Annotated in this window: 52 protein-coding genes, 4 tRNA genes and 3 rRNA genes (1 of these 59 only partly in view); 19 read left to right on the forward strand and 40 right to left on the reverse strand. The window is 56.1% G+C overall.

Going from position 1 to position 57,671, the window contains the following annotated elements; genetic code table 11:
- Positions 1-205 precede the first annotated feature (205 nt).
- The gene (gene pepD, locus HCK03_RS21460) at positions 206-1,663 is read left to right on the forward strand and encodes a cytosol nonspecific dipeptidase (protein WP_115193521.1); all 1,458 of its coding nucleotides are present in this window, start codon (positions 206-208) and stop codon (positions 1,661-1,663) included.
- A 92-nt stretch (positions 1,664-1,755) separates the two neighbouring features.
- Here pepD and HCK03_RS21465 read toward each other — a convergent pair whose 3' ends face one another.
- The 9 genes from HCK03_RS21465 to HCK03_RS21505 form a co-directional block, all read right to left on the reverse strand.
- Positions 1,756-2,199 carry a GNAT family N-acetyltransferase gene (locus tag HCK03_RS21465; RefSeq protein WP_123551455.1) on the reverse strand — a complete coding sequence of 148 codons (444 nt, stop codon included), beginning with the start codon at positions 2,197-2,199 and terminating at the stop codon, positions 1,756-1,758.
- A gap of 5 nt (positions 2,200-2,204) precedes the next feature.
- Positions 2,205-3,260 carry a DNA polymerase IV gene (dinB, locus tag HCK03_RS21470; protein WP_123550940.1) on the reverse strand — a complete coding sequence of 352 codons (1,056 nt, stop codon included), beginning with the start codon at positions 3,258-3,260 and terminating at the stop codon, positions 2,205-2,207.
- A 136-nt stretch (positions 3,261-3,396) separates the two neighbouring features.
- The gene (gene nqrM / locus HCK03_RS21475; protein ID WP_041147525.1) at positions 3,397-3,612 is read right to left on the reverse strand and encodes a (Na+)-NQR maturation NqrM; all 216 of its coding nucleotides are present in this window, start codon (positions 3,610-3,612) and stop codon (positions 3,397-3,399) included.
- 2 nt (positions 3,613-3,614) lie between these two features.
- Positions 3,615-4,838, reverse strand: coding sequence for an NADH:ubiquinone reductase (Na(+)-transporting) subunit F (gene nqrF, locus HCK03_RS21480; protein ID WP_041144177.1), 1,224 nt, complete (start codon positions 4,836-4,838; stop codon positions 3,615-3,617).
- 11 nt (positions 4,839-4,849) lie between these two features.
- Positions 4,850-5,449 carry an NADH:ubiquinone reductase (Na(+)-transporting) subunit E gene (gene nqrE, locus HCK03_RS21485; protein ID WP_041144176.1) on the reverse strand — a complete coding sequence of 200 codons (600 nt, stop codon included), beginning with the start codon at positions 5,447-5,449 and terminating at the stop codon, positions 4,850-4,852.
- Positions 5,450-5,452: 3 nt separating this feature from the next.
- The gene (locus HCK03_RS21490; protein ID WP_041144175.1) at positions 5,453-6,091 is read right to left on the reverse strand and encodes an NADH:ubiquinone reductase (Na(+)-transporting) subunit D; all 639 of its coding nucleotides are present in this window, start codon (positions 6,089-6,091) and stop codon (positions 5,453-5,455) included.
- The gene (locus tag HCK03_RS21495; protein ID WP_041144174.1) at positions 6,084-6,878 is read right to left on the reverse strand and encodes a Na(+)-translocating NADH-quinone reductase subunit C; all 795 of its coding nucleotides are present in this window, start codon (positions 6,876-6,878) and stop codon (positions 6,084-6,086) included. The genes HCK03_RS21490 and HCK03_RS21495 overlap by 8 nt, the downstream gene beginning before the upstream one ends.
- Complete coding sequence (locus tag HCK03_RS21500; RefSeq protein WP_041144173.1) at positions 6,871-8,109, reverse strand: NADH:ubiquinone reductase (Na(+)-transporting) subunit B; 1,239 nt, start codon at positions 8,107-8,109, stop codon at positions 6,871-6,873. Before HCK03_RS21500 ends, HCK03_RS21495 begins: the two co-directional genes overlap by 8 nt.
- A gap of 3 nt (positions 8,110-8,112) precedes the next feature.
- Positions 8,113-9,456 (reverse strand): Na(+)-translocating NADH-quinone reductase subunit A, encoded by a 1,344-nt coding sequence (locus tag HCK03_RS21505; protein WP_167692170.1) that lies wholly within the window; start codon positions 9,454-9,456, stop codon positions 8,113-8,115.
- 412 nt (positions 9,457-9,868) lie between these two features.
- Between HCK03_RS21505 and dpaA the strand changes: the two genes are divergently transcribed.
- Entirely contained in the window at positions 9,869-10,609 is a 741-nt protein-coding gene (dpaA, locus tag HCK03_RS21510; protein WP_041144171.1) for a peptidoglycan meso-diaminopimelic acid protein amidase, read from the forward strand.
- On the opposite strand, the gene HCK03_RS21515 is transcribed toward dpaA, so the two are convergent.
- Together HCK03_RS21515 and lpcA are read right to left on the reverse strand one after the other, a co-directional pair.
- The gene (locus HCK03_RS21515; RefSeq protein WP_041144170.1) at positions 10,580-11,347 is read right to left on the reverse strand and encodes a class II glutamine amidotransferase; all 768 of its coding nucleotides are present in this window, start codon (positions 11,345-11,347) and stop codon (positions 10,580-10,582) included. The two genes, dpaA and HCK03_RS21515, sit on opposite strands and share 30 nt — an antisense overlap.
- Before the next feature lie 151 nt (positions 11,348-11,498).
- Positions 11,499-12,080, reverse strand: a complete 582-nt coding sequence (gene lpcA, locus HCK03_RS21520; protein WP_004133848.1) for a D-sedoheptulose 7-phosphate isomerase — start codon at positions 12,078-12,080, stop codon at positions 11,499-11,501.
- A 238-nt stretch (positions 12,081-12,318) separates the two neighbouring features.
- Between lpcA and fadE the strand changes: the two genes are divergently transcribed.
- From fadE to HCK03_RS21545, 5 genes are all read left to right on the forward strand, one after another.
- Positions 12,319-14,763, forward strand: a complete 2,445-nt coding sequence (gene fadE, locus HCK03_RS21525) for an acyl-CoA dehydrogenase FadE (protein ID WP_135185164.1) — start codon at positions 12,319-12,321, stop codon at positions 14,761-14,763.
- Between the two features lie 212 nt (positions 14,764-14,975).
- Positions 14,976-15,746, forward strand: coding sequence for an amidohydrolase (locus HCK03_RS21530; protein WP_041147524.1), 771 nt, complete (start codon positions 14,976-14,978; stop codon positions 15,744-15,746).
- 354 nt (positions 15,747-16,100) lie between these two features.
- Positions 16,101-17,213, forward strand: a complete 1,113-nt coding sequence (locus HCK03_RS21535; RefSeq protein WP_123550936.1) for an AI-2E family transporter — start codon at positions 16,101-16,103, stop codon at positions 17,211-17,213.
- A gap of 133 nt (positions 17,214-17,346) precedes the next feature.
- Complete coding sequence (locus tag HCK03_RS26495) at positions 17,347-17,478, forward strand: hypothetical protein (protein WP_266096254.1); 132 nt, start codon at positions 17,347-17,349, stop codon at positions 17,476-17,478.
- Position 17,479: 1 nt separating this feature from the next.
- Positions 17,480-17,905: an ion channel gene (locus HCK03_RS21545; protein ID WP_123550935.1), complete on the forward strand. Its 426-nt coding sequence runs from the start codon at positions 17,480-17,482 to the stop codon at positions 17,903-17,905.
- Positions 17,906-17,968: 63 nt separating this feature from the next.
- Here the strand turns inward: HCK03_RS21545 and HCK03_RS21550 are convergent.
- Positions 17,969-18,045 (reverse strand) — tRNA-Asp (locus HCK03_RS21550).
- A gap of 134 nt (positions 18,046-18,179) precedes the next feature.
- The gene (gene dnaQ / locus HCK03_RS21555; RefSeq protein ID WP_195709810.1) at positions 18,180-18,911 is read right to left on the reverse strand and encodes a DNA polymerase III subunit epsilon; all 732 of its coding nucleotides are present in this window, start codon (positions 18,909-18,911) and stop codon (positions 18,180-18,182) included.
- On the opposite strand from dnaQ, the gene rnhA reads away from it, so the two are divergent.
- Positions 18,865-19,443 carry a ribonuclease HI gene (gene rnhA / locus HCK03_RS21560; protein ID WP_167692171.1) on the forward strand — a complete coding sequence of 193 codons (579 nt, stop codon included), beginning with the start codon at positions 18,865-18,867 and terminating at the stop codon, positions 19,441-19,443. The genes dnaQ and rnhA overlap by 47 nt on opposite strands.
- Here the strand turns inward: rnhA and HCK03_RS21565 are convergent.
- Positions 19,440-20,162 carry a class I SAM-dependent methyltransferase gene (locus HCK03_RS21565; RefSeq protein WP_115193526.1) on the reverse strand — a complete coding sequence of 241 codons (723 nt, stop codon included), beginning with the start codon at positions 20,160-20,162 and terminating at the stop codon, positions 19,440-19,442. The genes rnhA and HCK03_RS21565 overlap by 4 nt on opposite strands.
- A gap of 33 nt (positions 20,163-20,195) precedes the next feature.
- On the opposite strand from HCK03_RS21565, the gene gloB reads away from it, so the two are divergent.
- Positions 20,196-20,951, forward strand: a complete 756-nt coding sequence (gloB, locus tag HCK03_RS21570; RefSeq protein ID WP_076948103.1) for a hydroxyacylglutathione hydrolase — start codon at positions 20,196-20,198, stop codon at positions 20,949-20,951.
- A gap of 71 nt (positions 20,952-21,022) precedes the next feature.
- Complete coding sequence (gene mltD / locus HCK03_RS21575) at positions 21,023-22,390, forward strand: murein transglycosylase D (RefSeq protein WP_041144162.1); 1,368 nt, start codon at positions 21,023-21,025, stop codon at positions 22,388-22,390.
- 44 nt (positions 22,391-22,434) lie between these two features.
- Here mltD and HCK03_RS21580 read toward each other — a convergent pair whose 3' ends face one another.
- The 3 genes from HCK03_RS21580 to HCK03_RS21590 form a co-directional block, all read right to left on the reverse strand.
- Positions 22,435-23,205, reverse strand: coding sequence for a class I SAM-dependent methyltransferase (locus HCK03_RS21580; protein WP_041144161.1), 771 nt, complete (start codon positions 23,203-23,205; stop codon positions 22,435-22,437).
- Positions 23,206-23,289: 84 nt separating this feature from the next.
- Positions 23,290-24,087, reverse strand: coding sequence for an endonuclease/exonuclease/phosphatase family protein (locus tag HCK03_RS21585; RefSeq protein WP_115194019.1), 798 nt, complete (start codon positions 24,085-24,087; stop codon positions 23,290-23,292).
- Positions 24,088-24,190: 103 nt separating this feature from the next.
- Positions 24,191-25,378: an MFS transporter gene (locus HCK03_RS21590; RefSeq protein WP_167692172.1), complete on the reverse strand. Its 1,188-nt coding sequence runs from the start codon at positions 25,376-25,378 to the stop codon at positions 24,191-24,193.
- Between the two features lie 104 nt (positions 25,379-25,482).
- Here HCK03_RS21590 and yafC point away from each other — a divergent pair, with 104 nt between their 5' ends.
- Positions 25,483-26,385, forward strand: coding sequence for a DNA-binding transcriptional regulator YafC (yafC, locus tag HCK03_RS21595; RefSeq protein ID WP_167692173.1), 903 nt, complete (start codon positions 25,483-25,485; stop codon positions 26,383-26,385).
- 34 nt (positions 26,386-26,419) lie between these two features.
- On the opposite strand, the gene dkgB is transcribed toward yafC, so the two are convergent.
- From dkgB to gmhB, 8 genes are all read right to left on the reverse strand, one after another.
- Positions 26,420-27,223 carry a 2,5-didehydrogluconate reductase DkgB gene (dkgB, locus tag HCK03_RS21600; protein WP_041144157.1) on the reverse strand — a complete coding sequence of 268 codons (804 nt, stop codon included), beginning with the start codon at positions 27,221-27,223 and terminating at the stop codon, positions 26,420-26,422.
- Positions 27,224-27,385: 162 nt separating this feature from the next.
- Positions 27,386-27,462: transfer RNA gene (locus tag HCK03_RS21605), tRNA-Asp, on the reverse strand.
- Positions 27,463-27,653: 191 nt separating this feature from the next.
- Positions 27,654-27,769 (reverse strand): 5S ribosomal RNA (rrf, locus tag HCK03_RS21610).
- A gap of 95 nt (positions 27,770-27,864) precedes the next feature.
- Positions 27,865-30,772 (reverse strand): 23S ribosomal RNA (locus HCK03_RS21615).
- 206 nt (positions 30,773-30,978) lie between these two features.
- A tRNA-Ala gene (locus tag HCK03_RS21620) sits at positions 30,979-31,054 on the reverse strand.
- Positions 31,055-31,163: 109 nt separating this feature from the next.
- A tRNA-Ile gene (locus HCK03_RS21625) sits at positions 31,164-31,240 on the reverse strand.
- Positions 31,241-31,311: 71 nt separating this feature from the next.
- Positions 31,312-32,853, reverse strand: a 16S ribosomal RNA gene (locus HCK03_RS21630).
- Together the 16S, 23S and 5S rRNA genes with 3 tRNA genes alongside form the textbook arrangement of a ribosomal RNA operon.
- Positions 32,854-33,222: 369 nt before the next feature.
- Positions 33,223-33,789, reverse strand: a complete 567-nt coding sequence (gmhB, locus tag HCK03_RS21635) for a D-glycero-beta-D-manno-heptose 1,7-bisphosphate 7-phosphatase (protein ID WP_167692174.1) — start codon at positions 33,787-33,789, stop codon at positions 33,223-33,225.
- 188 nt (positions 33,790-33,977) lie between these two features.
- Between gmhB and metN the strand changes: the two genes are divergently transcribed.
- The 6 genes from metN to proS all read left to right on the forward strand — a co-directional run bounded on the left by metN (position 33,978) and on the right by proS (position 39,607).
- Complete coding sequence (gene metN / locus HCK03_RS21640) at positions 33,978-35,009, forward strand: methionine ABC transporter ATP-binding protein MetN (protein ID WP_041144155.1); 1,032 nt, start codon at positions 33,978-33,980, stop codon at positions 35,007-35,009.
- Positions 35,002-35,655, forward strand: coding sequence for a methionine ABC transporter permease MetI (locus HCK03_RS21645; protein ID WP_041144154.1), 654 nt, complete (start codon positions 35,002-35,004; stop codon positions 35,653-35,655). Before metN ends, HCK03_RS21645 begins: the two co-directional genes overlap by 8 nt.
- A gap of 85 nt (positions 35,656-35,740) precedes the next feature.
- Positions 35,741-36,556, forward strand: a complete 816-nt coding sequence (locus tag HCK03_RS21650) for a MetQ/NlpA family lipoprotein (protein WP_041144153.1) — start codon at positions 35,741-35,743, stop codon at positions 36,554-36,556.
- Between the two features lie 108 nt (positions 36,557-36,664).
- Positions 36,665-37,072 carry an Rcs stress response system protein RcsF gene (gene rcsF / locus HCK03_RS21655; RefSeq protein WP_041144152.1) on the forward strand — a complete coding sequence of 136 codons (408 nt, stop codon included), beginning with the start codon at positions 36,665-36,667 and terminating at the stop codon, positions 37,070-37,072.
- A complete protein-coding gene (gene tsaA, locus HCK03_RS21660) occupies positions 37,069-37,776 on the forward strand; it encodes a tRNA (N6-threonylcarbamoyladenosine(37)-N6)-methyltransferase TrmO (RefSeq protein ID WP_041144151.1) in 708 nt (235 codons plus the stop codon). The genes rcsF and tsaA overlap by 4 nt, the downstream gene beginning before the upstream one ends.
- A 112-nt stretch (positions 37,777-37,888) precedes the next feature.
- Positions 37,889-39,607: a proline--tRNA ligase gene (gene proS, locus HCK03_RS21665; protein WP_167692175.1), complete on the forward strand. Its 1,719-nt coding sequence runs from the start codon at positions 37,889-37,891 to the stop codon at positions 39,605-39,607.
- A 61-nt stretch (positions 39,608-39,668) separates the two neighbouring features.
- Here proS and nlpE read toward each other — a convergent pair whose 3' ends face one another.
- The 3 genes from nlpE to HCK03_RS21680 are packed head-to-tail and all read right to left on the reverse strand — an operon-like array spanning position 39,669 to position 41,365.
- Positions 39,669-40,367 carry an envelope stress response activation lipoprotein NlpE gene (gene nlpE, locus HCK03_RS21670; protein ID WP_123552781.1) on the reverse strand — a complete coding sequence of 233 codons (699 nt, stop codon included), beginning with the start codon at positions 40,365-40,367 and terminating at the stop codon, positions 39,669-39,671.
- Positions 40,368-40,409: 42 nt separating this feature from the next.
- Positions 40,410-40,823, reverse strand: a complete 414-nt coding sequence (gene arfB / locus HCK03_RS21675; RefSeq protein WP_041144148.1) for an alternative ribosome rescue aminoacyl-tRNA hydrolase ArfB — start codon at positions 40,821-40,823, stop codon at positions 40,410-40,412.
- Entirely contained in the window at positions 40,820-41,365 is a 546-nt protein-coding gene (locus tag HCK03_RS21680) for a YaeQ family protein (RefSeq protein ID WP_041144147.1), read from the reverse strand. The genes arfB and HCK03_RS21680 overlap by 4 nt, the downstream gene beginning before the upstream one ends.
- Before the next feature lie 196 nt (positions 41,366-41,561).
- Between HCK03_RS21680 and HCK03_RS21685 the strand changes: the two genes are divergently transcribed.
- On the forward strand, positions 41,562-41,762 hold the full coding sequence (locus HCK03_RS21685) for a YaeP family protein (RefSeq protein ID WP_041144146.1): 201 nt from the start codon (positions 41,562-41,564) through the stop codon (positions 41,760-41,762).
- On the forward strand, positions 41,749-42,009 hold the full coding sequence (rof, locus tag HCK03_RS21690) for a Rho-binding antiterminator (RefSeq protein ID WP_041144145.1): 261 nt from the start codon (positions 41,749-41,751) through the stop codon (positions 42,007-42,009). Before HCK03_RS21685 ends, rof begins: the two co-directional genes overlap by 14 nt.
- 15 nt (positions 42,010-42,024) lie before the next feature.
- Here the strand turns inward: rof and tilS are convergent, their stop codons facing one another.
- The 12 genes from tilS to bamA all read right to left on the reverse strand — a co-directional run.
- A complete protein-coding gene (gene tilS / locus HCK03_RS21695; RefSeq protein WP_407692390.1) occupies positions 42,025-43,326 on the reverse strand; it encodes a tRNA lysidine(34) synthetase TilS in 1,302 nt (433 codons plus the stop codon).
- Positions 43,327-43,395: 69 nt separating this feature from the next.
- A complete protein-coding gene (locus HCK03_RS21700) occupies positions 43,396-43,785 on the reverse strand; it encodes a VOC family protein (RefSeq protein ID WP_041144144.1) in 390 nt (129 codons plus the stop codon).
- Positions 43,786-43,847: 62 nt separating this feature from the next.
- On the reverse strand, positions 43,848-45,986 hold the full coding sequence (locus tag HCK03_RS21705) for a lysine decarboxylase LdcC (RefSeq protein WP_167692176.1): 2,139 nt from the start codon (positions 45,984-45,986) through the stop codon (positions 43,848-43,850).
- Positions 45,987-46,100: 114 nt separating this feature from the next.
- Positions 46,101-47,060 (reverse strand): acetyl-CoA carboxylase carboxyl transferase subunit alpha, encoded by a 960-nt coding sequence (gene accA, locus HCK03_RS21710; RefSeq protein ID WP_041144142.1) that lies wholly within the window; start codon positions 47,058-47,060, stop codon positions 46,101-46,103.
- 12 nt (positions 47,061-47,072) lie between these two features.
- Entirely contained in the window at positions 47,073-50,555 is a 3,483-nt protein-coding gene (gene dnaE, locus HCK03_RS21715) for a DNA polymerase III subunit alpha (protein WP_041144141.1), read from the reverse strand.
- A gap of 34 nt (positions 50,556-50,589) precedes the next feature.
- A complete protein-coding gene (rnhB, locus tag HCK03_RS21720) occupies positions 50,590-51,186 on the reverse strand; it encodes a ribonuclease HII (RefSeq protein ID WP_041144140.1) in 597 nt (198 codons plus the stop codon).
- Positions 51,183-52,331 carry a lipid-A-disaccharide synthase gene (lpxB, locus tag HCK03_RS21725; protein WP_123552775.1) on the reverse strand — a complete coding sequence of 383 codons (1,149 nt, stop codon included), beginning with the start codon at positions 52,329-52,331 and terminating at the stop codon, positions 51,183-51,185. Before lpxB ends, rnhB begins: the two co-directional genes overlap by 4 nt.
- Positions 52,331-53,119: an acyl-ACP--UDP-N-acetylglucosamine O-acyltransferase gene (gene lpxA / locus HCK03_RS21730; protein ID WP_041144138.1), complete on the reverse strand. Its 789-nt coding sequence runs from the start codon at positions 53,117-53,119 to the stop codon at positions 52,331-52,333. The genes lpxB and lpxA overlap by 1 nt, the downstream gene beginning before the upstream one ends.
- Positions 53,120-53,122: 3 nt before the next feature.
- The gene (gene fabZ / locus HCK03_RS21735; protein WP_004098761.1) at positions 53,123-53,578 is read right to left on the reverse strand and encodes a 3-hydroxyacyl-ACP dehydratase FabZ; all 456 of its coding nucleotides are present in this window, start codon (positions 53,576-53,578) and stop codon (positions 53,123-53,125) included.
- A gap of 150 nt (positions 53,579-53,728) precedes the next feature.
- Positions 53,729-54,754, reverse strand: a complete 1,026-nt coding sequence (gene lpxD / locus HCK03_RS21740; RefSeq protein ID WP_041144137.1) for a UDP-3-O-(3-hydroxymyristoyl)glucosamine N-acyltransferase — start codon at positions 54,752-54,754, stop codon at positions 53,729-53,731.
- A 3-nt stretch (positions 54,755-54,757) separates the two neighbouring features.
- Entirely contained in the window at positions 54,758-55,243 is a 486-nt protein-coding gene (skp, locus tag HCK03_RS21745) for a molecular chaperone Skp (RefSeq protein WP_041144136.1), read from the reverse strand.
- 122 nt (positions 55,244-55,365) lie between these two features.
- Positions 55,366-57,671, reverse strand: the 3' portion of a protein-coding gene (bamA, locus tag HCK03_RS21750) for an outer membrane protein assembly factor BamA (RefSeq protein ID WP_041144135.1). It continues 124 nt past the right edge of the window; only the last 2,306 of its 2,430 coding nucleotides appear in the window; its start codon lies beyond the right edge, outside the window; its stop codon occupies positions 55,366-55,368.

Below are 57,671 nucleotides of genomic sequence, written 5' to 3' on the forward strand. Positions count from 1 at the left end.
ATGGTTGCGCGAGATTATAGAGATCTGAAGCGCTAAAAACCAGTATTAAGCGGCCCTGGCGACGCTTTTTGCGTTGTTTCCACTACCCGTGCGCGTGGAAAGTGGTATTCTCAACCCCACCGCGCAAGCCCTCGCTTGTCGTGTATTCTATTGCTAACCCTCGACCTGCAAAAGAATTTTGCAGGCGATCGTAAGGAGACTCATCGTGTCTGAACTGTCTCAATTATCCCCGCAGCCGCTGTGGGATATTTTTGCCAAAATCTGCTCCATTCCCCATCCGTCCTATCACGAAGAACAACTCGCTGAACACATCATGGGCTGGGCAAAAGAAAAAGGCTTACACGCAGAACGCGACCAGGTTGGCAACATTCTGATTCGTAAAGCCGCTACCGCCGGGATGGAAAACCGTAAACCGGTCGTGCTGCAGGCGCACCTCGATATGGTGCCGCAGAAAAACAACGACACCGTGCACGACTTTACTAAAGATCCGATTCAGCCGTACATCGACGGCGAGTGGATCAAGGCCCGCGGCACAACACTCGGTGCCGATAACGGCATCGGTATGGCTTCCGCTCTGGCGGTATTGGCTGACGACGCCGTTGAACACGGCCCGCTGGAAGTGCTGCTGACCATGACCGAAGAAGCCGGGATGGACGGCGCGTTTGGCCTGCAGGCAAACTGGCTACAGGCCGATATCCTGATTAATACCGACTCGGAAGAAGAAGGCGAAATCTACATGGGTTGCGCCGGTGGTATCGACTTCACCTCCAACCTGCCGCTGGCACGCGAAGCGATTCCGGCCGGTTTCCAGAGCTTTAAGCTGACGTTAAAAGGGCTGAAAGGCGGCCACTCCGGCGGTGAAATCCACGTCGGCCTGGGGAATGCCAACAAGCTGCTGGCCCGCTTCCTCGCCGGTCACGCCGCTGAGCTGGACCTGCGCCTGGTTGATTTCAACGGCGGCACCCTGCGTAACGCCATTCCGCGTGAAGCCTTCGCCACCGTTGCGGTAGCCGCTGACAAGACGGACGCCCTGGCGGCCCTGGTCAATACCTACCAGGAGATCCTTAAAAACGAGCTGGCGGCCAAAGAGAAGAATCTGGTCCTGCTGCTGGATGCCGTTACGACGGATAAAGCCGCGCTGACGGCGCAGTCTCGCGACGGCTTCGTTCGTCTGCTGAACGCCATGCCGAACGGTGTGATCCGTAACTCCGACGTGGCGAAGGGCGTGGTAGAGACCTCCCTCAACGTCGGCGTGGTGACCATGACCGATGATAACGTCGAAATTCACTGCCTGATCCGTTCCCTGATCGACAGCGGCAAAGACTACGTCGTCAGCATGCTGGATTCGTTAGGCAAACTGGCGGGCGCTAAAACCGAAGCCAAAGGCGCTTACCCAGGCTGGCAGCCGGATGCAAACTCACCGGTTATGCATCTGGTCCGCGAAACCTACCAGCGTCTGTTTAACAAAACGCCGAATATCCAGATTATTCACGCTGGTCTGGAGTGCGGTCTGTTCAAGAAGCCGTACCCGGATATGGATATGGTTTCCATTGGGCCGACCATTACCGGACCACACTCTCCGGACGAACAGGTTCATATCGAGAGCGTTGGCCAGTACTGGACCCTGCTGACTGAACTGCTGAAAGCCATTCCGGCAAAATAAGCGGCCAGCCGCAGGTTTGATCTCTCCGGGTTCTCCCGGATGCGGGCGGCGGCCTCGTCGCCCGCGAATCTACACCGGCCACAAACCGCTCCCTACCTCACCTTCTCCATGCGGTAGTTAATAAACGTCTCTCCCCGCGCGGCCACCCGCTGCTCTTCAACGACCGTGAAGCCATGACGCGCAAAGCAGGCCCTGGCCGTGATGCTGGCCTCAACCGTCAGCGTCCCCTGCGGAATTTGCCTGAATAGCTCTGCGAGCAACGCCCCGGCAATTCCCTGACGGGCGCGCTCGGGAGCGACAAACAGGAGATCGATATCGCTGCCGATGGCGCTAATAAAGCCGACCGGCTGCCGGTCAATCACCGCCACCAGCACCCGCGAGTCGCGCATTTTTTGCCGCCAGCGCGCCTCATCAACCTGCGCCCAGGCGGCAATTTGCCGTGGCGAATAGTCGCGGCTGGCGGTCTGCCGAATCGCGCGCAGGAAGATGGCGCACAGCGCGGAAAAATCGTCATCCTGGTAATCTCTTATCTGCAGCATTGCTATAGTCCCAGAACCAGCTGCCGCTCCAGCTGGGGATCGAGTAACGTAACGTGCAGCCCCACCAGCCGCACCCCGCGGCCGCCGCGCCGTTCATGCCAGGCTTTGTAGGCCGTGGCGAGCAAATCATCTTTACTCAAGCGCGGCCAGACGTGCTCCTGGGTGGTGAGCTGAAAATCATTAAACTTGAGCTTTACCCCCTGACGGGCAATCAGCAGATCCGGTTTAACCTTGAGCAGCCGCCGCTCCAGCTCCTGGTAGAGGCTCTCGATAATCGCCTCACAGTCGCCCCACTGGTGAATATCCTCCACCAGCGTACGCTCGACGCCCACCGATTTACGCTGTCGCGTGTTGTTGATTTCCCGCTCGTCGATGCCCTGGCTTCTCTCCCATAGGATCCGACCAAATTTGCCGAAGCGCTTGAGCAGCATCGCCAGATCGCTTTTCTGCACATCTTCGCAGGTGCGCAGCCCCATATTTTCCAGCTTAGCCGCGGAGACTTTCCCCACGCCGGGTATTTTCGCCAGCGGCAGGGTTCTGACGAACTCGGCAACCTGGTGCGGCGCAATCACAAACTGGCCGTTGGGTTTATTGAGATCGGAGGCGATTTTGGCGAGAAACTTCACCGGGGCGATACCGGCGGAAGCGGTCAGCTGCAGCTCATGGTGAATGGTCTGGCGGATCTCTTCGGCCATCAGCGTCGCCGAGCCCTGGCAGTGGACGCTGTCGGTGACGTCAAGATAGGCCTCATCAAGCGAGAGGGGTTCAATCAGCGAGGTGTAGCGTGAAAAGATTTCCCGGATATGGGCCGATGCCTCTTTATAGGCGTCAAAGCGCCCCGGCAGCAGCGTCAGGTGCGGGCAAAGCTTAAGCGCCATCGCCGTTGGCATGGCGCTACGCACGCCAAACTTACGCGCCGGATAGTTGGCGGTACTGATGACGCCCCGCTGGACCCGGCTGCCGCCGATGGCGATGGGAATATCCCGCAACGCCGGGTTATCTCGCATTTCAACCGCGGCAAAGAAGCAGTCCATATCAACATGGATGATTTTGCGCATAGCTAGCCCTCACTGACCACTGGACAAGTATACAGCATAATTCTGCGCAATGAGAAGAGAGGGAAGCCAAAATGCGCTGAGGACAAACCCCGGCGTCGCTGAGCGCGGCCGGGGTTATGAGACAGGCGGGGAGAGGTTACAGGATCCGTTCCTGCTTACGCTGCGCTTCGCGCGCCAGGCGTTTTTTGCGCGCATCGCACGGCTCCGGGCAGTCGCAGACCTTTTCCAGACCCAGCGAGGCGATCCCACCGCAGCTTCCCTGCAGGCTTTTGCGCTTCACCAGATACCCCAGCGACATCCCCAGAATCACCAGGGCGAAAATCACAAAGGTGGCGAAAAACAGAGTCCACATCATCAGCCTCCAAAATCATCCAGCATGATATTGTCATCCTCGACGCCGAGATCCTTGAGCATTTTAATCACCGCGGCGTTCATCACCGGCGGCCCGCACATGTAAAACTCGCAGTCCTCCGGCGCCGGGTGATCGCGCAGATAGTTCTCATATAGCACATTGTGGATGAAGCCGGTGTGACCATCCCAGCTATCTTCCGGCAGCGGATCGGACAGCGCCACGTGGAAGGTAAAGTTAGGATTTTCCCGCGCCAGCTGTTCGAATTCATCGTCGTAGAACATTTCGCGCAGCGATCGCGCGCCGTACCAGAAGCTGATTTTACGCCCGCTGTGCAGCCGCTTGAGCTGATCGAAAATATGAGAACGCATCGGCGCCATGCCGGCCCCGCCGCCGATAAAGACCATTTCAGCGTCGGTATCTTTGGCAAAGAATTCGCCAAACGGCCCGGAGATGGTCACCCTGTCGCCGGCCTTTAGCGACCAGATATAGGACGACATAATGCCCGGCGGCGCGTCCGGTACCTTCGGCGGCGGCGTGGCAATACGCACGTTGAGCATGATAATGCCCTTCTCGTCCGGGTAGTTAGCCATCGAGTAGGCGCGCAGGGTCGGCTCTTTTACCTCGGAGACGTAGCGGAACAGGTCAAACTTATCCCAGTCGGCGCGGTACTCGTCCGGGACGTCAAAATCGGCGTAGGCGATCTTATGCGACGGGCACTCGATCTGGATATACCCGCCGGCGCGGAACGGCACGACTTCGCCGTCCGGCACGCGCAGCTTCAGCTCTTTGATAAACGTCGCTTTGTTATCATTAGAGATAACGTCACATTGCCATTTTTTGACGCCGAAGATCTCTTCCGGTAGCTCAATCTTCATGTCCTGCTTTACCGCCACCTGGCAGGCCAGACGGCAGCCCTCTTTCGCCTCGCGCCGGGAGATATGGGAAAGCTCGGTCGGCAGGATATCGCCACCGCCCTCTTTTATCGTCACCCGACACTGGCCGCACGAGCCGCCGCCGCCGCAGGCGGAAGAGACAAAAATGCCGTTGTTGGAGAGGGTGTTAAGCAGCTTATCGCCGGCAGGGGTGCGTATTTGCCTGTCCGCCTCGTTATTAATTTCAATGACCACGTCACCGGCGTTAACCAGCTTTGAACGCGCGGCGAGGATCAGCCCCGAGAGCACCAGCACGATCAGGGTGAACATCACGACGCCAAGAATAATTTCCATACTTTCCGCCCTTATAGCTGCACACCGGAGAATGACATAAAGCCCAGCGCCATCAGTCCCGTGGTAATAAAGGTGATCCCTAACCCGCGCAGACCCGCGGGCACGTTGGCATATTTCATTCTTTCCCGGATGCCCGCCAGGGCGACAATCGCCAGCGTCCAGCCGATGCCGGAACCGAAGCCGTAGACAATGGACTCCGTGAAGTTGTAGTCACGCTGCACCATGAAGGAGACGCCGCCAAAAATCGCGCAGTGCACGGCAATCAGCGGCAGGAAGATCCCCAGCGCGTGATGTAACGCCGGGAAATACTTATCGAGGATCATCTCGAGGATCTGCACCAGCGCGGCGATAACCCCAATGAAGGTAATAAAGTTGAGGAAGCTTAAATCAACGCCCTCCGCCAGCGCCCCGTCGCGCAGCACCAGGTTATAGATCAGGTTATTGATCGGCACCGCCAAACCAAGCACGATGGTGACCGTCAGGCCGAGACCAAAGGCGGTAGAGACCTTTTTCGAGACCGCAAGGAAGGTACACATCCCGAGGAAGAAGGCCAGCGCCATGTTTTCTACGAATACGGCGCGGACAAACAGACTGATATAGTGAGCCGTCATCGTTTACTCCTTTTCCTGCTGTTCCGGCTTCCAGCTGCGCAGCGCCCAAATCAGCAAACCGATAATGAAGAACGCGCTCGGCGCCAGCAGGAACAAGCCGTTTGGCTGATACCAGCCGCCGTTTTGCACGGTCTCAAGGACGGTCATCCCAAACAGCTTGCCGCTGCCGATAAGCTCGCGCAGAAAGCCGACAATAATCAGAATGGCGCCATAGCCCAGACCGTTACCAATGCCGTCAATAAAGCTGGCCAGCGGCGGTGACTTCATGGCGAACCCTTCCGCCCGCCCCATCACGATGCAGTTGGTGATGATAAGCCCGACGAATACCGACAGTTGTCTGGAGGTCTCATAGGCAAAGGCGCGCAGCAGCTGGTCCACCACGATCACCAGCGAGGCGACGATCGTCATCTGCACGATAATGCGCACGCTGTTGGGAATATGGTGGCGGATCATCGAGATAAACATGCTGGAGAAGGCCGTCACCAGCGTGACCGCGACGGTCATCACCAGCGCGGTTTCCAGCTTAGTGGTCACCGCCAGCGCCGAGCAGACCCCCAGCACCTGCAGCGTAATGGGGTTATTAGCCAGCAGCGGCCCCACCAGCACGCGCTTCATCTCTTTCGTATCGCCTGCTTCAGCCATTATTCAGCTCTCCATCACGCACTCTTTTCAGAAACGGGCCGAAGCCCAGCTCGCCCATCCAGAAATCAAAGCTATGCTGCACGCCGTTGGAGGTCAGCGTCGCCCCGGACAGGCCGTCGACGGCATGGATATCTCCCGGGTGCGCCCCGCCCTTCACCACCTTCAGCGCCGGATGGCCGCTATCATCAAGCACCTGCTTGCCGATAAACTGCTGGCGCCAGTTGGGGTTTTCCACCTCACCGCCCAGCCCCGGCGTTTCGCCGTGATCGTAATACGTCAGGCCCTTAATGGTACGGCCATCGGTACCCAGCGCCACGAAGGCGTACATCATCGACCACAGACCGTTGCCGTAAATCGGCAGGATCACTTCCTGAATCTGCTGCTGCTCATCGCGCACCAGATAAATTTCGACAATATTGCTCCGATGCTTGATGCCCGCCGGGTCCTGGCTGACCTCCAGCGAGATGCTTTGCTCAGGATCTTTCAGCGCCTGCGCCTGGTTAAATTTAGCCGGGTCCTTATCCAGCAGCTCGCCGCTGGCTAAATCCACCAGCCGCGGAGAGATACGGGCGGCAAAAACGCTCTCCACCTCATCGGCGCTCATCCTCGGCGTCATCAGCCCGGATACGGCGAGGATATTGCGCTGTTTATCCAGCTCACGCTGCTCCTGCTGCCGAGACTTCAGGCCCACGGCGGAGCCAGCAACCACGATAGAGCAGACCAGACACAGCACCAGCACCACCAGCAGCGTTTTGCCGATGCTATCGTTACCTTTATTCTCAGCCACGCGACTTCCTCCGCTTAATATTGGCCTGCACCACCAGGTAATCGAACAGCGGCGCAAAAAGGTTGGCAAAGAGAATGGCCAGCATCATCCCTTCCGGATAGGCCGGGTTGACCACGCGGATCAGCACGCACATCACGCCGATAAGCAGGCCATAGCTCCATTTGCCTTTATCGGTAAACGAGGCGGATACCGGGTCCGTCGCCATAAACATCATGCCAAAGGCAAAGCCGCCGAGCACCAGATGCCAGTACCACGGCATGGCGAACAGCGGGTTGGTGTCCGAGCCGATAAAGTTAAACAGCGTCGCGGTCGCCACCATGCCGATCGCCACCCCGGCAACGATGCGCCAGGAGGCTACGCGGCTAAAGATAAGAATCGCGCCGCCGATCAGGATCATCAGCGTTGAGACCTCGCCAATCGAGCCGGGAATATTGCCGAGGAAGGCGTCCAGCCAGCTCACCGGCTGGCCGCTGGCCACGTTTACCAGCGCTTCACCGCCGCCGCTCGCCCACTGGGAGAGCGGCGTCGCGCCGGAAAAGCCGTCCGCGGCGGTCCATACCAGGTCGCCAGAAATCTGCGCCGGGTAGGCAAAGAACAGGAACGCGCGCCCTGCCAGCGCCGGGTTAAGGAAGTTACGCCCGGTGCCGCCAAAAATCTCTTTGGCGATAACCACGCCGAAAGAGATGCCCAGCGCCGCCTGCCACAGCGGCAGCGTGGGCGGGACAATCAGCGCGAAAAGAATCGAAGTGACGAAAAAGCCCTCGTTGATTTCATGCTTGCGCACGATGGCAAAGAGCACCTCCCAGAACCCCCCGACGATAAATACGGTGATATAGATGGGCAGGAAGTACACCGCGCCGAGGGTCATCATGCTTATCCAGCCCGCATCCGCGGCGAAGCTTACCCCCAGCCACTGCGCAAGGCCGTAGTGCCAGTCGCTGGCAATAATCTGCTGCAGCTGCTCTGCGCCATACAGCTTGTGCAGCGCCGGGAGCGTTTGCAGGCCAACGTTATACATGCCCCAGAACATCGCCGGGAACACGGCGAGCCACACCAGGATCATCATTCGCTTCAGATCGATGGCATCACGTACGTGCGCGGCTCCCCGCGTCACCTGACCGGGAGTGTAAAATAGCGTCGCCGTCGCTTCGAACAGCGGGTAGTATTTTTCCAGCCTGCCGCCGTGCGTGAAGTGCGGCTCAATTTTGTCAAACAGCTGCTTTAAGCCCATGACCTATCCTTCCTGCTCTATCTGGGCTAACACGCTGCGTAGCGCCGGCCCATATTCATATTTGCCGGGGCACACGTAGGTGCACAGCGCGAGATCTTCTTCATCCAGCTCCAGACAGCCCAGCGCCTGTGCGCTTTCGCTATCACCCGCCAGCAGATCGCGCAGCAGTACGGTGGGGAGAATGTCCAGCGGCATCACTCTTTCGTAGTTGCCAATCGGCACCATCGCCCGCTCGCCGCCGTGGGTATCGGTCGAAAAGTTGAATAATTTATGCTTCAGGAAGTGCCCTACGGTGGTCCGGGTGATGGAGAATTTATCTTTCCCCGGCATCACCCAGCCAAACAGCTCTTTGTCGCGCCCCTCTTTAACCACGCTCACCTGCAGGTGGAAACGGCCGAGAAAAGCACGCGGGCCAAAGGCGTGGGTGCCGCTCAGCACCGAGCCGGAAATGACCCGGTTTTCGCCGTCCGCAAGCCCGTCCGCCAGCAGCTCATCCAGGCTGGCGCCGCAGCAGGTTTGCACCAGCCGCGGCGCCTTGACCTGCGGGCCGCCAAGCGCAATAACGCGCTCGCTGTAGAGCTCCCCGTCAAGGAACAGCCGCCCGATGGCGATAACCTCCTGATAGTTCAGGTGCCAGACCTGTTTTGTCAGGCTCACCGGTTCGAGGAAGTGGATGTGGGTTCCCGCCAGCCCCGCCGGATGCGGGCCTGCGAACTGGTTAAAGGTAATCTGCCCTGAACGATGGCCGCCCAGCTTACCGCCGCTGGCCTGGCAGACGTGGATTTTGCCGTCGGTGAGGCTGGTCAGCAGCGTAAGACCGGCGTCAAAGGCCTCGCGCTGGGCGAGGATAATGGGTTGAGGATCGGCGGCCAGCGGGTTGGTATCAATTGCGGTGACGAAAATCGCCGCCGGCACGCTGCCCGGCGCCGGCGTTTTGCTGAAAGGCCGGGTGCGCAGCGCCGTCCACTGGCCGGAGGCCAGCAGCTGACGCTGTACGACTTCACGCGACAGTCCGGCAAGTTCGTCCGGCGCATAGCGGGGAAACTGCACCGCGTCGCTGCCCTCGACATCAATCACCACCGACTGCAGTACCCGGCGTTCCCCGCGGTGAACCGCACTGATAACCCCGCTCGCAGGCGCGGTAAAATGGACGCCAGGGTTCTTTTTATCTTCGAACAGCGGCTGGCCTTTCTGCACCCGGTCGCCTTCCTGAACCGCCATTGAGGGGCGCATACCGACGTACTCCTCGCCCAACAGCGCAACGCGTTTGACTGCAATCTGAGAAGTCGTCTGCTGTATTGGCATGCCAGCTATGGGCAAATCAAGCCCTTTTTTTATTTTAATCATATCGTTAGCAGGTGTCCGTAATCTAAACCCCGGCTTAAGGCCGCGGCCAGCAACATTGATGGAAAGTCAGAGAAAGAAAGGAAAAGCGAAGGTCCTGCTCATTCGCAAGACGGGGGAGAAGCATCCTTTCTTACCCTGGTGACTAAGCACCACAAGTGTAACATTTTGTGAGCGGTTGCTGTAGGTAAACCCCGTTACGCGGCTCTAAAATGCGAGCTATTGCGCAAAGTTCTGACTGCGCTTTGCCGCTGGATTCGTTATAAAGGACAACTAAATTGTAAACGCGATACGCCGCGCTTGCGAAAAATTGCCGTGATGCTAATGTGAGCGCTCTAAATCCAGAAAACTCTGATTTTGGGTCTCTCTTGCCGTCCTGGCAATGTGGTTTTTGTTTTATCAAGGAACAAGCAGTATGCGCAAAATCGCATTATTTATTGCGATGCTTCTGTTGCCGTGCGTTTCATTTGCTGGGCTTCTCAGCAATAACAGCTCGACGACGCCGGTTAGCAAAGAATACAAACAGCAATTGATGGGTTCTCCGGTCTATATTGAGATCTTTAAAGAGGAGCGAACGCTCGATCTTTACGTCAAAATGGGCGAAACCTGGCAACTTCTCGACAGCTACCGGATCTGTAACTACTCCGGCGGGCTAGGACCCAAGCAGCGTCAGGGCGATTTCAAGAGTCCGGAAGGATTTTACAACGTTGCGCGTAGCCAGCTAAAACCGGACAGCCGCTTCTATAAAGCCATTAATATCGGCTTCCCAAACGCCTACGATCGCGCGCATGGCTATGAAGGTAAATACCTGATGATCCACGGTGCCTGCGTCTCTGTCGGCTGCTATGCCATGACCGATACCGGCATTGATGAGATTTTCCAGTTCGTGACCGGCGCGCTGGTGTTTGGCCAGTCAAACGTGCAGGTCAGCATTTATCCTTTCCGTATGACCAACGCCAACATGGAGCGCCACAAGTACTCCTACTACGCGGACTTCTGGAAACAGCTGAAGCCAGGCTACGACTATTTCCAGCAAACCCACAAGCCACCGGTTATCTCGGTAACGGACGGCCGCTACGTGGTCAGCAAGCCGCTTAGCCATGAAGTTATCCAGCCGCAGCTGGCGTCAAACTACACGGTCCCCCAGGCAAAATAGCGCCCACTCGCCCGGCATGATCTTATTCCAGGTCTCATTGCCGGTGAGAGGCTGAGTGGCGATAACGGAGACCACATCGTTCGGTGTGGTCTCGCGTTGAAAGTCGATTTCCACATCCTGATCCAGCAGCGTCGCTACGCCAAACGGCGCCCGCCGCGTAATCCAGTACAGGTTCGTCGAGCAGTACGCCATCACGTAACGCCCGTCGGAGAGCAGCATGTTAAAGACCCCCTTCTCCCGCAGCTCGCCCGCCAGCTCAGCGATATAGCTGAAGACTTCAGGCATCGAGTCAGGGGTGCGGGGATAGCGCTCGGTCAGACGGTGCAGCAGCCAGCAGAAGGCCTTTTCGCTGTCGGTTTCGCCGACCGGATGAAGATTTCCCGTATCGAGAGTCTCATATCCTTCCAGCTGGCCGTTATGGGCGTAGGTCCAGTTGCGTCCCCACAGTTCGCGGGTAAAGGGATGCGTATTTTCCAGCGCCACGATGCCGCGATTAGCCTGGCGAATATGGGCGATGACCGAGCAGGATTTGATGGGATAGTCCTGCACCAGCTTAGCGATGGGCGATTGAAAGCTGGGCTGCGGATCTTTGAAGGTGCGACAGCCTTTGCCTTCATAGAAGGTGATGCCCCAGCCGTCTTTATGCGGCCCGGTGCCGCCACCGCGCTGAACCAGCCCGGTAAAGCTAAAGCAAATATCTGTTGGCACATTCGCGCTCATCCCGAGCAGTTCGCACATATCTCACCTCATACCACGCGGCTTAAATACCAAAGGCGTTACTACGTCAGCCAGCCTGAACGCGGCCAGCGCGCAAAAACCGGATCGTACCTGAGGTACGCAAGGAGATTGAGCGCTGCCCGGGGTTCAACACCGCCAGCAATACGACCTGTTAAGCTTTAACCATCTCTTTTTCGATCAGCATAATCAGAATATGAATCACTTTAATGTGAATTTCCTGAATACGGTCGGCATAGCCAAAATGCGGCACGCGAATCTCAACATCGGCGGAGCCGGCCATTTTACCGCCGTCTTTACCGGTCAGGGTGATCACCTTCATCCCCTGCGCGCGGGCGGCCTCGATCGCTTTGATAACGTTACCTGAGTTACCGGAGGTGGAAATCCCCAGCAGCACGTCACCGGTGCGGCCAACCGACTCAACGTAGCGGGAGAAAACGTACTCATAGCCAAAATCATTGCTAACGCAGGAAAGGTGGCTGACGTCTGAAATCGCGATGGCCGGGTAGCCCGGACGGTTTTCACGATAGCGCCCGGTCAGTTCTTCAGCGAAATGCATCGCATCGCAGTGGGAACCGCCGTTACCGCAGGAAAGGACTTTACCGCCCGCCTTAAAGCTATCTGCCAGCAGCACCGCGGCACGCTGGATCGCGTGAATATTGGCTTCGTCCTGCAGAAAGTTAGCCAGCGTTTCCGCTGCTTCGTTCAGTTCGTTACGAATAAGATCCTGGTACATGAGGATAATCCTTCAGTATTGGTGGAATAACCCTGGCAGTGTACCGGATAGCCGCTAAAGCGAGAAGCAGCAGGCGCTGTTATCCCCTGAGGTTTTGCTTTTACGTGCCGCATTTACGTACAACAATGTGAGCAAGGTTGTAATTATTTTGTAAACACATTGCTAAAACAAATTACATCCACTACAACCATATCATCACAAGTGGTCAGACCTCCTACAAGACAGGGAGCATTTCGTTATGATGATTTTGAGTATTGTTGCAACCGTTGTTCTACTCGGTGCGCTCTTCTATCACCGAATCAATCTCCTGCTCAGCAGCGCGATTTTGCTCGCCTGGACCGCCGCGCTTAGCGTGGCCGGGCTGTGGAATATCTGGCTGCTGCTGCCGTTAGCGATCGTCCTGCTGCCGTTTAACTTTGCGCCGATGCGTAAATCTATTTTTTCAGCGCCCGCGTTCCGCGCGTTCCGCAAGGTGATGCCGCCGATGTCGCGGACGGAAAAAGAGGCTATCGATGCGGGTACTACCTGGTGGGAAGGCGATCTGTTTCGCGGTAACCCGGACTGGCAGAAGCTGCATAACTATCCGCAGCCGCGCCTGACTGCTGAAGAGCAGGCGTTTATCGACGGCCCGGTGGAAGAAGCCTGCCGCATGGCGAACGATTTTGAAATTACCCACGAAATGGCCGACCTGCCTCCGCAGCTGTGGGCCTATCTGAAAGAGCATCGCTTCTTTGCGATGATCATTAAGAAAGAGTACGGCGGTCTGGAGTTCTCCGCCTACGCTCAGTCCCGCGTGCTGCAAAAAATGTCCGGCGTTTCCGGTATCCTGGCGATTACCGTGGGCGTGCCTAACTCTCTAGGCCCGGGCGAGCTGCTGCAGCATTACGGCACCGATGAACAGAAAAATCACTATCTGCCGCGCCTCGCGCGTGGTCAGGAGATCCCCTGCTTTGCGCTGACCAGCCCGGAAGCGGGCTCCGACGCCGGCGCCATTCCGGATACCGGCGTAGTGTGCATGGGCGAGTGGCAGGGCGAACAGGTTCTGGGCATGCGCCTGACCTGGAACAAGCGCTACATTACCCTGGCGCCCATCGCCACCGTACTGGGGCTGGCGTTTAAACTCTCCGACCCCGATCGCCTGCTGGGGGGAGAAGAGGAGCTGGGCATCACCTGCGCGCTGATCCCAACCTCAACGCCTGGGGTTGAAATTGGTCGCCGCCACTTCCCGCTTAACGTACCGTTCCAGAACGGGCCGACCCAGGGTAAAGATATCTTTGTCCCAATCGACTACATCATCGGCGGCCCAACGATGGCCGGCCAGGGCTGGCGGATGCTGGTGGAGTGCCTCTCCGTCGGTCGCGGGATCACCCTGCCGTCAAACGCTACCGGCGGCCTGAAGTCCGTGGCGATGGCCACCGGCGCCTACGCCCATATTCGCCGCCAGTTCAAGATCTCCATCGGTAAAATGGAAGGCATCGAAGAGCCGCTGGCGCGTATTGCGGGTAACGCCTACGTGATGGACGCCGCCGCGTCGCTGATTACCTACGGCATCATGCTGGGCGAGAAGCCGGCGGTTCTGTCAGCAATCGTGAAGTATCACTGCACCCACCGCGGCCAGCGTTCAATCATCGACGCAATGGATATCACCGGCGGGAAAGGCATCATGCTGGGCGAAGGCAACTTCCTCGCCCGCGCCTATCAAGGGGCGCCGATCGCCATCACCGTCGAAGGTGCCAACATTCTGACCCGCAGCATGATGATCTTCGGTCAGGGCGCAATTCGCTGCCATCCGTACGTGCTGGATGAAATGGCCGCCGCGCAGAACAACGACGTTGACGCTTTCGACAAGCTGCTGTTCAAACACATCGGTCACGTCGGCAGCAATAAGGTCCGTAGCTTCTGGCTGGGCCTGACCCGCGGGCTGACCAGCAGCACGCCAACCCGCGACGCGACCCGCCGTTACTACCAGCATATGAACCGCCTGAGCGCGAACCTGGCGCTGCTGTCCGACGTCTCAATGGCGGTGCTGGGCGGCAGCCTGAAGCGTCGCGAGCGTATTTCCGCACGACTGGGCGACGTTTTAAGCCAGCTCTACCTCGCCTCTGCGGTGCTGAAACGCTATGACGATGAGGGGCGTAACGAAGCCGACCTGCCGCTGGTTCACTGGGGCGTTCAGGATGCGCTGTACCAGGCAGAGCAGGCCATCGACGACCTGCTGAAAAACTTCCCGAACCGCTTTGTCGCCGGCGTCATGCGCGTTGCCATCTTCCCGACCGGCCGCCACTACGACGCGCCGTCCGATAAGCTGGACCATAAGGTCGCCAAAATCCTGCAGATCCCGAGCGCAACGCGTTCGCGCATTGGCCGCGGCCAGTACCTGACCCCGAGCGAGCACAACCCGGTTGGTCTGCTGGAAGAAGCGCTGCTGGACGTCATGGCCGCCGACCCGATTCATCAGCGTATCTGTAAGGAGCTGGGCAAAAACCTGCCGTTTACGCGTCTTGATGAGCTGGCCCGCAATGCGCTGGCGAAAGGGTTAATCAATCAGGAAGAAGCCACCGTTCTTACCCGAGCGGAGAGCAGCCGCCTGCGCAGCATCAACGTTGATGACTTCGCCCCGGATGAGCTGGCCACCCGGCCGGTAAAGCTGCCGGAGAAGGTCCGCAAGATTGAAGCCGCCTGAATAATAAAATAGCCACATCACGATCGGGGCGGGGGTTTTCCTCCGCCTCTTTTTTTGCCCCGCTTTGCTCCCTCTACTCTCTCTGCCCTCTGGCTGCGCACAAATCGTTTCCAGCATTAGCATTTTTTTAACAAAATATTCCGCTGACTATCCAGAGACTGATATGGTGTTAAAGTGACTATAACAGCCTAATGATAATGGAGTTGACCACCGTGCCTGGCCTGAAAATTACGCTACTGCAACAACCGCTGGTGTGGATGGACGGTCCCGCCAACCTGCGCCATTTCGATCGCCAGCTGGAAGGCGTCAGCGGGCGCGACCTGATTGTTTTGCCTGAAATGTTCACCACCGGCTTCGCGATGGAAGCCGCTCAGCAGTCGCTGCCGCAGGAAGAGGTCATTGACTGGATGCGGGAGAAAGCGCTGCAGAGCAATGCCCTTATCGCGGGTAGCGCGGCGCTACAAACCGAACGTGGCCCGGTTAACCGCTTCCTGCTGGTGGAGCCCGGCGGTAAAACCCATTTTTATGACAAGCGACACCTGTTCCGGATGGCCGAAGAGCATCATCATTATACGGCCGGCAACGAGCGGGTCGTTTTCGAGTGGCGCGGCTGGCGGATCCTGCCGCTGGTTTGTTACGACCTGCGCTTCCCGGTGTGGTCACGCAACCATAACGATTACGATTTAGCGCTGTACGTGGCCAACTGGCCGGCGCCGCGCTCGCTGCACTGGCAGTCGCTGCTGGTCGCCCGGGCCATTGAAAACCAGGCCTACGTCGCCGGCTGTAATCGGGTCGGTACCGACGGTAATGGCCACCACTATCGGGGCGACAGCCGCATTATCAGCCCGCAGGGAGAGATTCTGGCAACGGCAGAACCGCATCAGGCCACGCGACTCGATGCGGAGCTGTCGCTCACCGCCCTCAACGAGTATCGCGAAAAATTCCCCGCCTGGCAGGATGCCGATCCGTTTAGCCTGAATTAATTCCCCGCCCCCTCGTCATCGAGGGGGACGCTCTTCAGCCTCGTTAACACGACGCTGCTCAATACGCGGGCAATAAATTTACGCCCCCACCAGCATCTTGTTTTCCTTTATTATTTATTTCGCCCTAAGCCCCAGGACATTCCCGTGCAGAGGCCTTCCCTGAGGATACATAATATTTTTCTGGCAGGATTACTTTCTGTTCTACACTAATAAAATGGATAAAATTCAACAATAACGAGAACGGTTTTCAAATAACTTTCAGCAACTTTTAAACGATTCCATCTCAAATACTGGCCTGGTTTGTAAAACTGGCCGGAGCGGTTGTGTGCGCATTCTCAGCGAGAACAAACCATCATGGAAAATGATAATCTGCTTATTGTTGAAAAAAGACTGGTTGCCCGTTTTATGGATATGTTCATCCGGTTTGGGCTTATCCTGGCATTAGCCTCCTTCTGCTATACCGTATTTTCTCCGTTCCTGAATATGATGCTCTGGGCCGTTATTCTGGCGGTCACGCTCTATCCGCTCCATCAATATTTTGCCGCCCGGCTCGGCGGAAAACAGGGCTGGGCCTCCACAATACTGGTGTTGCTTGGCATTCTGCTGATCGTGGCGCCGACGGTGCTAATGATAAGCTCTCTGGGAGAGAGCGTCAGCGCGCTGATTGATAAGATGAGCGGCCGCAGCTTCGCCATTCCCCCACCGTCAGCCCATATCGCCACGATCCCCGTCGTCGGGGAGAAGATCAGCGCCCTATGGCTAAAAGCGTCGATGGATTTACCCGGGCTGATAAACAGCTACCGCACCCAGATCGGTGAAATTGCCAGGCAGGTGCTGGGCATTCTGGCCAGCATGGGCGGCGGACTCATCGGCTTTATCCTCTCCTTCATCGTTGCGGGCATTATGATGGCCTGGGGTAGCGCTGGCGCCAACAGCGCGAGGCGGATTGCGATTCGTATCACCGATGAGAAGAAAGGCCTGACCTTAACCCGGATCTGTACCAGCACCATTCGCGCCGTCGCGCAGGGCGTTATCGGCGTTGCGCTTATTCAGGCGCTGCTGGTTGGCATCATCATGATTATCGCCGGGATCCCGGCGGTCGGGATCTTCTTTATCCTGGCGCTGATCCTCGGGATCGCCCAAATCCCCGTCATTCTGGTGACCGCCCCGGCAATCGCGCTGATGTGGAGTATCGGCGACCACGGCACCGGAATGAACGTCCTCTACTCTATTGTGCTGATCGTGGCCGGCATGGCCGATAACGTCCTTAAGCCGCTGATGCTCGGGCGCGGCGTTGACGCGCCGATGCCGGTAGTCCTGCTGGGCGCATTAGGCGGCATGGCGACCAGCGGCATTCTTGGGATGTTTATCGGGGCAACCCTGCTTTCCATCGGTTATCGTATTTTTATGACCTGGGTCGACGAGGGCCAGGCCCACGCCAGCCCAGGCGCCAAAGATGCGCAATGAAGGGAGAGCCTAGCGCTTTCTGCCAATCGGCAGCGCCTGCCAGCCGCTACTCTCCCGCTTTCTGGAGCAACGCCTGGATAACCGGCCCGATCCTGTTTGGTCCGGCCATCTGGACAGCGCCTCCGGCAAAGACGTGTGGAACGCCGCCGCGATGCGCTGCGCGTTATTTATCGCCATCGTGCTGTACGGCTGGGCCTGGATCGCCATCTTTGAACGCTGGGGCATCCTCTCTCCCACTTCGACAGAACCCTCTCCCGGAGGCTAACATGCTGCTACCGCTGCTGGCGGGAGTGCCGATTATCCTGTGCAATATGCTTCTGCAGTCGATTGTTTCAGTGTGGTGTATCCGCTTTTACATCAGGCGATTTCGCAGTAAAGAAGGCTTTACTGCCGGCGTGCTGGCGCTTTTTGGCACCATCATGATTATCCTGATGGGGAACCTGCTGCAGATTCTGCTGTGGGCCGGGCTTTTCTTGTGGCTGGGAGAGTTTCGCGTACTGCTGGATGCGGTTTACCATTCGGGCGTTAATTTCGCCACCTTAGGCTATGGCGATATCGTGATGAGCGCCAGGTGGAAGCTTCTCGGCCCGCTGGAAGCGGTCAACGGCGCGTTGATGATTGGCCTGTCCGGGGCATGTATGCTGGCTGTTTTGCAGCATCATATCCGCAAGCAATTGAAATATATGAAATGAATAAGATGGCGTCGCTAAAACGACGAAAGCCTGAATCATTGCTGATTCAGGCTTTCTGAATAGTGGCGGAACGGACGGGACTCGAACCCGCGACCCCCTGCGTGACAGGCAGGTATTCTAACCGACTGAACTACCGCTCCACTTTCACTGTTCCCTTGGGAACGAGGCGAATATTACGGATTACCGCTAACTCCGTCAACGCTTTTTCTTCACTTTTGAACCATTTGCTGTAAAAATCGCCCACCCGCCTATTTTTACAGCGTATTGCGGCGTATCAGCTCCGCCACAGGCAGCTTCCACCTTTCTTTTGCACCAAATCGAGCCGCGATTCATGGTTTAACAGCTCGTCATCAGAGGCGTAAACGACGCGCAGCCTGCTGGCCGCCCGAACAACGCGCTGTATTCCCATCTCTCCTGCCTGCATCTGCCCTTCGCCTTCCGTCGAAAATGCCAGCGTCGTCTGGCCGCCGGTCATCATCAGATAAACATCGGCCAGAATCTGGGCATCGAGCAACGCCCCGTGCAGCGTTCGCTTGCTGTTATCTATTTCATAACGTGAGCACAGCGCATCGAGGCTGTTACGCTTGCCGGGGAACATTTTCCGCGCCAGCGCCAGGCTATCGGTGACCTTGCAGAAGGTATTGGTTTTGGGAATATCGCGCTTGAGCTTGGCGAACTCATAATCCATAAAGCCGATATCGAACGATGCGTTATGGATGACCAGCTCCGCCCCGCGGATATAGTCCATAAACTCATCGGCGACCTCAGCAAACACCGGCTTATCCATCAGAAACTCATCGGCAATCCCGTGAACGCCAAAGGCTTCAGGGTCCACCAGCCGGTCCGGCTTGAGATAAACGTGGAAGTTATTCCCGGTGAGGCGGCGGTTGATCACCTCCACCGCACCAATCTCGATGATTTTATGTCCTTCGTAATGCGCACCGAGCTGGTTCATACCAGTGGTTTCAGTATCGAGAACAATCTGTCGCGTAATTGCAGTGCTCATATCAGTCATTTATGTCAGACTTGCCGTTTACATATCGATGTCAATTACAGGAAGTCTACCAGAGATGCTTAAACAGGTAGAAATTTTCACCGACGGTTCATGCCTGGGAAATCCAGGACCCGGCGGCTACGGCGCTATTTTACGCTATCGCGGGAAGGAAAAAATCTTTAGCGAAGGCTATAACCTCACGACCAACAACCGCATGGAGATGATGGCGGCCATCGTTGCGCTGGAAGCGCTGAAAGAGCAGTGTGAAGTCGTCCTTAGCACCGACAGTCAGTACGTGCGTCAGGGGATCACCCAGTGGATCCACAACTGGAAAAAGCGCGGCTGGAAAACGGCGGATAAAAAGCCGGTCAAAAATGTGGATCTGTGGCAGCGCCTGGACATCGCGCTTGGTCAGCACCAGATTAAGTGGGAGTGGGTCAAAGGACACGCCGGTCATCCGGAAAACGAACGCTGCGACGAGCTGGCTCGCGCTGCCGCCTCCAGCCCTACCCAGGTCGATGTCGGTTACCAGCCGGAACGTTAGTTCTGCCCGTTTCGCGACTGTCGCGTGGCCCCTACCGTCTGACGCAGCCGGGTCTTCGCTTTTCCCGACCTCAGCGGATTGAGCGTGAGCGGGATCGTGCGCTTGCGGGCGACAATCAGCTGCAGACAGCCCAGCGCCGGCAGGTGGGTACTGAGCATCTTGCCGCCGTGTCGGGACCAGGGCAGCACCTGATAACGGCCGTAGTGCAGCACCTCAAAATTGAGCAGCGCCAGCCAGTCCAGCTGGCGCGTTAGCGTAAACATCCGACTGCTGTATGGCACCGTTTTACGCAATACCGGCATCAGCTTGCGCAGGCCCATCAGGCTCACGGGGTTAAACCCGGTCATAATTATCCAGCCGTCATCAATCAGCACCCTATCGGCTTCGCGCAGCAGGCGGTGGGGATCGCTACACCAGGGCAAGGTATGTGCCAGCAGGCAGGCGTCAACCGACTTTTCGGCGAAAGGCAGATGGAGGGGATCGGCCTGAACCTGAATCGGCGTGCCCTGAAGCGAAACGTTCACCTGATGCGAGATAGCGCAGGATTCGGTATTGATTTCCGCGCTCAGATTGCCAATCTTAAGTAAATGAAAGCCATATAGCTTAGCCAGCCACGGTTTCATCTGCCGCTCCAGCGATTCGCGATAGTATTCGCCCCAGGGCATACTGGACCAATGCTCTGGCGCTGTGACTATCTGAGATATCCTTGCCGGCTTCATCGCAACCTTCCGCTACGCTTTTAGGGGTAATAAATGAATCTTATCAGCATTCCTGCATTTCAGGACAACTACATCTGGGTTCTTAGCGCGGATAACGGCCGCTGTTTGATCGTCGATCCTGGCGAAGCGGCGCCCGTGCTGGCCGCTATCGCGGAGCACGGCTGGCAGCCGGAGGCCATTTTTCTCACCCACCACCACCACGATCACGTTGGCGGCGTGAAACAACTGTGCGAAAAATTCCCCGACATCGTGGTTTACGGACCGGCAGAAACCCAGGATAAGGGAACGACGCGTCTCGTTGCCGACGGCGATCGGGTCGTTGTTTTAGGCCACGAATTTTCTATTTTCTCCACGCCAGGTCACACTTTAGGACACATCTGTTTCTACAGTGAACCTTATCTATTTTGTGGCGATACAATGTTTTCCGGCGGCTGCGGCAGACTCTTCGAAGGGACGGCAGAGCAGATGTATCAATCATTTAAGAAAATAGCAGCGCTCCCAGACGATACGCTGGTATGTTGCGCACACGAGTATACTTTAGCAAATATGAAGTTTGCTCTGAGTATCCTGCCACAGGATATGGCTATAAATGATTACTACCATAAAGTTAATGAGTTACGTGCAAAAAACCAAATGACACTACCGGTAATTCTCAAAAATGAGCGCCGTATAAATTTATTTTTACGCACGGATGATGATGATTTAATTAAAGAAATATCCAAAGAAACAAATTTGCAACACTCTGCACAGCGATTCGCGTGGTTAAGGTCAAAGAAAGATGACTTCTGACATTTAACTCTTGTCATTCGCGAACTTCACCGTTATTCTTGCTCGTCTTTTAAGCAACTATTGACACACACATGAAGGCACGAGCGATTTTACTCGTCTCTGTCCTGCTGGCGGGATGCCAATCGTCTAATCACGATGGCAACGTTCAACAGCACGCACAGAGCCTTTCTGCAGCTGGTCAAGGGGAAGCAGGTAAGTTCACAAGTCAAGCGCGCTGGTTAGATGATGGAACCTTCTACGCGCAAGACCAGGATCTGTGGACTTCCATAGGCGACGAGCTAAAGATGGGAATTCCGGAAAATACCCGGATTCGCGAACAGAAACAGAAGTACTTACGTAATAAGAGCTATCTCCACGATGTAACTTTACGGGCAGAGCCGTATATGTACTGGATAGCCGGGCAAGTTAAGAAACGTAACATGCCAATGGAACTGGTATTACTACCCATAGTGGAGAGCGCTTTTAACCCGCATGCAACGTCTGGCGCCAATGCCGCAGGCATTTGGCAGATCATTCCGAGCACCGGGCGCAATTATGGTTTAAAACAGACCCGCAGCTACGATGCGCGTCGTGACGTCGTCGCCTCTACTACGGCGGCGCTGAACATGATGCAGCGTCTGAATAAGATGTTTGACGGCGACTGGCTGTTGACCGTCGCAGCTTATAACAGCGGTGAAGGCCGGGTACTGAAGGCAATGAAAGCGAATAAATCACGCGGCAAGCCCACTGATTTTTGGTCGCTTTCATTACCACAGGAAACCAAGATTTACGTACCTAAGATGCTGGCTTTGAGCGATATTCTCAAAAACAGCAAGCGCTATGGCGTGAAGCTGCCGACGGCAGACGAAAGCCGTGCGCTGGCGCGAGTTCGCCTCGATAGTCCGGTTGATATTAGCCAACTGGCCGATATGGCAGGAATGCCCGTCGGCAAGCTGAAGACATTCAACGCCGGAGTAAAGGGATCAACCCTGGGCGCGAACGGGCCGAAGTACGTGATGGTGCCACAGAAACATGCCGCTCAGCTGCGTGAGTCTCTGGCCTCTGGCGACATTGCTGCCGTACAGCCAACGCAGCTCGCGGCCAACGCGCCGTTGACCAGCCGCAGCTATAAGGTTCGTTCAGGCGATACCATTTCCGGGATCGCCTCACGTCTCGGCGTATCGACGAAAGATTTGCAGCAGTGGAATAATCTGCGCGGATCCGGGCTGAAAGCGGGCCAGGAGCTGGTAGTTGGCGCCGGTAGCAGCGCGACGCGTCTTGCGAACAACAGCGATAGCATCACCTATCGCGTACGCAAAGGCGACTCGCTGTCGAGCATCGCAAAACGACATGGCGTGAATATTCGTGATGTGATGCGCTGGAACAACGGCACCGATGACCTGAAACCAGGCGATCAGCTCACGCTGTTTGTAAAAAATAGCGGCCGGCCGGATTCCTGATATACCTGATAAAAAAAGGCACCGTCTCCCGGTGCCTTTTCTTTTTATACCGCTTTATGCGCTTCAAACATGATGGTATCGCTGGTAAAGGAGCCGTCGTCCTGTAAGGCAAAGTAGGCTTTTACCTCTGCCGAGGCGCTATCCTGATAGAGGCGAATCGCTGCTGCCAGCGCCTCCGGCGTACGCATACGCGCCACCCATGAGCTGAACTCCAGCGGCAGGCGGTCGGTCGATAAACTATTCGTGACCAGCCCGGCATCGTTCGCCAGCGCCAGCCACTCTCCGCTGGAATAGTTGCGAACGTGAGAGGTATCGCGCAGCGCTTCAACCGTTTGCAGCCACACGTCACGAACCGGATGTCCCGGTGACATGACGTCCATAATAATCAGCACCCCACCCGGCTTGAGAACGCGTTTGACCTCGCGCAGCGCCTGGCCAACATCATGCCAGTGATGGGCAGAATAGCGGCTAATCACCACGTCAAAGCTGTCCGCCGCAAAGGGCAGCGTTTCCGCATAGCCCTGCTGGGTCCTTATATTGGAAAAACCCTTTTCCTGAGCGGCCTGCGCCACAACGTCCAGCATCTGGCTGGATAAATCATATGCCGTTACCCCTGCCACCTGCCCGGCCGCAGCAAAGCTGGCATGCCCGGCACCGCAGCCCATATCGAGAACCTGCGCAGCGGGGAAATCAGCCAGCCGCTCGGCCAGCCGCTGCAGATCGCGTCCCGATGCGTGTACGGCGCTGGTCAGGTAAGCGCTGGCCTGTGAGCCAAACTGCTTTTCGACGTTGTCATGGTGAGAGCGTGTTGTCATTGTGTTGTCCTTCGGTTGTTTGAATAATAAAGGCAGCACCTTGCTTGCGCAGGCCCGCCCCATGGCAGGCCTGACGTACCTTAATTAATCAGGCTTGCCGGGACTGAATTCGACGAGTAGCGGATTGTGATCGGAGGCGCGGGTGACCAGCACGGAGGCATCGTGCACGCTTAATCCCCGGTAGAACACAAAATCGAGCGGGCGACCAAAAGTGCGGCGGCGCTGATCGTCAGAAAAACGAACCTCGCGCAGCGACATTTCGCGGGCAAAGCGATAGAGCGCATTCATGCGCGGTCGGCTCCAGGCATTAAAGTCGCCGGCCATAATAACCGGGCCGCTGTGGTGCGCTATCTGGTCGCCGATAGGTAACAGCTGCTTGCTGTAGACATCAACCCCAAGGCTGAAGTTAACCGCATGGATGTTCACCACCATCAGCAAACGCATATCCGGCAGCGGGTAGACGGTCACAAGCGCCGATTTAGCCAGACGCAAAATGGGTTCGCGTTCGCGCAGAGGGCAGCAGTAGACCGGATGAGTCGAAGCCAGCGTCATGACGCCAGAGGGGTGCTGAGGCAGAACGAGTGCGGGAACCTGATCGGCAGCCAGATAGTTGGTCGTGGCGAATCTGACCAGTTCGGGCGTCGTTTGCGCCTCTTGTAACAGCACCAGATGGGCGTCTTTACCGAAATTATTCAGCACTGACTTCCACTCGGCCCGCTGCTGTTTAAAGATATTCCACACCAGCACGCGGATCTTCTCATCGCTGCTTAAAGGGACGCCTGGCGGGAAACCATGGCTAAGGCTTGCAAACGACCCCGGAGGCAAAATTCTCTCCGCAGGCTGTCCGGCGACATAGCGCATAGCATAAGTATTCTTTCGCAATTTAGGCATCAAACCTCGATAACATGAAACCGGCCTGACTGCGGCCGGTTATTCTGTTATAGGGATTTTCGTATGCACTTTCAATGCAATTCGCGAGAAACCTTTATCCTTCGACGGAAACCGCCTTTGCCGGGCGAGATTTATCCAGGCGACCGCTCAGTATGACCAGCAGCAGCGCAGCCAACACAATTACTGCGCCAATCCACGGCGTCTCGGCCAGGCCATAGCGCTCTACGGTTTGTCCGCCAATAATAGAGCCTAAAGCGATACCGACGTTAAAAGCGGCGATGTTAAGGCCGGAGGCAACGTCGACGGCACCGGGCGTGTACTGCTCCGCTTTCTGTACGACATAGACCTGCAGGCCCGGCACGTTGCCGAAGGCAAAGATTCCCATCACCAGCACCGTTGCCAGCGCAGCATACTGGATACTGGCCGTCAGCTGGAACACCAGCAGCAGCACAACCAGAGCAGCAAAGATAAGCTTCAGTGCGGCTACCGCTCCGTGCCTGTCGGCCAGCCTGCCGCCCCAGACGTTACCCAACGCCACTGAAACACCGTAGCCCAGTAAAATCCAGCTCACCGCAGACGGAGTGAAACCGGCAAGGTCCTGCATCATTGGTGCGAGGAAGGTAAACGCCGTGAAGACGCCGCCATATCCCAGGGCGGTAATGGCATAGATGATCAGCAAGCGCGGATGGGTTAACACCTGCATCTGATCGCGCAGGCTGGCACTGGCCCGACCCGGAATATTGTTCGGCACCAGAATCAGGCTGCTCACCAGCGCAATCACGCCAAGGATGGAAACCGCAAGGAAGGTTTCACGCCAGCCGAAATGCTGGCCGATAAAGGTACCGATAGGTACCCCGGTGACCAGCGCCACGGTCAGACCGCCAAACATGATGGCAATCGCCGATGCGGCCTTCTCTTTAGGCACCAGGCTGGTCGCAATAGTAGAACCAATCGAGAAGAACACGCCGTGCGCCAGGCCGGTAAGCAGGCGGGCGAAAATCAGCGTTTCATAACCCGGCGCCTGCCAGGCGAGCAGGTTGCCGGCAGTGAACAGCACCATTAGCGCCAGCAGCAGCTGTTTGCGCGGCATGCGGCCGGTCAGCGCCGTCAGCACCGGGGCGCCGATCGCGACGCCCAGCGCGTAGATAGAAACCAACAGACCCGCTGAAGGCAGTGAGATGGCCAGCTGTTCTGCGATCGTCGGCACCAGGCCGACAATTACAAACTCGGTGGTGCCAATCGCAAAGGCACCGATAGTTAAGGCAAGTAGCGCCAGTGGCATAATTTACTCCGTAGCATCAGGATTAAGATGACACGTAGTATGCAGGGATGCTTAAATAACAAAAACTATCAAAGTCTCAATAGAATTTTGCTACAGGTGCAATAATGAGAGCAACATCAGAAGAGATTGCCATCTTTGTCGCCGTGGTGGAAAGCGGAAGCTTTAGCCGCGCGGCGGAACAGCTGGGACAGGCAAACTCCGCCGTCAGCCGGGCGGTAAAAAAGCTGGAATCCAAGCTTAGCGTCAGCCTGCTTAACCGAACGACTCGCCAGCTAAGCCTGACCGAGGAGGGAGAACGCTACTTTCGCCGAATGCAGGTGGTGCTTCAGGAGATGGCGGCGGCGGAAAATGAGCTTCTGGAAACGCGGACGACGCCAAGAGGATTGCTGCGGGTAGATGCCGCCACCCCCGTGATGCTCCACTTTCTGATGCCGCTGGTGAAGCCTTTTCGCGAGCGCTATCCAGAAATGACCCTCGCGCTGGTGTCGTCAGAAACCTTCATCAACCTGATTGAGCGTAAGGTTGATGTTGCGATCCGCGCGGGTACGTTGACGGATTCCAGCCTGCGCGCCCGGCCGCTGTTTAACAGCTACCGCAAAATCATCGCCTCACCTGACTACCTCTCCCGCCACGGCACGCCGCAGGATGCAGCCAGCCTTAAAGATCATCAGTGCCTGGGTTTTACTGAACCCCTTTCACTAAATACCTGGCCAGTCTCCTGCTGCGATGGTCAGCTGCTGGAAGTCAGCTGCGAGATATCCTCCAATAGTGGGGAAACCATCAAGCAGCTGTGCCTGGCCGGTAACGGCATCGCCTGTTTATCGGATTATATGGTGAATCAGGAGATTGCGAGCGGGGAGTTTGTCGAGCTTCTTGCCGACAAGCGGCTGCCGGTAGAAATGCCCTTTAGCGCCGTTTACTACAGCGACAGAGCGGTCAGTACCCGGATTAGGGCGTTTATTGATTTTCTCAGCGAGCACGTAAAACAGCTCCCGAAGGAGCTGTAGAGGGTTAAATAAAGGCTACAGAGGGTGGGTTATTTTAATCCCACTCGGGGGCAAGACCTTCCGGGCTAACCAGACGATCGTTGCAATCCAGCGCGGCGATCGCAGTACGATCTTCCTCATCCAGCTGCAGATCCTGAGCTTTCAGGTTGCTCGCCAGATTTTCACGTTTAGTTGAAGACGGGATCACCGCGTAGCCTTCTCCCAAAGCCCAGGCCAGTATCACCTGCGCAGGCGTTGCACTGTGCTTCGCGGCAATACCTGAAATAACTTCATCTTTCAGTGCCTTACCATATGCCAACGTCATGTACGAGGTGATATGGATACCGTGCGCCGTCGCCCAATCTACAGTCTTGCGGTTCTGCAGGTAGGGGGATAGCTCAATCTGATTGGTAGCAATGTTTTCAGCGCCGACGGCAGCAATCGCGCGTTCCATCAGCGGAATCGTGAAGTTTGAAATCCCGATCTGCCGAGTCAGCCCCAGCTCTTTAGCTTCCAGCAGCGCCGGCATAAACTCTTCAACGGCAACGGCATCGCCCGGCGAAGGCCAGTGGATCAGCGTCAGATCGACATAATCAGTACGCAGTTTTTTCAGGCTCTCTCTCAGGCTGGCAATGAGCGCGCCCTTGCTCAGGTTTTCGATCCAGATCTTGGTGGTGATAAACAGCTCATCACGCGCCACGCCGCTTTCAGCGATGGCCTGGCCAACGGCCGCTTCGTTATCATAGATCTGGGCGGTATCAATAGTACGGTAGCCCAGTTCCAGCGCCGTTTTTACCGACGCGATAACCACATCATCTTTCAGACGGAAGGTTCCAAGACCAAATGCGGGGATTGCCATAAATTCCTCTTTTTTACTTAGTGTTAACTCATTGAGAACATTATGGCTGATGCATCGGAAGGGAAAAAGATCGATAAATGCAGAGGATTTTTGCTGAAACAGCAACAATAGTACGACGGAAAAAGAAAAAGCCCTGAGCAAATGCTCAGGGCTTTTAATAAGTGGCGGAACGGACGGGACTCGAACCCGCGACCCCCTGCGTGACAGGCAGGTATTCTAACCGACTGAACTACCGCTCCACCGAATTTCTTTACAACAACCGGTTTATTGCCCCGGTTTACTGCTAATTTGATGCCTGGCAGTTTATGAATCACTTTGTGATTCACCCTTCGGGCCGTTGCTGCGCAACGTTCAAAAGCATTCGCTTTTGTCCTACTCTCTGTCGAGTAGTGAACTGCCTCGAAAGTCAGTGCCATACTGCTAATTTGATGCCTGGCAGTTCCCTACTCTCACATGGGGAGACCCCACACTACCATCGGCGCTACGGCGTTTCACTTCTGAGTTCGGCATGGGGTCAGGTGGGACCACCGCGCTATTGCCGCCAGGCAAATTCTGTTACCAACACGCCATCAGGCCTGTCAGTTAATCTGTATCAGCTGAAAATCTCTCAAATTCATCACACCAAACAGCTTTGGCGTTGTAAGGTTAAGCCTCACGGTTCATTAGTATCGGTTAGCTCAACGTATCGCTACGCTTACACACCCGACCTATCAACGTCGTAGTCTTCAACGTTCCTTCAGGACTCTCAAGGAGTCAGGGAGAACTCATCTCGGGGCAAGTTTCGTGCTTAGATGCTTTCAGCACTTATCTTTTCCGCATTTAGCTACCGGGCAATGCCATTGGCATGACAACCCGAACACCAGTGATGCGTCCACTCCGGTCCTCTCGTACTAGGAGCAGCCCCCCTCAATTCTCCAGCGCCCACGGCAGATAGGGACCGAACTGTCTCACGACGTTCTAAACCCAGCTCGCGTACCACTTTAAACGGCGAACAGCCGTACCCTTGGGACCTACTTCAGCCCCAGGATGTGATGAGCCGACATCGAGGTGCCAAACACCGCCGTCGATATGAACTCTTGGGCGGTATCAGCCTGTTATCCCCGGAGTACCTTTTATCCGTTGAGCGATGGCCCTTCCATTCAGAACCACCGGATCACTATGACCTGCTTTCGCACCTGCTCGCGCCGTCACGCTCGCAGTCAAGCTAGCTTATGCCATTGCACTAACCTCCTGATGTCCGACCAGGATTAGCTAACCTTCGTGCTCCTCCGTTACTCTTTGGGAGGAGACCGCCCCAGTCAAACTACCCACCAGACACTGTCCGCAACCCGGATCACGGGTCTACGTTAGAACATCAAACATTAAAGGGTGGTATTTCAAGGTTGGCTCCACGCAGACTGGCGTCCACGCTTCAAAGCCTCCCACCTATCCTACACATCAAGGCTCAATGTTCAGTGTCAAGCTATAGTAAAGGTTCACGGGGTCTTTCCGTCTTGCCGCGGGTACACTGCATCTTCACAGCGAGTTCAATTTCACTGAGTCTCGGGTGGAGACAGCCTGGCCATCATTACGCCATTCGTGCAGGTCGGAACTTACCCGACAAGGAATTTCGCTACCTTAGGACCGTTATAGTTACGGCCGCCGTTTACCGGGGCTTCGATCAAGAGCTTCTCCTTACGGATAACCCCATCAATTAACCTTCCGGCACCGGGCAGGCGTCACACCGTATACGTCCACTTTCGTGTTTGCACAGTGCTGTGTTTTTAATAAACAGTTGCAGCCAGCTGGTATCTTCGACTGATTTCAGCTCCGTGAGCAAGTCACTTCACTTACCATCAGCGTGCCTTCTCCCGAAGTTACGGCACCATTTTGCCTAGTTCCTTCACCCGAGTTCTCTCAAGCGCCTTGGTATTCTCTACCTGACCACCTGTGTCGGTTTGGGGTACGATTTGATGTTACCTGATGCTTAGAGGCTTTTCCTGGAAGCAGGGCATTTGTTACTTCAGCACCGTAGTGCCTCGTCATCACACCTCAGCGTTAACAAGAGTCCGGATTTACCTAAACTCTCCGCCTACATGCTTAAACCGGGACAACCGTCGCCCGGCTAACATAGCCTTCTCCGTCCCCCCTTCGCAGTAACACCGAGTACAGGAATATTAACCTGTTTCCCATCGACTACGCCTTTCGGCCTCGCCTTAGGGGTCGACTCACCCTGCCCCGATTAACGTTGGACAGGAACCCTTGGTCTTCCGGCGAGCGGGCTTTTCACCCGCTTTATCGTTACTTATGTCAGCATTCGCACTTCTGATACCTCCAGCAACCCTCACAGGCCACCTTCAACGGCTTACAGAACGCTCCCCTACCCAACAACGCCTGAGCGTCGCTGCCGCAGCTTCGGTGCATGGTTTAGCCCCGTTACATCTTCCGCGCAGGCCGACTCGACCAGTGAGCTATTACGCTTTCTTTAAATGATGGCTGCTTCTAAGCCAACATCCTGGCTGTCTGTGCCTTCCCACATCGTTTCCCACTTAACCATGACTTTGGGACCTTAGCTGGCGGTCTGGGTTGTTTCCCTCTTCACGACGGACGTTAGCACCCGCCGTGTGTCTCCCGTGATAACATTCTTCGGTATTCGTAGTTTGCATCGGGTTGGTAAGTCGGGATGACCCCCTAGCCGAAACAGTGCTCTACCCCCGAAGATGAATTCACGAGGCGCTACCTAAATAGCTTTCGGGGAGAACCAGCTATCTCCCGGTTTGATTGGCCTTTCACCCCCAGCCACAAGTCATCCGCTAATTTTTCAACATTAGTCGGTTCGGTCCTCCAGTTAGTGTTACCCAACCTTCAACCTGCCCATGGCTAGATCACCGGGTTTCGGGTCTATACCCTGCAACTTAACGCCCAGTTAAGACTCGGTTTCCCTGCGGCTCCCCTATACGGTTAACCTTGCTACAGAATATAAGTCGCTGACCCATTATACAAAAGGTACGCAGTCACCCCATAAAAGAGGCTCCCACTGCTTGTACGTACACGGTTTCAGGTTCTGTTTCACTCCCCTCGCCGGGGTTCTTTTCGCCTTTCCCTCACGGTACTGGTTCACTATCGGTCAGTCAGGAGTATTTAGCCTTGGAGGATGGTCCCCCCATATTCAGACAGGATACCACGTGTCCCGCCCTACTCTTCGAACTCACAGCATGTGCATTTTAGTGTACGGGAGTATCACCCTGTACCCTGCGACTTTCCAGACGCTTCCACTAACACACAAACTGATTCAGGTTCTGGGCTGTTCCCCGTTCGCTCGCCGCTACTGGGGGAATCTCGGTTGATTTCTTTTCCTCGGGGTACTTAGATGTTTCAGTTCCCCCGGTTCGCTTCGTTAAGCTATGTATTCACTTAACGATAGTGTGACGAATCACACTGGGTTTCCCCATTCGGAAATCGCCGGTTATAACGGTTCATATCACCTTACCGACGCTTATCGCAGATTAGCACGTCCTTCATCGCCTCTGACTGCCAGGGCATCCACCGTGTACGCTTAGTCGCTTAACCTCACAACCCGAAGCTGTTTCGTAAAACAGGTCGTGTTGTGAAAATTTGAGAGACTCGAACACACCGTCTTTCCTTTCTTATTACGGAGAAAGGAAACAGTGCGTCGTTTCAATTTTCAGCTTGATCCAGATTTTTAAAGAGCAAAACTTCGCAGTGCACCTTTTCAGGAACACTCTGAAGTTTTCTTATTTTGTGCAGTAAAAGGATGGTGGAGCTATGCGGGATCGAACCGCAGACCTCCTGCGTGCAAGGCAGGCGCTCTCCCAGCTGAGCTATAACCCCATCGTAATTGCTTTCTCTGTTTACCGTAATTCGATATCGGGCAAGGCATGGTGACGCGAAGCATACTGATGTATGTGAGTGTCGCCATAACGCAGCACGGTAGCGAATTTGGTAGGCCTGAGTGGACTTGAACCACCGACCTCACCCTTATCAGGGGTGCGCTCTAACCACCTGAGCTACAAGCCTGCAGAGATTTTTTACTGCTTATTTTTCATCAGACAATCTGTGTGGACACTACAAAGGCAGGTTCTTTTAGGTAAGGAGGTGATCCAACCGCAGGTTCCCCTACGGTTACCTTGTTACGACTTCACCCCAGTCATGAATCACAAAGTGGTAAGCGCCCTCCCGAAGGTTAAGCTACCTACTTCTTTTGCAACCCACTCCCATGGTGTGACGGGCGGTGTGTACAAGGCCCGGGAACGTATTCACCGTGGCATTCTGATCCACGATTACTAGCGATTCCGACTTCACGGAGTCGAGTTGCAGACTCCGATCCGGACTACGACATACTTTATGAGGTCCGCTTGCTCTCGCGAGGTCGCTTCTCTTTGTATATGCCATTGTAGCACGTGTGTAGCCCTACTCGTAAGGGCCATGATGACTTGACGTCATCCCCACCTTCCTCCAGTTTATCACTGGCAGTCTCCTTTGAGTTCCCGGCCGAACCGCTGGCAACAAAGGATAAGGGTTGCGCTCGTTGCGGGACTTAACCCAACATTTCACAACACGAGCTGACGACAGCCATGCAGCACCTGTCTCAGAGTTCCCGAAGGCACCAAAGCATCTCTGCTAAGTTCTCTGGATGTCAAGAGTAGGTAAGGTTCTTCGCGTTGCATCGAATTAAACCACATGCTCCACCGCTTGTGCGGGCCCCCGTCAATTCATTTGAGTTTTAACCTTGCGGCCGTACTCCCCAGGCGGTCGACTTAACGCGTTAGCTCCGGAAGCCACTCCTCAAGGGAACAACCTCCAAGTCGACATCGTTTACAGCGTGGACTACCAGGGTATCTAATCCTGTTTGCTCCCCACGCTTTCGCACCTGAGCGTCAGTCTTTGTCCAGGGGGCCGCCTTCGCCACCGGTATTCCTCCAGATCTCTACGCATTTCACCGCTACACCTGGAATTCTACCCCCCTCTACAAGACTCTAGCCTGCCAGTTTCGGATGCAGTTCCCAGGTTGAGCCCGGGGATTTCACATCCGACTTGACAGACCGCCTGCGTGCGCTTTACGCCCAGTAATTCCGATTAACGCTTGCACCCTCCGTATTACCGCGGCTGCTGGCACGGAGTTAGCCGGTGCTTCTTCTGCGAGTAACGTCAATCACCAAGGTTATTAACCTTAATGCCTTCCTCCTCGCTGAAAGTACTTTACAACCCGAAGGCCTTCTTCATACACGCGGCATGGCTGCATCAGGCTTGCGCCCATTGTGCAATATTCCCCACTGCTGCCTCCCGTAGGAGTCTGGACCGTGTCTCAGTTCCAGTGTGGCTGGTCATCCTCTCAGACCAGCTAGGGATCGTCGCCTAGGTGAGCCATTACCTCACCTACTAGCTAATCCCATCTGGGCACATCTGATGGCATGAGGCCCGAAGGTCCCCCACTTTGGTCTTGCGACGTTATGCGGTATTAGCTACCGTTTCCAGTAGTTATCCCCCTCCATCAGGCAGTTTCCCAGACATTACTCACCCGTCCGCCGCTCGTCACCCAAAGAGCAAGCTCCTCTGTGCTACCGCTCGACTTGCATGTGTTAGGCCTGCCGCCAGCGTTCAATCTGAGCCATGATCAAACTCTTCAATTTAAGTTTGATGCTCGTGAATTAAACTTCGTAATGAATTACGTATGTTCACTCAGAGACTTGGTATTCATTTTTCGTCCGAGGACGTTAAGAATCCATGTCACTTTGAGTGCCCACACAGATTGTCTGATAAATTGTTAAAGAGCAGTGCAACGCGGCTTTCGCTCACCGTTGCGAGGTGGCGTATATTACGCTTTCCTCTTTCAGAGTCAACCCTTAATTTAGGATTTTTCTCTTCAACCGAACCGGCTAGTTGGTGTGAAGTGATTCACATCCGCCGTGTCGATGGAGGCGCATTATAGGGAGCCCGCCGGGAATGACAAGCGGAAAAATACAATTTTATTTCAACCGCTCATCTTTTATACGTAACGCTTATTTTTGCTGCTTTTTGATGGCTGCGGGCAGGTCTGCAAGGCTATTAAGCACCCAGTCAGCGGCACTTTCCGCATCAGCCGTGACCGGCTTGCCGGTGCGCACCAGCACTTTAGTGCCAATAGCCGCCGCCAGAGCTGCCTGCATATCTTCAACTTTGTCGCCTACCATATAAGAAGCGGCCATATCTATATTAAGGTAGTCACGCGCGGAGATGAGCATCCCCGGATGCGGCTTACGGCAATCGCAGGTCTGGCGGTATTCTTCAACGGTGCCCTGTGGATGATGCGGACAATAGTAGATACCGTCCAGATCGACGCCGCGGTCGGCCAGCGACCAGTCCATCCATTCGGTCAGCGTTTCAAACTGCGCTTCGCTAAACTTACCGCGAGCGATACCGGACTGGTTGGTGACGACCACCAGGGCGAAGCCCATCTCCTTTAATTGACGCATTGCATCAATTACGCCATCGATAAATTCAAAATTATCGATTTCGTGGACATAGCCGTGATCGACATTAATCGTGCCATCACGGTCGAGAAAAATTGCGGGTACTGACTGTGCCACCGGTTTACTCCTGATAAAGGCTAGTCTGATTAGTATCGCATGTTTCCTGATGCAAGAAAGTGCTCATTATACAGAGTCGGATTGATTTAGACGTCTGGATGCCTTAACATCCATTTCATTGACAGGCATCGCCTGGACACGGCAGAAGAAAATGCCACGGCAAACGGCTAAACGATAATAAATAACTGATGATTAAACTTTCGAATATCACCAAAGTGTTCCAGCAGGGGAACCGCACCATACAGGCGCTGAACGATGTCAGCCTGCATGTTCCCGCCGGGCAAATTTACGGCGTTATCGGCGCATCCGGCGCCGGTAAGAGTACGCTGATTCGTTGCGTAAACCTCCTCGAGCGTCCAACCCAGGGCAGCGTACAGGTGGGTGGGCAGGAGCTTACCGCGCTTTCTGAAAAGGAGCTCACCCGCGCACGCCGCCAGATAGGCATGATTTTCCAGCACTTTAACCTGCTGTCATCACGTACCGTTTTCGGCAACGTGGCGCTCCCCCTCGAGCTGGACAATACTCCGCCGGCGGAGATTAAACGCCGCGTGACCGAGCTGCTGGATCTCGTCGGCCTGTCCGACAAGCATGATAGCTACCCGGCCAACCTCTCGGGCGGACAGAAGCAGCGCGTGGCAATTGCTCGTGCCCTGGCCAGTAATCCGAAGGTTCTGCTGTGTGACGAAGCCACCAGCGCGCTGGATCCGGCGACCACCCGCTCCATTCTGGAGCTGCTGAAGGATATCAACCGCCGCCTCGGCCTGACGATTCTGCTGATCACGCACGAGATGGACGTCGTCAAACGCATCTGCGACTGCGTCGCGGTCATCAGCAACGGGCAGCTGATCGAGCAGGATACGGTGAGCGAAGTCTTCTCTCACCCAAAAACCCCGCTGGCACAGCAGTTTATTCAATCAACGCTGCATCTGGATATTCCGGATGACTATCAGGCACGCCTGAAGCCAACCGCGCTCCCCGATAGCGTCCCGATGCTGCGCATGGAGTTTACCGGCCACTCCGTCGATGCTCCGCTGCTCTCAGAAACCGCCCGCCGCTTTAATGTAAATAACAACATTATCAGCGCGCAGATGGATTACGCCGGCGGCGTGAAGTTCGGCATTATGCTGACCGAGATGCACGGCACGCAGGAAGACACCCAGGCGGCTATCGCCTGGCTGCAGGAAAATCATGTAAAAGTAGAGGTACTGGGATATGTCTGAGGCAATGATCTGGCTGCTGTTGCGCGGCGTGTGGGAAACGCTGGCAATGACCTTTGTCTCCGGCTTTTTCGGTTTTGTCCTCGGCCTGCCGGTAGGCGTGCTGCTGTACGTCACCCGCCCGGGGCAGATTGCCGCTAACGCCAAACTCTACCGAACCCTGTCGGCGCTGGTGAACATCTTCCGCTCTATACCTTTTATTATCCTGCTGGTGTGGATGATTCCCTTTACCCGCGTGATTGTCGGTACGTCCATCGGCCTGCAGGCAGCCATTGTGCCGCTGACAGTTGGCGCCGCGCCGTTTATTGCCCGTATGGTGGAGAACGCGCTGCTTGAGATCCCAACGGGTCTTATCGAAGCATCCCGCGCGATGGGCGCCACGCCGATGCAGATCGTGCGTAAGGTCCTGCTGCCTGAAGCGCTGCCGGGTCTGGTGAACGCCGCGACGATTACGCTCATTACCCTGGTCGGTTATTCCGCCATGGGCGGCGCGGTCGGAGCCGGTGGTCTGGGGCAGATTGGCTATCAGTACGGCTACATCGGCTACAACGCCACGGTAATGAATACCGTGCTGGTATTACTGGTTATTCTGGTTTATTTAATTCAATTCTCTGGCGACCGTATCGTCCGGGCTGTGACTCACAAATAACATTATCGACACAACATCGTTCAGGGCGCCTCCGCGCGGTCTGGGCGACGCGTGTACACACAGACTCTTACAGGAAGGAAATAGCATGGCCTTTAATTTTAAAACCTTTGCGGCAGTAGGTGCGTTGATCGGTTCTCTGGCTCTGGTGGGCTGCGGCCAGGATGAAAAAGATCCGAACCATATTAAAGTCGGCGTCATCGTGGGTGCTGAGCAGCAGGTTGCTGAAGTGGCGCAGAAAGTCGCTAAAGAGAAATATGGTCTCGACGTTGAGCTGGTCACGTTCAACGACTACGTTCTGCCGAACGAAGCGCTGAGCAAAGGCGACATCGACGTTAACGCCTTCCAACACAAGCCTTACCTCGACCAGCAGATTAAAGACCGCGGCTATAAGCTGGTCGCCGTCGGCAACTCCTTTGTTTATCCGATTGCCGGCTACTCCAAGAAAATTAAAACCCTCGACGAACTGCAGCCGGGCTCCCAGATTGCCATTCCTAACGATCCGACTAACCTCGGCCGTTCTCTGCTGCTGCTGCAGCAGGCGGGTCTGATCAAGCTGAAAGAAGGCGTTGGCCTGCTGCCAACCTCTCTGGATATCATTGAGAACCCGAAAAATCTGAAGATTGTTGAGCTGGAAGCACCGCAGCTGCCGCGCTCCCTCGACGATGCGCAGATTGCCCTGGCGGTTATCAATACCACCTATGCAAGCCAGATTGGCCTGACCCCGGCAAAAGACGGTATTTTTGTCGAAGGTAAAGACTCTCCGTACGTCAACCTGATTGTTGCTCGCGAAGACAACAAGGACGCGGAAAATGTTAAGAAATTTGTTCAGGCTTACCAGAGCGATGAAGTTTTTGAAGCCGCGAATAAAATCTTTAACGGCGGCGCAGTGAAAGGCTGGTAATCTTTTTTCACCGTAATATCATTCAGGACGGGCTTTATGCCCGTCTTGTCATTTATGCAAGCACCTGATTCAATAGCGCCCTGTTTTATTATTCATTGAGGAAATACTATGCGTGCTTTACCGATCTGTTTGTTAGCACTCATGTTAAGCGGTTGCTCTATGCTAAGCAGATCTCCCGTCGAACCTGTACAAAGCACGGCAACGGCACCTGCCAAATCGGAACCGGCAAAACCCAAGGCCGTGCGCCCGGCACCGGTAAGAATCTATACCGATGCGTCAGCGCTGGTCGGCAAGCCTTTCCGCGATCTGGGTGAAGTCACCGGTGAGTCATGCCAGGCCTCAAATCAGGATTCACCGCCGAACATCCCTACCGCCCGCAAGCGTCTGCAAATTAATGCTGCGAAAATGAAAGCTAACGCGGTCCTGCTGCACAGATGCGAAGTCACCAGCGGTACGCCAGGATGCTATCGCCAGGCCGTTTGCCTTGGCTCTGCGCTTAACGTTTCGGCGCAATGAGTTCTTTTGAGTTTGCGCAGATAGGTGTTATTCGCTCGCCGTATAAAGAAAAGTTTGCCGTACCTCGCCAGCCCGGGCTGGTTAAAAACGGCGGCGGCGAGCTGCATCTTCTGCCCCCCTATAACCAGGCCGACGCCGTGCGCGGCCTGGAAAACTTCAGCCATCTGTGGGTATTGTTTGTTTTTCATCAGACCATGGACGGCGGCTGGCGGCCTACCGTGCGCCCTCCCCGCCTCGGCGGCAATGCGCGAATGGGCGTTTTCGCCACGCGCTCAACCTTCCGGCCAAACCCCATCGGCATGTCGCTGGTCGAGCTCAAGGGTATTCGCTGCCAGAAAGATCGGGTGATACTTGAGCTCGGCAGCCTCGATCTGGTCGACGGTACGCCGGTCGTTGATATCAAACCCTATCTTCCGTTTGCCGAAGCGCTGCCGGATGCCAGCGCCAGCTACGCCCAGCAGGCGCCGCTGGCTGAAATGACGGTCAGCTTTACGCCGGAGATGGACGCGCAGCTTGCCCTGCTGGAAAAGCGCTATCCGCAGCTTAAGGCGTTCATTCGCGAAGTTCTGGCGCAGGACCCGCGTCCGGCCTATCGTAAAGAGGAAGAAGCAGGAAAAACTTACGCCGTCTGGCTGCTCGATTTTAACGTGCGCTGGCGCGTGATTGCGTCCGGTTTTGAAGTCTTTTCTCTGGAACCACGCTAATTTTATTTTCCTCTCTTTTGGCATCTTTGCCACACTGGTAAACTAAACCACTTTTTTTGTTTCAGGCTGGCCCTCCAGCCTGTTCCGATCGTCCAAATGGAACCGTAACAACATGCGTACTAGCCAATATCTGCTCTCCACACAAAAGGAGACACCTGCCGACGCCGAAGTCATCAGCCATCAGCTGATGCTGCGCGCCGGGATGATCCGCAAGCTGGCCTCCGGATTATACATCTGGCTGCCAACCGGCCTGCGCGTTCTGAAAAAAGTCGAAAACATCGTGCGTGAAGAGATGAATAACGCCGGTGCTATCGAGGTGTCTATGCCGGTCGTTCAGCCGGCAGACCTGTGGCAGGAGAGCGGTCGCTGGGAGCAATACGGTCCGGAACTGCTGCGCTTCGTCGATCGCGGCGATCGCCCGTTCGTCCTCGGCCCAACGCATGAAGAGGTGATCACTGACCTGATCCGCAACGAGCTGAACTCTTATAAGCAGCTGCCGCTGAACTTCTTCCAGATCCAGACCAAGTTCCGCGATGAAGTTCGCCCGCGCTTTGGCGTGATGCGTTCGCGCGAGTTCCTGATGAAAGACGCCTACTCTTTCCATACGACTCAGGAATCGCTGCAGGAAACCTACGACACGATGTATGCCGCCTACAGCAAAATCTTCTCCCGCATGGGTCTCGATTTCCGCGCGGTACAGGCTGACACCGGCTCTATCGGCGGAAGCGCATCGCACGAGTTCCAGGTTCTGGCGCAGAGCGGCGAAGATGACGTTATCTTCTCCGACAGCTCCGACTTTGCCGCCAATATCGAATTTGCCGAAGCCATTGCGCCGAAAGAGCCGCGCGCCGCCGCCGCTCAGGAAATGACGCTGGTCGATACGCCGAACGCCAAAACCATCGCCGAGCTGGTTGAGCAGTTTAATCTGCCGGTTGAGAAGACCGTGAAAACGCTGCTGGTTAAAGCAGTGGAAGGCAGCGCTTATCCGCTGGTTGCCCTGCTGGTTCGCGGTGACCACGAGCTGAACGAAGTCAAAGCGGAGAAGCTGCCGCAGGTTGCCAGCCCGCTGACTTTCGCCACCGAAGAAGAGATCCGCGCTATCGTCAAAGCAGGCCCTGGCTCTCTCGGTCCGGTCAACATGCCGGTTCCGGTCGTTATCGACCGTACCGTGGCGGCAATGAGCGATTTTGCCGCTGGCGCTAACGTTGATGGCAAACACTACTTCGGCATCAACTGGGATCGCGACGTTGCCACCCCGGAAGTCGCCGACATCCGTAACGTTGTCGCCGGCGACCCGAGCCCGGACGGTCAGGGTACGCTGCTGATCAAACGCGGCATCGAAGTCGGCCACATCTTCCAGCTGGGCACCAAGTACTCCCAGGCGCTGAACGCGTCGGTGCAGGGCGAAGATGGCCGCAACCAGGTGCTGACGATGGGCTGCTACGGCATCGGGGTCACCCGCGTGGTCGCCGCAGCTATCGAGCAGAACTATGACGATCGCGGCATCATCTGGCCGGAAGCTATCGCGCCTTTCCAGGTGGCGATTCTGCCGATGAACATGCACAAATCCTACCGCGTGCAGGAGCTGGCCGAGAAGCTGTATAGCGAACTGCGCGCCCAGGGCATTGAAGTCCTGATGGACGACCGCAAAGAGCGTCCGGGCGTGATGTTTGCCGATATGGAGCTGATCGGTATTCCGCACACCATCGTGCTGGGCGACCGCAACCTCGACAACGACGATATCGAATATAAGCATCGTCGCGTCGGTGAAAAACAGCTGATCAAAACGGGCGACATCGTGAACTACCTGGTTAACGCCATTAAAGGTTAATTCCGCGCCTGAATGCAAAAAGGCCTCGCATCTGCGAGGCCTTTTTTATCGGTGCTACTTTTTACTGGCCACACTCTTTGCCGGGGATAAACTTCACGTCCTTATCCGCCGTCAGCGTTTTCACCATTTCACCGCTGTCAGGGTTAGGCTCGAGGGTAAAGTGCCCTTCCACCACCAGCAGCACCGGACGCGTATCCGTTCCGCGCGCGGCGGCATAATCACGCTCAAGCTGGGCATTATTGGCAACCGCAGTTCGTTTGCCTGTGGCGCAATCGGTAAAGGTCGCCGCATCCGCCATATAGAAATACATGCCGCGCATCGCCATCGGCGTGGTCGGCAGGCTGGCTTTCACCGACTCGAGGGTATAGTTCAGCGTTGACTCAATCGGGTTGCCTTCGCGATCGAGCATCTCCAGCTTGTCGCCCTTCGCGCGATAGTAGGATTTCTCCCCTTTGCTATCGGTCAATACCAGCTTATCCGCGGTGCGGGCCCAGGTCCCGTACGACGCGAACGATGACGGCTCGCGGGTCACGCCCTGGTAGCGCTCATTCATCACCCAGCTGCCGTCTTTTTCGAGAAACAGCGAGGTTTCGATGCCTTCGCAATCGGCGCACGGCAGTATCCCGCGCCAGCTCTGCTGCATCGGCTTCAGCTCCGTCATCGCCGCCGGCTGCAGCGTCTCAACTTCTGCCCGATGATTGCAGCCAAACAGCGCAAAGAGCGAACAGGCTGCCGCCACTGAGAATATGATTTTCTTCACTGTAAATTCCTTATAATCCATGCCACCCGTTCGTCGCATCGCCTACTGACGAACTTTCCCACGCAGCGCTTTGACCGATGATTTTTGCGACTTAGAAGCAAGCCGACGCTCTTTTGATGCTCGGGTTGGTCGCGTTTCCCGGCGACTTTTTTGCGCTACGGTTAATTCTTGTATCAGCGCAATCAGGCGAGCAATCGCGGCTTCGCGATTCATCTCCTGGCTGCGGTATTCCTGAGCCTTAATGATAACCACACCGTCGGCAGAAATTAAGTGATGACTGGCGGTGAGCAAACGCTCCTTGTAGTACTCCGGCAGGCTCGAAGCCTTAATATCAAAGCGCAGGTGGATCGCGGTTGACGCTTTATTCACGTGCTGACCGCCCGCGCCCTGCGCACGGATCCCCGTCAGGGAGACTTCATCCTCCGCAATAGAGACGCTGCGGCTAAAGGTAATCATGCCGCCGGTTGCCAGGCCGTTAAATGAATTTCCAGATTATTCTTAGCGTCGGATAACCAGATGCTGCCGTCCTGAATAGTGGCCTGCAAAATCATCGTGCGATCGGCAAAGGCGCTGAGCTGCTCCAGCTGCGCATCGTCCAGATACCAGACCGTCAGCTTGCTGAACTGCGCCATTTTACTCTTATTCTGCTGCCACCAAACCTCGGCCGCCCGGCTATTGTAGGCAAACAATGCGACTTCCTGCGAACGCGAGCAGGCTTTTTTAATCCGCTTGTCGTCCGGTAATCCGAGCTCAATCCACAGTTCGACGCCCAGATGATCGTTGAGCAGCCACAGCTCGGCCTCGTCATCCGAGGAGAGGCCGCGGGTAAACTGCAGCCGCTCGTCGGCATACTTAATCCACGCCAGCAGGCGCAGCATCATGCGCTCCTGGGTTTCAGACGGATGCTGCGCCAGCGTCAGGCTGGCATCAATAAACCGGTTGCGATCCATATCGGCTACATTTACCGTCGCTTTATAAATCGTCGCTTTCAGCGCCATGAAAAAACTCCTGAAAAAAATGGCGTACATTGTAGCGAAACTGGCGACAAAAGGCTGTCGACAATCGAGGGATCCCTTTTCATCCTGCTGATATTGCTTAAATGACTATGGTATAGTCACCTTGCTAAACAGAGTTTATCTTCGTAGGCTTAAACTTGCATCCCACGGTTGAGTCAGAATACTGACAGGAGGGCATGTGGACCAATATTGTGAGTTAATACGCAAGCGGTATGCGGAAATAGCCAGCGGAGACCTGGGGTATATCCCGAATGCGCTGGGTTGCGTGTTGAAAGTATTGAATGAAATTGCGGCGGATGAGGCCCTTTCGGAGTCAGTCAGGGAAAAGGCCGCCTATGCGGCAGCAAACTTACTGGTGAGCGATTATGTCAATGAATGATACTTATCAACCCATCAACTGCGATGATTATGACAATCTCGAACTTGCCTGCCAGCATCATCTGGTGCTGACGCTGGCGCTCAAAGATGGTGAGCAGCTGCAGGCGAAGGCAAACGATCTTATCTCGCGCAAAAATATCGAGTATCTGGTGGTGGAACTTGGCGACAACAGTCGCGAGCTACGCCTCGATACTATCGCCAGCTTCAGCCACCCGGAAATCGGTACCGTGGTGGTGAGTGAGTCCTGAATAAAAACGGGTGGCTTAGCCGCCCGTTTTCCTCCATACCAGCCGTACGCCCTCGCTATCCTGCGCTTCCCCTTCACGGGTAATAAACAGCAAATCCGCGGCAGCAATAAGCGTTTCGCCGTAAAACAGCAGCGGCGTGGTATCGCGACGCCAGGGCGCGATACCCAGCTCCTGCCAGATTTTCTTCAGCTTGCGCCCGCCGTGACGACCGACGATATGCAGATTGCCGCCGGCGCGAAAGCGCACCGTCACCGCTTCGCCGGCGAGCGGAGCGCGCAGCGGCCCTCCGGCAAGCAGCGACAGCTCGCCCATCCCCTCCGGCAGCCGCAGAGGCTGACGGCTATCGGGCCATGAGAGCACCGCCTCCGTCTGGCCGGGGAGATATTTCACCCACCACAGCCGCTGCCGGTAGCGGCGAACGGTAAAGTCACCGAGACGCAGGCAGGGAAACGCATCCTCCCGCGCCTGGGCAACCTCACGCCAGATCCGTTCCGGCATCTCGCGGGATGGCATCGGCGCGTTGTGCCACGCCAACCAGCGGCGCAGCAGCGCGGCGCGACGCGCGGCGCTCACGGCGGTCAGGGGTTCAATCGCTAAGGTTCCGTCATCCGCCATCAGCGACGCCAGCTCTTCTGCCAGCATCTCGTCCAGCAGGCTCTCCTGTTCAGCGCAGAGGTCGGCGCTGCGGGCTACCGCCTCGGTGAAGTGCGGCCAGCGGGCGCTAAGCCGAGGAATAATCTGCAAACGCAGAAAGTTGCGATCGTAGGTATCGTCCTGGTTGCTCTCATCCTCAATCCAGCTGAGCTGATGACGCAGCGCCCACTGGTGTAGCGCTTCCCGGCGGGTATTGAGCAGCGGACGCAGCAGCAGCGTGTCAGAAAAGGCGGAAGAGGCGGCCATCGCCGACAGCCCGGTCGGGCCGCTGCCGCGCTTGAGCGCCAGCAGGAAGGTTTCACACTGATCGTCGAGATGCTGGGCCGTCAACAGCACCTCTCCCGGCTCGATCGCCGTTCGGAAGGCCCGGTAGCGCGCCTCCCGGGCGTGCGCCTCGACTCCCAGACCGGTATCCGCCAGCACCACGCGCTCGACCACCAGCGGGACCTGCCACTGCCGGCACAGCTGCTGGCAGTGCGCGACCCAATCGTCGGCATTCGCGCTCAGGCCATGATGAATATGGATAGCTCGCAGCCTTAACGTCGGATCCTGCGCGCGCCAGCAGACCAGCTGGTGGAGCAGAACCGTTGAATCGAGGCCGCCGCTGAAGGCCACCAAAAACTGGCGGTGCGGCTGAAGGTTTTGCGCAATATCTGGGGTCATCTTCATGATAGTGCTGGCTGAGGGGAGATAGCCCGGCACGTTACCGGCCGGGGCCATCTCTGGCAAGGACTACTGCTGATAAATTTCCAGCGGCAGGCCGTCAGGGTCGTTAAAGAAGGTAAAGCGCTTATCGGTGAAGGGATCGATACGTATCGCTTCACACTTCACGCCGTGGGCCTCGAGGTGGGCCACCGATGCGTCAATATCATCCACGCTGAAGGCCAGGTGACGCAGGCCGCAGGCCTCAGGGCGCGACGGGCGGGCCGGAGGAGAAGGAAAGGAGAAGAGCTCAATGACGTACTCCCCGTTCAGCGCCAGATCCCCCTTCCACGAGTCGCGCTCTTCGCGGTAGAACTCGCTCTGCAGCGTAAACCCGAGAATATCGCAGTAGAAGGCTTTGCTCTGCGCATAGCTGCTCGCAATAATCGCAATATGGTGAACTCGTTTTAGACCCAGCATGGTAAACATCCTCGTATTGATATCAGCCAGGTTACCCGCACCGCCCGCCGCGGCGCAAGCACCTAATCATTTTTTAAGACCCGTACCCGATAGACGCCATCCTCGTCGCGCTTCGCCCCGTGAATGTCGGTTTCAAAGCCCGGATAATGGCGGCCAATGGAGCACAGCATCAGCAGGAAATCGAGCACCGCGCGGCTCTCCTCGGTAATCATCTCCCCGGGCATCAGCAGCGGCACGCCCGGCGGATACGGCAGGATCATGTTAGCGGATATACGCCCGACCAGATTTTCCAGCTCGATGGTCTCCACCTCGCCTTTGATTTGCCGCTGCCAGGCCTGGTGCGGCGTCATCTTCATTTCCGGCAGGACGTCGAAGGCGCTCAGCATCAGCTGCGAAAGCTGGTGCTGACGGATCAGACGATGGATCCCCTGGGCCAGATCCTGAATGCGCATATTGCGGTAGAAATCCGGGTCTTCGGCGTAGAGATCCGGCAGCATATTCTTCACCCGCAGATTAAGATCGTAGCCGCGTTTAAACTCCGTCAGGCCGCGCAGCAGCCCCATCGCCCGGGTTTTGTCGATGCCGATGCTGAAAAGGAATAGCAGGTTATAGGGCCCGGTTTTTTCCACCACCACGCCGCGCTCATCGAGGAACTTCGCCACCAGCGCGGCCGGGATGCCTTCGTCATCCATATTGCCCTGCTCATCCATCCCCGGCGTCAGGATCGTCACCTTAACCGGATCGAGGAACATATGGTCGTCATCGGCATCCTGAAAACCGTGCCACTGCTCACCGGCAGCAACCGGCCAGCACCGGGTCTCGGCAATATCTTCCGGCTGCCAGATATCAAAGAACCAGCCGTCCGCCTCTTCGCGCAGGCGCTGTACCTCTTTGCGGAAATCCAGCGCCCGCTCTATCGAGCGCTGGATCAGGCGCTTGCCCGAGTTCCCGCGCAGCATTGCCGCGGCGGTTTCAATCGAGGCGACGATCGGATAGCTCGGCGAGGTAGAGGTATGCATCATAAAGGCTTCATTGAAGGTCTCTTCGTCATAGCTGCCTTTAATATGGATCAGCGAAGCCTGCGACAGCGCCGCCAGCATTTTGTGCGTCGACTGGGTTTCAAAGATAACTTTGCCCGGCACGCGATCGCCGCTCATGCCGCTCTTCCCCTGATAAATCGGGTGGAAATGGGTATAGGGCACCCACGCGGAGTCAAAGTGGATAGAGGGGACGTCGAGCGTCTCTTTTATCCAGGTAGTGTTATACAGCAGGCCGTCGTAGGTGGAGTTGGTGATCACCGCATGTACCGGCCACTGCGCCCCGCCCGTCGTGCTCACCTTGTGCTGAATGCTGTCGCGGGTAAACTCCCGCTTCGGGATGCCGCCGAGGATCCCCAGAGCATTGCGCGTCGGCTTGAGCCACAGCGGGACGACGTCGCTCATCATCAACAGATGCGCCAGCGACTTGTGGCAGTTGCGATCGATAAGCAGCGTGCTCCCCGCCGGGGCAGAGTACATGCCGACAATTTTGTTCGACGTTGAGGTGCCGTTAGTCACCATATAGCTCTGCTCTGCACCGAAGGCGCGAGCGATATACTCTTCCGCCTCCAGATGCGGCCCGGAGTGATCGAGCAGCGATCCCAGCTCCGTCACGGAAATGGAGACGTCGGCCTTGAGCGTATTGCCGCCAAAGAAATCATAAAACAGGCAGCCTACCGGGCTTTTCTGGTAGGCGCTGCCGCCCATATGTCCCGGCGTGCAGAAGGTATATTTACCCTCCTGGACGTAGTTGAACAACGCTTTGGTAAACGGCGGCGTGATGTTGTCGAGATACTCGCGGGTGTACTGGCCGATGCGGGTGGCAACCTCCTGCGCCAGGCCGAGAGCATACTCGAAGAACCACAGCGTCATACGCAGATCCTGACTGCTGACATCCATCGTCGAATGCGCGTTGATAAACGCGTACAGCGGCAGATATTCGTTGAGCTGATTAATATCGCTGCACAGCTCGACGTTATACTCATCCCAGTCAAAAATGACGCCGCAGATCCGCGGATTATGTTCGATAAACTGCAGCAGGTCGGCGCTATTTTGCGGCCAGATGGTCTGAAAGCCTTGCTGTTGCAGGGCGGCTTCCAGTTCTTTAATCGGTTCGTCTTTATGATAGACGCCGTGGGGACCCATGATGGCAATGATGTTCACGCATTCCTCCTGGAATTGACCTAAGGCAGGCATCATAGCAACCGCGCCTGGGTATCGCACATAAAAAAAGGGCCGGAAAATCCGGCCCTTTTTACGGCATAACGCAAGGAAGAATCAGGCGTAGCCGTAGTTCATCAGACGCTGATAGCGACGGTTTAACAGCTCTTCTTCGCTCAGGATATCGAGGTCCGCCAGATCGGCCAGCAGCTGCGCTTTCAGGCTTGCAGCGATGGCTTCCGGATTGCGATGCGCGCCGCCCAGCGGCTCCGGAATAATGGAGTCGATAAGCTTCAGCTCTTTCAGACGCGGGGCCACGATCCCCATGGCTTCAGCAGCCAGCGGGGCTTTGTCCGCGCTTTTCCACAGAATGGACGCGCAGCCTTCCGGTGAAATAACGGAATAGGTGCTGTACTGCAGCATATTCACTTTGTCACCGACGCCAATCGCCAGCGCGCCGCCGGAGCCGCCTTCGCCGATAACGGTGCAGATGACCGGTACGCTCAGGCGCGACATTTCACGCAGGTTACGGGCAATCGCTTCCGACTGGCCGCGCTCTTCCGCGCCAACGCCCGGGTAGGCACCTGGGGTGTCGATAAAGGTGATGATCGGCATTTTAAAGCGCTCGGCCATCTCCATCAGACGCAGCGCCTTACGGTAGCCTTCCGGTGCCGGCATGCCAAAGTTGCGACGAATTTTTTCTTTCGTCTCGCGCCCTTTCTGGTGGCCGATAATCATCACCGGACGCCCGTCCAGACGCGCAATACCGCCGACGATAGCTTTATCATCAGCGTAGGCACGGTCGCCGGCCAGTTCGTCAAACTCGTCGAACGCCAGGCGGACATAATCCAGGGTGTATGGGCGACGTGGATGGCGTGCCAGCTGAGCAACCTGCCATGCGCCGAGATCGGCGAAGATTTTACGCGTCAGCTCTACGCTTTTTTCACGCAGACGATGCACTTCTTCATCGATGTTAATATCGAGTTTCTCATCCTGACGGCTTACTGCAGTCAGGGAATCGATTTTCGCTTCCAGCTCTGCAATCGGCTGTTCAAAATCAAGGAAATTCAGACTCATAGTATTCCTGTATTAGTCAAACTCCAGTTCCACCTGCTCCGAGCCGATAAGGCCACGCAGATCGTTGAGTAAACGATCGCTCGGAGAGACGCGCCATGTTGCGCCGAAGCGCAGCCGCGCGCGCGCATCCGCCCTCTGATAATAGAGGTGCACTGGAATAGTTCCCGAACGGTGGGGTTCCAGAGACTGACGGAGTCGGTTTAAAAGCTGGTCATCAATTTGCCTGTCCGTCAGCGAGATAGCAAGCCCGCGAGCATATTTTTCCCGGGCTTCGTCAATGTCCATCACTTCACGGGCGGTCATTTTAAGCCCCCCGCTGAAGTCATCAAAGCTGACCTGTCCGCTGACGATAAGTATGCGGTCTTTTTCCAGCAATTGCTGATATTTATCCAGAGCGTCGGTGAATAACATCACCTCCAGACGCCCGGAACGGTCATCCAGAGTACAGATGCCGATACGATTGCCGCGCTTGGTGACCATTACCCGCGCAGCAATAACGAGCCCCGCCGCCGTGGTAACTTTACCACGATCGGTCGGATGCATGTCTTTGAGCCTGACGCCGCCTACGTAGCGCTCGATCTCTTTCAAATACTGGTTGATCGGGTGACCGGTCAGATACAGCCCCAGGGTCTCCCTTTCGCCATCGAGCACCACCTGCTCCGGCCACGGCTGGCAGTTAGCGTAGGATTGCTCGATTTGTTCCGGCTCTTCCGCCAGCACGCCGAACATGTCGGCCTGGCCAATGGCCTCGGCTTTTGCGTGCTGATCGGCGGCCTTCAGGGCGTCGCCAAGCGAATTCATCAGCGCTGCGCGATGCGGCCCGAGGCGGTCAAACGCCCCGGACATAATCAGTTTTTCCAGCACCCGGCGGTTGAGCTTTTTGGTATCGGTACGGGCGCAAAGGTCGAAGAGCTCGCGGAAATAGCCGCCTTCGTTACGCGCTTCGATAATCGCTTCGATTGGACCTTCGCCGACGCCTTTAATTGCCCCAATGCCGTAGACGATTTCACCCTCGTCATTAACGTGGAAGTGGTACAGGCCGGAGTTAATGTCAGGCGGCAGGATTTTCAGCCCCATCCGCCAGCACTCATCCACCAGCCCAACTACCTTCTCGGTGTTGTCCATATCCGCCGTCATGACCGCGGCCATAAACTCTGCCGGGTAGTGCGCCTTCAGCCACAGCGTCTGGTAGGAGACCAGCGCATAGGCCGCGGAGTGCGATTTGTTAAATCCGTAACCGGCGAATTTCTCCACCAGGTCGAAGATTTTTATCGCCAGCTCGCCATCAACGCCGTTTTTCTTTGCCCCTTCCTCGAAGGTGCCGCGCTGCTTGGCCATCTCCTCCGGCTTTTTCTTACCCATCGCACGACGCAGCATATCCGCGCCGCCGAGCGTATAGCCGGAAAGCTCCTGCGCGATCTGCATGACCTGTTCCTGATACAGGATAATGCCGTAGGTCGGCTCCAGCACCGGCTTCAGACACTCATGCTGCCACTGCACGTCCGGATAGGAGATCTCCTCCCGGCCGTGCTTACGGTCGATAAAGTTATCCACCATCCCTGATTGCAGCGGACCGGGACGGAACAGCGCCACGAGGGCGATCATATCTTCGAAGCAGTCCGGCTGCAGACGTTTGATCAGGTCTTTCATGCCGCGCGATTCAAGCTGGAAAACCGCGGTGGTTTCCGAGCGCTGCAGCATATCAAAACTTTTCTTATCTTCCAGCGGAATGGCGGCGATATCCAGCGGCTCTTCGCCGTTCTTGGCCCGCCGCTTGTTGATCATCTCCAGCGCCCAGTTGATGATCGTCAGCGTACGCAGGCCGAGGAAGTCAAACTTGACCAGCCCCGCATATTCCACGTCGTTCTTATCAAACTGGGTGACCGGATGCAGCCCGGCCTCATCGCAGTACAGCGGGGCAAAATCGGTGATTTTGGTCGGGGCGATAACCACCCCGCCCGCGTGCTTACCGGCGTTACGCGTGACGCCTTCCAGCTTGCGCGCCATATCGATCAGCGCCTTGACCTCTTCGTCAGCTTCGTAGATTTCCGGCAGCTGCGGTTCGGCTTCAAAGGCTTTCGCCAGGGTCATCCCCGGATCCGGCGGCACCAGTTTTGAGATGCGATCGACGAAGCCATACGGATGGCCCAGCACGCGGCCAACGTCGCGGATAACCGCTTTTGCCGCCATCGTACCGAAGGTAATAATCTGCGATACCGCATCGCGGCCGTACATGTCCGCAACGTGCTCGATAACCTGATCGCGCTTCTCCATGCAGAAGTCGACGTCAAAGTCGGGCATCGACACGCGCTCCGGGTTCAGGAAGCGTTCGAACAGCAGATCGAACTCCAGCGGATCGAGATCGGTAATTTTAAGCGCGTAGGCCACCAGCGAGCCGGCGCCGGAGCCTCGTCCAGGACCAACGGGCACGCCGTTATCCTTCGACCACTGGATAAATTCCATCACGATCAGGAAGTAGCCAGGGAAGCCCATCTGGTTGATAACCTGCAGCTCGATCTCCAGACGTTCATCATATTCCGGACGCTTCTCTTTACGCTCGGCTTCGTCGGGGAACAAGAATTCCAGGCGCTCTTCCAGACCCTCTTTCGATTTCAATACCAGGAAATCTTCAGTCGTCATCTCGCCGGTCGGGAACTGCGGCAGGAAGTATTCGCCAAGGCGCACGGTGACGTTACAGCGTTTGGCAATTTCTACGCTATTTTCCAGCGCCTCGGGGAGATCGGAGAACAGCTCGCACATCTCATCTTCGCTGCGCATATACTGCTGCGGCGAATAGTTACGCGGGCGTTTCGGATCGTCGAGGGTGAAGCCGTCATGGATCGCCACGCGGATTTCATGCGCGTCGAAGTCGCCGGTCTCGAGGAAGCGCACGTCGTTCGTCGCCACCACCGGCAGCCCGCGCTCCTCCGCCAGCTGGACGGCGGCGTGCAGATAGGTCTCTTCGTCCGCCCGACCGGTGCGGATCAGCTCCAGATAGTAGCGATTGGGGAAGTGCTCTTCGTAGAAGTCGACGCACTGTTCAACCAGCGCCGCGTTGCCGCGCGTCATGCACACGCCGACGTCGCCTTTGCGCGCGCCGGAGAGCAGAATCAGCCCTTCCTGATGCTCAACCAGCCAGTCTCTGTCGATCCACGGCCCGAGGGCGCCGTAACCGCGCTGATAGGCGCGGGAAATCAGCAGGGTGAGGTTTTGGTAGCCGGCGTTATCGGCCGCCAGAACGGTAATTTCGGTCAGCTCATCGCCCAGCAGATCGCACTGGACGTGAAAATCCGCGCCGACGATCGGCTTAATCCCGGCTCCGTGTCCCGCTCCGTAGAACTTCACCAGCCCGCACAGGTTGGTAAAATCGGTGATCGCCAGCGCCGGCATGCCTAACGCGGCCGCCTTTTTCACCAGCGGCCCGGTTTTCGCCAGCCCATCGATCATGGAATAGTCGCTGTGCACCCTGAGGTGTACGAAACGTGGTTCAGCCATCTTCAGATTCCGCGTTACTTGATTGCGTATTGATTCAGGACGCGAGGCCCAGCGCGCGTTTTACCGGGCCGAAACTGCGCCGATGATGCTCTGTTGCGCCATGCTCTATCAGCTTTTCCAGATGGAAAGCGGTGGGATAGCCTTTATGCTGCGCAAAGCCGTATTGAGGAAACTCCAGATCCAGCGTCACCATCTCCGCATCGCGCGTGACTTTAGCCAGAATAGATGCCGCGCTGATTTCCGCCACCCGGCTATCGCCTTTAACAACCGCCAGCGACGGGGCCGGCAGCGGCGGACAGCGGTTACCGTCAATCAGCACGAACTCCGGCGCTATGTGTAAGCCGGCGACGGCGCGCTGCATGGCCAGCATCGTTGCGTGCAGGATATTCAGCTCGTCAATCTCGTGCGGCTCCGCGCGGCCAAGGCTCCATGACAGGGCCTTCTCTTTGATCTCATCGAACAGCGCCAGGCGACGCTTTTCGCTTAATTTTTTGGAGTCATTCAGGCCAATAATCGGCTTTGCCGGATCGAGGATCACCGCTGCGGTGACGACCGCCCCCACCAGCGGCCCGCGTCCAACTTCATCAACGCCGGCAACAAGATGGGTATGCGGATAGACAAACTCAATCATTTTACTAACTCCAGTACCGCGTCCGCCGCCTGCTCATCAGCATTGCAGCGAATTTGTTGATGCAGCGCGCGGAAGGTGTCATGCATTTCATGGCTGGTTTTACCGTCGGCCAGCAGCGGCCGCAGCGCATCGGCGAGCAGCTGCGGCTGACACTCATCCTGCAGCAGCTCTTTAACCAGCTCGCGCCCGGCCAGCAGGTTAGGTAGCGAAACGTAATCGGTTTTCACCAGCCGCTTCGCCAGCCAGAAGGTAAACGGCTTCATGCGGTAGCCAACGACCATCGGACATTTGGCCAGCATGCACTCCAGCGCCGCCGTCCCGGAGGCGAGCAGCGCGGCATCGCTGGCGATCATCGCATCACGCGCCTGACCATCCAGCAGGTGAACCGGGAGATCCGGCGCCGTTTCGGCTTTGATACGTTCAAACTGTTCGCGCCTTTTGGCGTTCACCAGCGGGACCAGCACCTGCAGATCGGGATAGCTGCCACGCAAAATCTGCGCGGTTTTGAGGAAGTCCGCGCTGAGCATTTCAACTTCTGCCCCGCGGCTCCCCGGCAGCAGCGCCAGGCAGTGCGCGTCCCGGGCGATGCCCAGGCGGTCGCGCGCGGCGCCTTTATCCGGATCCAGCGGCATCGCATCCGCCATGGTGTGGCCGATGAAGCGGCAGGGAACGTTAAATTTGTCGTAAAACGCTTTTTCGAAAGGCAGAAATGCCAGCACCAGATCGGTCGATCTGCCAATTTTGAAAACGCGTTTTTGTCGCCATGCCCAAACCGACGGGCTGACGTAATGGATAGTCCTGATGCCCTGCTTTTTCAGGTTGCCTTCGAGGGTGATATTGAAGTCCGGCGCGTCAATGCCAACAAAAACGTCGGGACGCAGCTCGCTGAAGCGACGGGTGAGATCGGCGCGGATGTGCAGCAGGCGGCGTAAGCGACCGAGCACTTCAACAATGCCCATCACCGCCAGCTCTTCCATTTCATACCAGGCTTCGCAGCCCTCGGCCTGCATTAGCGGCCCCGCCACGCCGACAAAGCGCGCATCGGGAATGCGTGCCTTGAGCGCGCGGATCAGACCAGCACCAAGAATATCGCCGGAGGTTTCTCCGGCGACCAGGGCAATAGTCAGGGGACGCTGTGCTGCCATTAACGAATCAGGCCGCGGGTAGAGCGGGCAAAGAAGTCGTAAAATGGCTGAACTTCAGCATGCTGAGCCGCCAGTTCGGCGATTTCCGGCTTGGCTTCGTCCAGCGTTTTGCCGCTGCGGTACAGCAGCTTATACGCGTTACGAATTGCGGTGATCGCTTCACGGCTGAAGCCGCGGCGTTTCAGGCCTTCGATGTTGACGCCAAACGGCGTCGCGTGGTTGCCCTGGGCAATAACGAACGGCGGAACGTCCTGCGCAACGCCGGAGCATCCGCCAACCATCACGTGGGCACCGATGATGCAGAACTGATGCACCGCGGTCATGCCGCCGATGATAACGTAATCATCCAGCGAGACGTGCCCGGCAAGGGTCGCGTTATTGGCCAGAATGCAGCGATCGCCAACCGTACAATCATGCGCCACGTGGGCGTTGATCATCAGCAGGTTATCGCTGCCCACCTTCGTTAATCCACCGCCCTGTACTGTACCGCGATGAATGGTGACGCTTTCGCGGATGCGGTTGCGATCGCCAATTTCCACACGAGTCGGTTCGCCAGCATATTTCAGATCCTGGTTAACTTCGCCGATGGAAGCGAACTGATAGATCTCATTATCGCGGCCAATCGTGGTATGACCGTTAACGACAACATGAGACTTCAGTACGGTACCTTCGCCAATCACGACGTTAGCACCAACAATACAAAACGGACCAATGTGAGCGTTAGCACCGATAACGGCGCCTTCTTCTACAATGGCTGAAGGATGAATAAAGGCGGTTTTATCAATCACGTATCAGGCCTCCCGGCTACGCGCACACATCATCGTTGCTTCGCAAACCACTTTCCCGTCAACCGTCGCGACGCCTTTAAAACGCGTCAGGCCGCGGCGGGTTTTCTCAAAAGTGACTTCCATAATCATCTGATCGCCTGGTACTACCGGACGTTTGAAACGCGCTTCATCAATCCCGGCAAAATAGTACAGTTCGCCCGGCTCGAGCTTACCCACGCTTTTGAATGCCAGGATGCCGGTGGCCTGCGCCATCGCTTCCAGAATCAGTACGCCTGGTAAAATCGGTTTACCAGGGAAATGCCCCTGGAAAAACGGCTCGTTAACAGAAACATTTTTTACTGCGCGCAGAAAACGACCTTCTTCAAAATCCAGCACGCGGTCTACCAGCAGGAACGGGTAACGGTGAGGCAGAAGTTCCAGAATCTCTTCAATGTGCAGAGTATGAGTGTCAGTAGTCAAAATACTCTTCCTGTCCAAATATACTAAAAGGCAATAATAACACGGCCTGCGGCAATCTTATGAATGCAACAGGCCGAAAATTTTCACGCTTCACCTTCCAGGCAGCCGCTTTATCGGCTACGTGGCATGATTCGCGTTTGGCTGGGTGCGCTAATCTTGTTGATTAACCTTGCGCTCAACTGCTTTGAGTCGCTTGCTCATATCATCAATATTCATCACCAGCGCGGCTGTTTTACGCCAAACCTTATTCGGTTGTAGCGGGATACCCGAAGAGTAAACGCCAGGTTCGGTGATAGGACGCATAACCATCCCCATCCCCGTGACGGTCACTTTGTCACAGATTTCCATATGGCCGTTGATCACGCTGGCACCGCCAATCATGCAGTAGCGGCCGATTTTCAGGCTGCCTGCCATGATAACGCCGCCAGCAACGGCGGTATTGTCGCCAATCACGACGTTGTGCGCAATCTGGCACTGGTTGTCGATAATGACGCCATTACCGATCGAGGTGTCATCCAGCGCACCGCGGTCGATGGTGGTACAGGCGCCGATCTCCACGCGATCGCCAATAATGACGCGACCCAGCTGCGGGATCTTCACCCAGTTACCGCGATCGTTGGCGTAACCGAAACCGTCTGCACCGATCACGGTGCCGGACTGGATCAGGCAATTTTCGCCGATCTCAATCTCGTGATAAACGGTGACATTGGCCCATAAACGCGAGCCGGCGCCAATTTTTGTCTTTTTACCAACGAAGCATCCGGCGCCGATAACCACGTTATCGCCGAGCTCTACGTCGGATTCGATAACGGCATTAGGACCGATCGCTACGTTCTTACCCAGCTTCGCCGTGGCATCGATGACCGCGCTGGGCGCGACATTCTGCGCCGGCTGCGGCGTGGTATCAAGTATTTGAGCCATGCGCGCGTAGGTCAGGTAGGGATTACGCACTACCAGCGCGGCGCCGTGGGCAAAAGGTAAATCATCCTGCGTCATAACAACGGCAGAAGCCTGGCAATCGGCCAGGCGATCACGGTATTTAGGATTTACCATGAACGTAATATGGCCCGCTTTTGCGGCCTGCATGGATGCAACGCCGGTGATGACGATATCGCCATCACCGTGTAATTCTGCATCCAACTGCTGCGCAAGATCAGCCAGTCGAATTGAAGGCATTACTTAGTTAACCTGTTTCAGCACATCAGCGGTGATGTCTTTTACATCGCTGCTGTTGTATGCAACGGCATTAGAATCTACAACCAGATCGATGCTCTGGCTGTTCGCGACGCTTTTCACAGCGGTCTGGATACGGGTAACCAGCTTGCCACGTTCTTCGTTAGAACGACGTGAACGATCCTGCTCAAAAGACTGTGCCTTCTGAGAGAAAGTCTGGCGCTGAGCCATTACGTCTTTTTCCAGCTTGGTACGATCGGCGCCAGGCTTCATGGACTGCAGACGCTGCATTTTAGACTGCAGGTCACCTTCCATACGCTGCAGCTCGCTCGCACGGCCTTTGAACTCGTTTTCCAGCGTATTAGAAACGCCTGTTTTCTGGGCAACCTGTTGGAACAGGCTGTTCATGTTTACCATTGCAATTTTATCTGCCGCCTGTGCGGAAGTTACCATTGCTAAACCCAGACCTGCAGCTAATAACCACTTTTTCACAATTAACTCCTTACCATCCCATGAGTACCCAGGGGTACCGTTATTTGCGTGGCCAGGCGACAACCGAAGTTATCGCCTAAAGTCAGCGCGATACTGCACTTACATTCCTTTGTTGCCCACAGTTACCAGGTTTTACCAATGTTAAACTGGAACTGCTCGGCTTTGTCTCCCTCGTACTTTTTAAACGGTTGGGCGTAGGAGAATACCAACGGCCCCAACGGCGACATCCACTGTACCGCAATACCTGCGGACATACGGATGTTGCTCGGATCGCCATAATCCGGATAGCCACCGTACGCGCTCGAATCCCAGTGCGTATCCCACACGGTACCCATATCCCAGAAGAAGGAAGTACGGACCGAGTTAGCATACTTATCGCTGATAAACGGCGTCGGAGCAATCAGCTCCAGACTGGCAACTGCCATGGCGTTACCGCCGACCGCATCATCAGACTTACAAGGTGCAGATTCGGTGCTCTTACAGTTGCTGTCATAGTTGTCATCGCCATCGTGACGACTATTGGCCGGGAAATAAACCGCTTTCGGACCAATGGTGTTCGACTGGAATCCGCGCACGGTGCTTGAACCACCGGCGTAGAAGTTCTCGTAGAACGGCATCTCTTTGCCGCCAAGGCCGTCACCATAACCGAAGCGGGTACGTCCCAGCACAACCCATTTGTGATCGTTATCGATCGGCACGTAGGTCGCGGTATCCAGCGTGGCTTTGTAGTATTCGTTGTCTGAACCCGGAATGGTCACTTTACCATTCAGGTTAACGCGTGAACCTTCCGTCGGGAAGAAGCCGCGGTCCAGCTTGTTATACGTCCAGCCGTAGTTAAAGGTGAAGTCGTTGGCGCTGAATGAGTTTTTATCGTCCGTGTTGCTCGGATATTGACCCATTGAGTTCAGGTAGCGCCACATCGACACCTGAGGCTGCATGTTAGACAGGGAGTTATGGACATAACCCACGCCCGCACGCAGCGTATTGTATTCGTTAACCGGGAAGCCCAGCGTAACGTCCGTACCGTAGCTCTTGTTGGTATAGTCGGACAGGTCCGCATCGTTCGCATCGAAGTCGTTATAGAACACACGACCACCGAGGCTAACGCCATCAACGGTGAAGTACGGGTTAGTCACCGACAGTTCAGTATAGGTCTGGTAATCGTTTTTGGTGCCGTTAATTCCAACGGAATAGCCGGTACCCAACCAGTTGTCCTGCTGAACGCCCGCCTGGAAGCTTACGCCGCTTTCAGTACCGTAGCCGATACCAAAGTTGAAGCTACCGGTGTTACGCTCCTTGACCTTATAGACCACGTCGACCTGATCCGGACTGCCCGGCACGCGCTGCGTATCGGTATCAACGGTTTCGAAATAGCCTAAACGGTTCAGACGGTCTTTACCCTGGTCAACCAGGTCGCTGCCCAGCCACGCCCCTTCCATCTGGCGCATTTCGCGACGCAGAACGGAATCTTTCGAGGTGTCGTTGCCTTCAAAGCGAATTTTACGCACGTAGTAGCGGTTCCCCGCATCGACGTTAACGTGCAGCTTCACGGTCTTATCGGCGTCGTTGATTTCCGGCTGCGACTGCACGCGCGGATAGGCGTAGCCGTAGCGACCGAGAAGTTTCTTAATATCATTCTCCATTTTGGTCACTTTGGCGCCGTTATACAGCTCGCCCGGCTCGACTTTGGTCAGCGCTTCAATTTCCGCCGAATGCCCCGCCAGATCGCCCGTCACCTGCACACCCGAAAGCTTGTACTGATCGCCTTCGGTTATGTTCACGGTGATGTAGATGCCTTTTTTATCCGGCGTCAGGCTCACCTGGGTGGAGTCGATGTTGAAACGTGCGTAGCCGCGATCCAGGTAGTAGCTGCGCAGAGTTTCGAGATCCCCTGCCAGTTTCTGCTTCTGGTATTTGCGATCGCCAACCACGTTCCACCACGGCACTTCATCGCGCAGCTGGAAGGTAGAGATCAGTTCGTCCGTGCTGAATGCATGGTTACCGACAATATTGATTTGCTGGATTTTCGCCGAGACGCCTTCCTGGAACACCAGCTTCAGGTCGACGCGGTTACGCGGCAGCGGCGTGACGACAGCTTTTACGCTGGCGCTATACTTACCGACGCTATAGTAGAAATCTTCCAGCCCTTTTTCGATATCAGCGAGCGTAGTACGGTCAAGGGACTCCCCAACGCGCACGCCGGATGCCTCAAGGTTTTGCTTGAGCATGTCATCCTTCACCGACTTGTTACCGGAGAAAGTGATGCTGGCAATCGTTGGGCGCTCTTTCACCTGCACCAGCAGGGTATCACCATCGCGCAGGACGCGAACGTCCTCAAAGTTGCCAGTGGCAAACAGAGCACGAATGGTGTTACTGATATCATCATCGGTCACCGTATCGCCAGGACGCACTGGCATACTGAGGAGGG

It is taken from the genome of Klebsiella terrigena, from assembly GCF_012029655.1.
GTDB lineage: Bacteria > Pseudomonadota > Gammaproteobacteria > Enterobacterales > Enterobacteriaceae > Klebsiella > Klebsiella terrigena.

What these genes read in the sequence shown, in the direction of transcription:
- dinB (WP_123550940.1), bottom strand. Translation starts at nt 3,260, where the DNA reads ATGCGCAAAATCATCCATGTTGATATGGACTGCTTCTTTGCCGCGGTT.
- nqrM (WP_041147525.1), bottom strand. Translation starts at nt 3,612, where the DNA reads ATGTGGACTCTGTTTTTCGCCACCTTTGTGATTTTCGCCCTGGTGATT.
- nqrF (WP_041144177.1), bottom strand. Translation starts at nt 4,838, where the DNA reads ATGGAAATTATTCTTGGCGTCGTGATGTTCACCCTGATCGTGCTGGTG.
- nqrE (WP_041144176.1), bottom strand. Translation starts at nt 5,449, where the DNA reads ATGACGGCTCACTATATCAGTCTGTTTGTCCGCGCCGTATTCGTAGAA.
- HCK03_RS21490 (WP_041144175.1), bottom strand. Translation starts at nt 6,091, where the DNA reads ATGGCTGAAGCAGGCGATACGAAAGAGATGAAGCGCGTGCTGGTGGGG.
- HCK03_RS21500 (WP_041144173.1), bottom strand. Translation starts at nt 8,109, where the DNA reads ATGGGCTTAAAGCAGCTGTTTGACAAAATTGAGCCGCACTTCACGCAC.
- HCK03_RS21505 (WP_167692170.1), bottom strand. Translation starts at nt 9,456, where the DNA reads ATGATTAAAATAAAAAAAGGGCTTGATTTGCCCATAGCTGGCATGCCA.
- dpaA (WP_041144171.1), top strand. Translation starts at nt 9,869, where the DNA reads ATGCGCAAAATCGCATTATTTATTGCGATGCTTCTGTTGCCGTGCGTT.
- HCK03_RS21515 (WP_041144170.1), bottom strand. Translation starts at nt 11,347, where the DNA reads ATGTGCGAACTGCTCGGGATGAGCGCGAATGTGCCAACAGATATTTGC.
- lpcA (WP_004133848.1), bottom strand. Translation starts at nt 12,080, where the DNA reads ATGTACCAGGATCTTATTCGTAACGAACTGAACGAAGCAGCGGAAACG.
- fadE (WP_135185164.1), top strand. Translation starts at nt 12,319, where the DNA reads ATGATGATTTTGAGTATTGTTGCAACCGTTGTTCTACTCGGTGCGCTC.
- HCK03_RS21535 (WP_123550936.1), top strand. Translation starts at nt 16,101, where the DNA reads ATGGAAAATGATAATCTGCTTATTGTTGAAAAAAGACTGGTTGCCCGT.
- HCK03_RS21545 (WP_123550935.1), top strand. Translation starts at nt 17,480, where the DNA reads ATGCTGCTACCGCTGCTGGCGGGAGTGCCGATTATCCTGTGCAATATG.
- dnaQ (WP_195709810.1), bottom strand. Translation starts at nt 18,911, where the DNA reads ATGAGCACTGCAATTACGCGACAGATTGTTCTCGATACTGAAACCACT.
- HCK03_RS21565 (WP_115193526.1), bottom strand. Translation starts at nt 20,162, where the DNA reads ATGAAGCCGGCAAGGATATCTCAGATAGTCACAGCGCCAGAGCATTGG.
- gloB (WP_076948103.1), top strand. Translation starts at nt 20,196, where the DNA reads ATGAATCTTATCAGCATTCCTGCATTTCAGGACAACTACATCTGGGTT.
- mltD (WP_041144162.1), top strand. Translation starts at nt 21,023, where the DNA reads ATGAAGGCACGAGCGATTTTACTCGTCTCTGTCCTGCTGGCGGGATGC.
- HCK03_RS21580 (WP_041144161.1), bottom strand. Translation starts at nt 23,205, where the DNA reads ATGACAACACGCTCTCACCATGACAACGTCGAAAAGCAGTTTGGCTCA.
- HCK03_RS21590 (WP_167692172.1), bottom strand. Translation starts at nt 25,378, where the DNA reads ATGCCACTGGCGCTACTTGCCTTAACTATCGGTGCCTTTGCGATTGGC.
- yafC (WP_167692173.1), top strand. Translation starts at nt 25,483, where the DNA reads ATGAGAGCAACATCAGAAGAGATTGCCATCTTTGTCGCCGTGGTGGAA.
- dkgB (WP_041144157.1), bottom strand. Translation starts at nt 27,223, where the DNA reads ATGGCAATCCCCGCATTTGGTCTTGGAACCTTCCGTCTGAAAGATGAT.
- metN (WP_041144155.1), top strand. Translation starts at nt 33,978, where the DNA reads ATGATTAAACTTTCGAATATCACCAAAGTGTTCCAGCAGGGGAACCGC.
- HCK03_RS21645 (WP_041144154.1), top strand. Translation starts at nt 35,002, where the DNA reads ATGTCTGAGGCAATGATCTGGCTGCTGTTGCGCGGCGTGTGGGAAACG.
- HCK03_RS21650 (WP_041144153.1), top strand. Translation starts at nt 35,741, where the DNA reads ATGGCCTTTAATTTTAAAACCTTTGCGGCAGTAGGTGCGTTGATCGGT.
- rcsF (WP_041144152.1), top strand. Translation starts at nt 36,665, where the DNA reads ATGCGTGCTTTACCGATCTGTTTGTTAGCACTCATGTTAAGCGGTTGC.
- tsaA (WP_041144151.1), top strand. Translation starts at nt 37,069, where the DNA reads ATGAGTTCTTTTGAGTTTGCGCAGATAGGTGTTATTCGCTCGCCGTAT.
- proS (WP_167692175.1), top strand. Translation starts at nt 37,889, where the DNA reads ATGCGTACTAGCCAATATCTGCTCTCCACACAAAAGGAGACACCTGCC.
- arfB (WP_041144148.1), bottom strand. Translation starts at nt 40,823, where the DNA reads ATGATTACCTTTAGCCGCAGCGTCTCTATTGCGGAGGATGAAGTCTCC.
- HCK03_RS21680 (WP_041144147.1), bottom strand. Translation starts at nt 41,365, where the DNA reads ATGGCGCTGAAAGCGACGATTTATAAAGCGACGGTAAATGTAGCCGAT.
- rof (WP_041144145.1), top strand. Translation starts at nt 41,749, where the DNA reads ATGTCAATGAATGATACTTATCAACCCATCAACTGCGATGATTATGAC.
- tilS (WP_407692390.1), bottom strand. Translation starts at nt 43,326, where the DNA reads ATGACCCCAGATATTGCGCAAAACCTTCAGCCGCACCGCCAGTTTTTG.
- HCK03_RS21700 (WP_041144144.1), bottom strand. Translation starts at nt 43,785, where the DNA reads ATGCTGGGTCTAAAACGAGTTCACCATATTGCGATTATTGCGAGCAGC.
- accA (WP_041144142.1), bottom strand. Translation starts at nt 47,060, where the DNA reads ATGAGTCTGAATTTCCTTGATTTTGAACAGCCGATTGCAGAGCTGGAA.
- dnaE (WP_041144141.1), bottom strand. Translation starts at nt 50,555, where the DNA reads ATGGCTGAACCACGTTTCGTACACCTCAGGGTGCACAGCGACTATTCC.
- rnhB (WP_041144140.1), bottom strand. Translation starts at nt 51,186, where the DNA reads ATGATTGAGTTTGTCTATCCGCATACCCATCTTGTTGCCGGCGTTGAT.
- lpxB (WP_123552775.1), bottom strand. Translation starts at nt 52,331, where the DNA reads ATGGCAGCACAGCGTCCCCTGACTATTGCCCTGGTCGCCGGAGAAACC.
- lpxD (WP_041144137.1), bottom strand. Translation starts at nt 54,754, where the DNA reads ATGCCTTCAATTCGACTGGCTGATCTTGCGCAGCAGTTGGATGCAGAA.